General features: G+C 69.2%; 57 protein-coding genes and 1 pseudogene (1 of these 58 cut by a window edge). 31 read left to right on the forward strand and 27 right to left on the reverse strand.

Annotated elements, in window-relative coordinates; all coding sequences use genetic code 11:
• Nucleotides 1-468 precede the first annotated feature (468 nt).
• The 13 genes from AC559T_RS22595 to AC559T_RS22655 all read right to left on the reverse strand — a co-directional run bounded on the left by AC559T_RS22595 (nucleotide 469) and on the right by AC559T_RS22655 (nucleotide 12606).
• The gene (locus AC559T_RS22595) at nucleotides 469-621 is read right to left on the reverse strand and encodes a hypothetical protein (protein ID WP_498870022.1); all 153 of its coding nucleotides are present in this window, start codon (nucleotides 619-621) and stop codon (nucleotides 469-471) included.
• Between the two features lie 122 nt (nucleotides 622-743).
• Complete coding sequence (locus AC559T_RS22600; protein WP_498870023.1) at nucleotides 744-1703, reverse strand: fumarylacetoacetate hydrolase family protein; 960 nt, start codon at nucleotides 1701-1703, stop codon at nucleotides 744-746.
• A complete protein-coding gene (locus AC559T_RS22605) occupies nucleotides 1700-1984 on the reverse strand; it encodes a flavin reductase family protein (RefSeq protein ID WP_498870024.1) in 285 nt (94 codons plus the stop codon). The genes AC559T_RS22600 and AC559T_RS22605 overlap by 4 nt, the downstream gene beginning before the upstream one ends.
• A 206-nt stretch (nucleotides 1985-2190) precedes the next feature.
• Nucleotides 2191-3309: a CaiB/BaiF CoA transferase family protein gene (locus tag AC559T_RS22610; protein ID WP_498870025.1), complete on the reverse strand. Its 1119-nt coding sequence runs from the start codon at nucleotides 3307-3309 to the stop codon at nucleotides 2191-2193.
• The gene (locus tag AC559T_RS22615) at nucleotides 3306-4937 is read right to left on the reverse strand and encodes an AMP-binding protein (RefSeq protein ID WP_498870026.1); all 1632 of its coding nucleotides are present in this window, start codon (nucleotides 4935-4937) and stop codon (nucleotides 3306-3308) included. Before AC559T_RS22615 ends, AC559T_RS22610 begins: the two co-directional genes overlap by 4 nt.
• A 2-nt stretch (nucleotides 4938-4939) precedes the next feature.
• Entirely contained in the window at nucleotides 4940-5860 is a 921-nt protein-coding gene (locus tag AC559T_RS22620; protein WP_498870027.1) for an acyl-CoA dehydrogenase family protein, read from the reverse strand.
• The gene (locus tag AC559T_RS22625; RefSeq protein ID WP_498870028.1) at nucleotides 5857-6639 is read right to left on the reverse strand and encodes an enoyl-CoA hydratase-related protein; all 783 of its coding nucleotides are present in this window, start codon (nucleotides 6637-6639) and stop codon (nucleotides 5857-5859) included. The genes AC559T_RS22620 and AC559T_RS22625 overlap by 4 nt, the downstream gene beginning before the upstream one ends.
• Nucleotides 6636-7511, reverse strand: a complete 876-nt coding sequence (locus AC559T_RS22630; protein ID WP_498870029.1) for a 3-hydroxyacyl-CoA dehydrogenase family protein — start codon at nucleotides 7509-7511, stop codon at nucleotides 6636-6638. The genes AC559T_RS22625 and AC559T_RS22630 overlap by 4 nt, the downstream gene beginning before the upstream one ends.
• A 17-nt stretch (nucleotides 7512-7528) precedes the next feature.
• Nucleotides 7529-8404, reverse strand: coding sequence for a 3-hydroxyacyl-CoA dehydrogenase family protein (locus AC559T_RS22635; RefSeq protein WP_498870030.1), 876 nt, complete (start codon nucleotides 8402-8404; stop codon nucleotides 7529-7531).
• Nucleotides 8405-8449: 45 nt separating this feature from the next.
• Nucleotides 8450-9202 carry an SDR family NAD(P)-dependent oxidoreductase gene (locus tag AC559T_RS22640; RefSeq protein WP_498870031.1) on the reverse strand — a complete coding sequence of 251 codons (753 nt, stop codon included), beginning with the start codon at nucleotides 9200-9202 and terminating at the stop codon, nucleotides 8450-8452.
• Nucleotides 9199-10398 carry an acyl-CoA dehydrogenase family protein gene (locus AC559T_RS22645; RefSeq protein ID WP_498870032.1) on the reverse strand — a complete coding sequence of 400 codons (1200 nt, stop codon included), beginning with the start codon at nucleotides 10396-10398 and terminating at the stop codon, nucleotides 9199-9201. The genes AC559T_RS22640 and AC559T_RS22645 overlap by 4 nt, the downstream gene beginning before the upstream one ends.
• The gene (locus AC559T_RS22650; protein WP_498870033.1) at nucleotides 10395-11180 is read right to left on the reverse strand and encodes an enoyl-CoA hydratase/isomerase family protein; all 786 of its coding nucleotides are present in this window, start codon (nucleotides 11178-11180) and stop codon (nucleotides 10395-10397) included. The genes AC559T_RS22645 and AC559T_RS22650 overlap by 4 nt, the downstream gene beginning before the upstream one ends.
• The gene (locus tag AC559T_RS22655) at nucleotides 11170-12606 is read right to left on the reverse strand and encodes a CaiB/BaiF CoA transferase family protein (protein ID WP_498870034.1); all 1437 of its coding nucleotides are present in this window, start codon (nucleotides 12604-12606) and stop codon (nucleotides 11170-11172) included. The genes AC559T_RS22650 and AC559T_RS22655 overlap by 11 nt, the downstream gene beginning before the upstream one ends.
• Here AC559T_RS22655 and AC559T_RS22660 point away from each other — a divergent pair.
• The 9 genes from AC559T_RS22660 to AC559T_RS22700 all read left to right on the forward strand — a co-directional run bounded on the left by AC559T_RS22660 (nucleotide 12533) and on the right by AC559T_RS22700 (nucleotide 19973).
• On the forward strand, nucleotides 12533-13924 hold the full coding sequence (locus tag AC559T_RS22660; RefSeq protein ID WP_498870035.1) for an FAD-dependent oxidoreductase: 1392 nt from the start codon (nucleotides 12533-12535) through the stop codon (nucleotides 13922-13924). The two genes, AC559T_RS22655 and AC559T_RS22660, sit on opposite strands and share 74 nt — an antisense overlap.
• Nucleotide 13925: 1 nt before the next feature.
• On the forward strand, nucleotides 13926-14651 hold the full coding sequence (locus tag AC559T_RS22665; RefSeq protein WP_498870036.1) for a maleate cis-trans isomerase family protein: 726 nt from the start codon (nucleotides 13926-13928) through the stop codon (nucleotides 14649-14651).
• On the forward strand, nucleotides 14652-15170 hold the full coding sequence (locus AC559T_RS22670) for a hypothetical protein (protein WP_498870037.1): 519 nt from the start codon (nucleotides 14652-14654) through the stop codon (nucleotides 15168-15170).
• Nucleotides 15167-15307: a hypothetical protein gene (locus AC559T_RS22675; RefSeq protein ID WP_498870038.1), complete on the forward strand. Its 141-nt coding sequence runs from the start codon at nucleotides 15167-15169 to the stop codon at nucleotides 15305-15307. The genes AC559T_RS22670 and AC559T_RS22675 overlap by 4 nt, the downstream gene beginning before the upstream one ends.
• A 196-nt stretch (nucleotides 15308-15503) precedes the next feature.
• Nucleotides 15504-16292 carry a 2-keto-4-pentenoate hydratase gene (locus tag AC559T_RS22680; RefSeq protein ID WP_498870039.1) on the forward strand — a complete coding sequence of 263 codons (789 nt, stop codon included), beginning with the start codon at nucleotides 15504-15506 and terminating at the stop codon, nucleotides 16290-16292.
• Between the two features lie 9 nt (nucleotides 16293-16301).
• Complete coding sequence (locus AC559T_RS22685; RefSeq protein WP_498870040.1) at nucleotides 16302-17255, forward strand: acetaldehyde dehydrogenase (acetylating); 954 nt, start codon at nucleotides 16302-16304, stop codon at nucleotides 17253-17255.
• The gene (gene dmpG, locus AC559T_RS22690) at nucleotides 17252-18274 is read left to right on the forward strand and encodes a 4-hydroxy-2-oxovalerate aldolase (protein WP_498870041.1); all 1023 of its coding nucleotides are present in this window, start codon (nucleotides 17252-17254) and stop codon (nucleotides 18272-18274) included. The genes AC559T_RS22685 and dmpG overlap by 4 nt, the downstream gene beginning before the upstream one ends.
• Before the next feature lie 194 nt (nucleotides 18275-18468).
• Nucleotides 18469-19311, forward strand: coding sequence for an IclR family transcriptional regulator (locus tag AC559T_RS22695; RefSeq protein ID WP_498870042.1), 843 nt, complete (start codon nucleotides 18469-18471; stop codon nucleotides 19309-19311).
• Between the two features lie 50 nt (nucleotides 19312-19361).
• The gene (locus tag AC559T_RS22700) at nucleotides 19362-19973 is read left to right on the forward strand and encodes a TetR/AcrR family transcriptional regulator (protein WP_498870043.1); all 612 of its coding nucleotides are present in this window, start codon (nucleotides 19362-19364) and stop codon (nucleotides 19971-19973) included.
• Nucleotides 19974-20016: 43 nt separating this feature from the next.
• On the opposite strand, the gene AC559T_RS22705 is transcribed toward AC559T_RS22700, so the two are convergent.
• Nucleotides 20017-21249 carry an NAD(P)/FAD-dependent oxidoreductase gene (locus tag AC559T_RS22705; protein ID WP_498870044.1) on the reverse strand — a complete coding sequence of 411 codons (1233 nt, stop codon included), beginning with the start codon at nucleotides 21247-21249 and terminating at the stop codon, nucleotides 20017-20019.
• Nucleotides 21250-21559: 310 nt separating this feature from the next.
• On the opposite strand from AC559T_RS22705, the gene AC559T_RS22710 reads away from it, so the two are divergent.
• The 13 genes from AC559T_RS22710 (at nucleotide 21560) to AC559T_RS22770 (ending at nucleotide 34252) form a co-directional block, all read left to right on the forward strand.
• The gene (locus AC559T_RS22710; protein ID WP_498870045.1) at nucleotides 21560-22885 is read left to right on the forward strand and encodes an ABC transporter substrate-binding protein; all 1326 of its coding nucleotides are present in this window, start codon (nucleotides 21560-21562) and stop codon (nucleotides 22883-22885) included.
• A gap of 211 nt (nucleotides 22886-23096) precedes the next feature.
• A complete protein-coding gene (locus AC559T_RS22715) occupies nucleotides 23097-25157 on the forward strand; it encodes an ABC transporter permease (protein ID WP_498870046.1) in 2061 nt (686 codons plus the stop codon).
• Nucleotides 25154-25933, forward strand: a complete 780-nt coding sequence (locus AC559T_RS22720; protein ID WP_498870047.1) for an ABC transporter ATP-binding protein — start codon at nucleotides 25154-25156, stop codon at nucleotides 25931-25933. Before AC559T_RS22715 ends, AC559T_RS22720 begins: the two co-directional genes overlap by 4 nt.
• Entirely contained in the window at nucleotides 25930-26682 is a 753-nt protein-coding gene (locus tag AC559T_RS22725) for an ABC transporter ATP-binding protein (RefSeq protein WP_498870048.1), read from the forward strand. Before AC559T_RS22720 ends, AC559T_RS22725 begins: the two co-directional genes overlap by 4 nt.
• A 182-nt stretch (nucleotides 26683-26864) precedes the next feature.
• Nucleotides 26865-27761, forward strand: a complete 897-nt coding sequence (locus AC559T_RS22730) for an alpha/beta fold hydrolase (protein WP_498870049.1) — start codon at nucleotides 26865-26867, stop codon at nucleotides 27759-27761.
• Between the two features lie 35 nt (nucleotides 27762-27796).
• Nucleotides 27797-28891, forward strand: a complete 1095-nt coding sequence (locus AC559T_RS22735; protein ID WP_498870050.1) for a VOC family protein — start codon at nucleotides 27797-27799, stop codon at nucleotides 28889-28891.
• A gap of 49 nt (nucleotides 28892-28940) precedes the next feature.
• On the forward strand, nucleotides 28941-30269 hold the full coding sequence (locus AC559T_RS22740) for an aromatic ring-hydroxylating dioxygenase subunit alpha (protein ID WP_498870051.1): 1329 nt from the start codon (nucleotides 28941-28943) through the stop codon (nucleotides 30267-30269).
• Nucleotides 30266-30829, forward strand: coding sequence for a 3-phenylpropionate/cinnamic acid dioxygenase subunit beta (locus AC559T_RS22745; protein ID WP_498870052.1), 564 nt, complete (start codon nucleotides 30266-30268; stop codon nucleotides 30827-30829). The genes AC559T_RS22740 and AC559T_RS22745 overlap by 4 nt, the downstream gene beginning before the upstream one ends.
• A gap of 42 nt (nucleotides 30830-30871) precedes the next feature.
• Entirely contained in the window at nucleotides 30872-31603 is a 732-nt protein-coding gene (locus AC559T_RS22750) for an antibiotic biosynthesis monooxygenase (protein ID WP_498870053.1), read from the forward strand.
• Between the two features lie 111 nt (nucleotides 31604-31714).
• Nucleotides 31715-32605 (forward strand): VOC family protein, encoded by an 891-nt coding sequence (locus AC559T_RS22755; RefSeq protein WP_498870054.1) that lies wholly within the window; start codon nucleotides 31715-31717, stop codon nucleotides 32603-32605.
• 4 nt (nucleotides 32606-32609) lie between these two features.
• Nucleotides 32610-32912 carry a bifunctional 3-phenylpropionate/cinnamic acid dioxygenase ferredoxin subunit gene (locus AC559T_RS22760; protein ID WP_498870055.1) on the forward strand — a complete coding sequence of 101 codons (303 nt, stop codon included), beginning with the start codon at nucleotides 32610-32612 and terminating at the stop codon, nucleotides 32910-32912.
• Nucleotides 32913-32921: 9 nt separating this feature from the next.
• Nucleotides 32922-33605: a 3-oxoacid CoA-transferase subunit A gene (locus AC559T_RS22765; protein WP_498870056.1), complete on the forward strand. Its 684-nt coding sequence runs from the start codon at nucleotides 32922-32924 to the stop codon at nucleotides 33603-33605.
• Nucleotides 33602-34252, forward strand: coding sequence for a 3-oxoacid CoA-transferase subunit B (locus AC559T_RS22770; protein WP_498870057.1), 651 nt, complete (start codon nucleotides 33602-33604; stop codon nucleotides 34250-34252). The genes AC559T_RS22765 and AC559T_RS22770 overlap by 4 nt, the downstream gene beginning before the upstream one ends.
• 147 nt (nucleotides 34253-34399) lie before the next feature.
• Here AC559T_RS22770 and AC559T_RS22775 read toward each other — a convergent pair whose 3' ends face one another.
• On the reverse strand, nucleotides 34400-35089 hold the full coding sequence (locus AC559T_RS22775) for an NADPH-dependent F420 reductase (protein WP_498870058.1): 690 nt from the start codon (nucleotides 35087-35089) through the stop codon (nucleotides 34400-34402).
• 126 nt (nucleotides 35090-35215) lie between these two features.
• Here AC559T_RS22775 and AC559T_RS22780 point away from each other — a divergent pair, with 126 nt between their 5' ends.
• The 3 genes from AC559T_RS22780 to AC559T_RS22790 all read left to right on the forward strand — a co-directional run bounded on the left by AC559T_RS22780 (nucleotide 35216) and on the right by AC559T_RS22790 (nucleotide 37665).
• On the forward strand, nucleotides 35216-36454 hold the full coding sequence (locus AC559T_RS22780; RefSeq protein ID WP_498870059.1) for an acyl-CoA dehydrogenase family protein: 1239 nt from the start codon (nucleotides 35216-35218) through the stop codon (nucleotides 36452-36454).
• Between the two features lie 90 nt (nucleotides 36455-36544).
• Nucleotides 36545-36973: an SRPBCC family protein gene (locus AC559T_RS22785; protein ID WP_498870060.1), complete on the forward strand. Its 429-nt coding sequence runs from the start codon at nucleotides 36545-36547 to the stop codon at nucleotides 36971-36973.
• Complete coding sequence (locus tag AC559T_RS22790; protein ID WP_498870061.1) at nucleotides 36970-37665, forward strand: SDR family NAD(P)-dependent oxidoreductase; 696 nt, start codon at nucleotides 36970-36972, stop codon at nucleotides 37663-37665. Before AC559T_RS22785 ends, AC559T_RS22790 begins: the two co-directional genes overlap by 4 nt.
• A gap of 56 nt (nucleotides 37666-37721) precedes the next feature.
• On the opposite strand, the gene AC559T_RS22795 is transcribed toward AC559T_RS22790, so the two are convergent.
• The 11 genes from AC559T_RS22795 to AC559T_RS22845 form a co-directional block, all read right to left on the reverse strand.
• Nucleotides 37722-38156: a Zn-ribbon domain-containing OB-fold protein gene (locus AC559T_RS22795; protein ID WP_498870062.1), complete on the reverse strand. Its 435-nt coding sequence runs from the start codon at nucleotides 38154-38156 to the stop codon at nucleotides 37722-37724.
• Nucleotides 38149-39309 carry a thiolase domain-containing protein gene (locus tag AC559T_RS22800; protein WP_498870063.1) on the reverse strand — a complete coding sequence of 387 codons (1161 nt, stop codon included), beginning with the start codon at nucleotides 39307-39309 and terminating at the stop codon, nucleotides 38149-38151. Before AC559T_RS22800 ends, AC559T_RS22795 begins: the two co-directional genes overlap by 8 nt.
• Before the next feature lie 39 nt (nucleotides 39310-39348).
• On the reverse strand, nucleotides 39349-39819 hold the full coding sequence (locus AC559T_RS22805) for a VOC family protein (RefSeq protein ID WP_498870064.1): 471 nt from the start codon (nucleotides 39817-39819) through the stop codon (nucleotides 39349-39351).
• Nucleotides 39820-39880: 61 nt separating this feature from the next.
• Nucleotides 39881-40960 carry an LLM class flavin-dependent oxidoreductase gene (locus tag AC559T_RS22810; RefSeq protein WP_498870065.1) on the reverse strand — a complete coding sequence of 360 codons (1080 nt, stop codon included), beginning with the start codon at nucleotides 40958-40960 and terminating at the stop codon, nucleotides 39881-39883.
• Nucleotides 40957-41982 (reverse strand): fumarylacetoacetate hydrolase family protein, encoded by a 1026-nt coding sequence (locus tag AC559T_RS22815; protein WP_498870066.1) that lies wholly within the window; start codon nucleotides 41980-41982, stop codon nucleotides 40957-40959. Before AC559T_RS22815 ends, AC559T_RS22810 begins: the two co-directional genes overlap by 4 nt.
• A 19-nt stretch (nucleotides 41983-42001) precedes the next feature.
• Complete coding sequence (locus tag AC559T_RS22820; RefSeq protein ID WP_498870067.1) at nucleotides 42002-42766, reverse strand: alpha/beta fold hydrolase; 765 nt, start codon at nucleotides 42764-42766, stop codon at nucleotides 42002-42004.
• 31 nt (nucleotides 42767-42797) lie between these two features.
• Nucleotides 42798-44030 carry an acyl-CoA dehydrogenase family protein gene (locus AC559T_RS22825; protein WP_498870068.1) on the reverse strand — a complete coding sequence of 411 codons (1233 nt, stop codon included), beginning with the start codon at nucleotides 44028-44030 and terminating at the stop codon, nucleotides 42798-42800.
• Nucleotides 44031-44598: 568 nt separating this feature from the next.
• Complete coding sequence (locus AC559T_RS22830; RefSeq protein WP_498870069.1) at nucleotides 44599-45456, reverse strand: IclR family transcriptional regulator; 858 nt, start codon at nucleotides 45454-45456, stop codon at nucleotides 44599-44601.
• The gene (locus AC559T_RS22835) at nucleotides 45453-46151 is read right to left on the reverse strand and encodes an alpha/beta fold hydrolase (RefSeq protein ID WP_498870070.1); all 699 of its coding nucleotides are present in this window, start codon (nucleotides 46149-46151) and stop codon (nucleotides 45453-45455) included. Before AC559T_RS22835 ends, AC559T_RS22830 begins: the two co-directional genes overlap by 4 nt.
• Complete coding sequence (locus AC559T_RS22840; RefSeq protein ID WP_498870071.1) at nucleotides 46148-46435, reverse strand: DUF6295 family protein; 288 nt, start codon at nucleotides 46433-46435, stop codon at nucleotides 46148-46150. The genes AC559T_RS22835 and AC559T_RS22840 overlap by 4 nt, the downstream gene beginning before the upstream one ends.
• Before the next feature lie 122 nt (nucleotides 46436-46557).
• Nucleotides 46558-47913: an MmgE/PrpD family protein gene (locus AC559T_RS22845; RefSeq protein WP_498870072.1), complete on the reverse strand. Its 1356-nt coding sequence runs from the start codon at nucleotides 47911-47913 to the stop codon at nucleotides 46558-46560.
• A gap of 255 nt (nucleotides 47914-48168) precedes the next feature.
• Here AC559T_RS22845 and AC559T_RS22850 point away from each other — a divergent pair, with 255 nt between their 5' ends.
• Complete coding sequence (locus tag AC559T_RS22850; protein ID WP_498870073.1) at nucleotides 48169-49344, forward strand: flavin reductase; 1176 nt, start codon at nucleotides 48169-48171, stop codon at nucleotides 49342-49344.
• Nucleotides 49345-49464: 120 nt separating this feature from the next.
• A pseudogene (locus AC559T_RS22855) lies at nucleotides 49465-50657 on the forward strand (IS1380 family transposase).
• Nucleotides 50658-51027: 370 nt separating this feature from the next.
• Here AC559T_RS22855 and AC559T_RS22860 read toward each other — a convergent pair.
• Nucleotides 51028-51447: a nuclear transport factor 2 family protein gene (locus AC559T_RS22860; protein WP_498870074.1), complete on the reverse strand. Its 420-nt coding sequence runs from the start codon at nucleotides 51445-51447 to the stop codon at nucleotides 51028-51030.
• Between the two features lie 255 nt (nucleotides 51448-51702).
• Here AC559T_RS22860 and AC559T_RS22865 point away from each other — a divergent pair, with 255 nt between their 5' ends.
• From AC559T_RS22865 to AC559T_RS22880, 4 genes are all read left to right on the forward strand, one after another.
• Nucleotides 51703-52863, forward strand: coding sequence for an ABC transporter substrate-binding protein (locus AC559T_RS22865; RefSeq protein ID WP_498870075.1), 1161 nt, complete (start codon nucleotides 51703-51705; stop codon nucleotides 52861-52863).
• 155 nt (nucleotides 52864-53018) lie between these two features.
• Entirely contained in the window at nucleotides 53019-54185 is a 1167-nt protein-coding gene (locus AC559T_RS22870; protein ID WP_498870076.1) for an acyl-CoA dehydrogenase family protein, read from the forward strand.
• 81 nt (nucleotides 54186-54266) lie between these two features.
• Nucleotides 54267-55124: a branched-chain amino acid ABC transporter permease gene (locus AC559T_RS22875; RefSeq protein WP_498870077.1), complete on the forward strand. Its 858-nt coding sequence runs from the start codon at nucleotides 54267-54269 to the stop codon at nucleotides 55122-55124.
• Nucleotides 55111-56359 carry the 5' portion of a branched-chain amino acid ABC transporter ATP-binding protein/permease gene (locus AC559T_RS22880; RefSeq protein WP_498870078.1) on the forward strand. It continues 629 nt past the right edge of the window, so the window shows 1249 of its 1878 coding nt (coding positions 1-1249); it begins with the start codon at nucleotides 55111-55113; its stop codon lies beyond the right edge, outside the window. Before AC559T_RS22875 ends, AC559T_RS22880 begins: the two co-directional genes overlap by 14 nt.

Raw genomic sequence — 56359 nt, forward strand, 5'->3', positions numbered from 1 at the left:
AGAACTGACAGCCCTGCTTGACCACGTGAGCCACTCCCACCCACTAGTCGCCCCAACCTGACCAACCAGCGACTAGCCAACTGACTGCCGCCCAGTCAAGGCACCGGCATCAAAGCGAATCTGGGTGGGGCAGATCACCGTCTCGCACGACACCCGCCGGGTACCGGTCAGTAGCGGGCGCCAATATGGTCCGGCACCGGAATCGCCAGTGGAGCACCGGCAGTCTGGCCAGCACCTCTGGCCGATGTACTGGCTACTCCGCCAACGAGGCGCCGCAGACTTCAAAGCCACCAGAGCGAAAATCCTTGTAGAGAACCGCTCAGAGCAACCGCTAACCATCACCAACATCACGGTCCACAAGGCTCAAGAAGGCTCTCCCTTCAGCACTGGTTGGGTCAGGTATCCCCCAGCAGGTGCAGCGGAGGCGCTGGTTCTGGATTTCCTCCTCGACGAGGAGGCCTCGTCCGGTCACGTGAGTGTGACGTCGTCGGAAGTGCCGATGTCGAAGCAGACGACGTCACCGGGCTCCAGCTCACTCGTGGGCCTCCCCCTGACGGAGAGCTCGATACGACCGGACAGTACGACGGCCAGGTGGCAGCCGAGGGTCGGAAGCGCGGGCATGTCGTCTGTCCGAAGCCGGGCGAGCCAGAAGCCCGATGCCGGGGATGACGTCGTAGGGCCCCTTGTCCCTGGCGTCGCGGTAGGGGAGGAGGATCTGACGCACATCCGCGGCTCCGGAGACGTCAGTGACGTGCAGTACGCGCACTTCGGGCCTGGGCCGTTTCTGGCGTGTACTTGCCGCTCAGCTGCGGTGCGGTGCCGTCGAGGCCCGCGAGGGCGCGGTCGTGGCGCGTTTCGCGCTTCCAGGTGCGCTTGAGGTCGTCGTGCACGTTGATGCGCAGTCGTCCCAGACCGCCGACCTCGAGTTCGACGACGTCACCGTGCATGAGCGGGTGCAGGCCGCCATGGGTGGTTCCGGTGGCCACCAGGTCACCGGGTTCGAGGGTGTGCAGCGAGGAGACGAACGCGATCGACTCGGCGACGCTGTAGGCCATGTCGTCGGTGTTGAAGTCCTGCATCAGGGTGCCGTTGGTCCACAGGCGCACCGGCAGGTTCTGCGGATCCGGCACCTCGTCGGCGGTCACCAGGAAGGGGCCGATCGGGCAGAAGGTCTCACGGGACTTCATCTGGTAGAAGGCGTTCTGCCGGGGCGGGATACCTCGGGCAGAGCCGTCGATGAGGTTGGTGTACCCGAAGACGTGGTCCAGCGCCTCGTCGACGGACACGTTCTGCGCCCGCCGCCCGATGACGACGGCGAGCTCGGCCTCCCCTTCGAACACCGTCGCGGGGATGTCGGGCAGCACCATCCGGTCGCCGTGGCCCACGATCGAGTGGGGCGTCTTGGGGAAACCGTTGATGGGGGGACGCTCGGTGGCGCCCTCCATGTAGTTGCGTGCCATGCAGTCGATGTTCAGCGGCCGCGGGACCGGCGGCCGGACACGGACGGAGTCCAGCGGGACGCCGGTACCTTGTTCGGCCACCTGCCGGATCTTGTCCTCGAACTCCGACCATCGTGTGATGACGGTCGTCAGCAGTTCCTGCGGGTGCGCCGGGGCCAGGTCCGCGACGGCACCGCTCACGTCGATGACGGCGTCGCCGTCGTATACGCCCAGCTTGAAGTCATTGAAGAAGAGGAGCTTCACGCGTTTTCCCTTCGAGGTTGGTCGAGATTGGTCGGTACGAACCGGCCGTACTGGCCTCGGAAGAAGACCAGGGCCCGTCCGTCCTGCGCGGATGCGAGGTCCAGCACCCGCGCGACCGCGATCGTGTGGTCGCCGGCGTCGTGTTCCTCGACCAGCTCGCAGTCGAGCCAGGCAATCGCGTCGTCGAGCAGCTTGCGCACACCCAGCCGGACCACCGTGCGCCCGCTGTACCACCACGTCTCCTGGTACAGGCGCTCGACGCCCGGCCCGATGGCGAGCACCGTGCCCGCCGCCTCCTTGCCGGGCGTGAAACGGGTCTCCGGCAGGTACTGGTAACCACCCTCGACGACCAGGACTGGCGCAGTTGAGGCCGGCCGCCCGCACGGCGATCACTGGCTCGCCGATCCCGGCTCGGTGTCGGGCAGCCCTTCGACCTCGACCACGACGTCGTCGACCGTGCCGAAACGAAGAACCCGCGCCGCGCGCATCACTCGGCACTGCTCGGCCAGACGGTATCCGGCACCGGCAGCAGTTCGGGCACCGCAGCCGCCGAGGCCGCCGGACGGAGCGCGGCGGCGATCGGGCTGTGCAGCGCGCCGACGTCGACCTGCGCCCCGACGACCCGGTGCGGCGAATCGATCCGCACCAGCTTTGTGTCCACGGCCTCGTCGAAGGTGGCGACGACGCTCGTGCACGCGTCCTCGTCGGCGAAGACGGCGTGCCACTCGGCGGCGCTGCGCCCGGCCACCAGTTCGGCGATCACGCTGATCACGGCGGCCTCCTTCCCCTCGTCGTCGACGCAGTACGCGGGGGCCCCGACCAACGTCAGGAACCGCCTCCAGAACCGCTCCTCGAGCGCGGCGACTGCCAGGTGCCGGCCGTCGGCGGTGGGGTAGATGCGGTAGCGCGGGCTGCCGCCGGTGAGTAGTTCGCCCCCGGGACGTGGCCACTGCCTGCTGGCCTGATGGGTCGCGAAGTACCCGTACGCCAGCACCTGCAGGTTGTGCGCCATGGAGACGTCCAGGTGCGCGCCGCTGCCGGTGCGCTCGCGCTGGTGCAGGGCCAACAGGATGTTCAGGACGGCCGGGTAGGTGCCACCGGCGATGTCGGCGAGCACGGAGGGCGGCAGAGGCGGATGGCCGGCGCTGTCCCGGACGACGTTCAGCAGACCGGATTCGGCCAGGTAGTTCAGGTCGTGCCCGGCGCGGGACGCCTGCGGCGAGGACTGCCCGTAGCCGGTGATCGAACAGTAGACGACCGTGGGGTTCAGGGCGCGCACGTCGTCGTATCCCAGGCCCAGCCGACGGGCCACGCCGGGGCGGAACTGCTCGACGACGATGTCCGCGACGGCGGCCATCCCCCGCACCTTCCGCAGGGTCGCCGGATCCTTGAGGTCAGCGGCGAATGCCCGCTTGCCCCGGTTGAGGAGGGCGTAGTTCGCGCTGGTCGGGCCGAGCCGCGGCTCGTACGAGCGCATCTCGTCACCGGCCGGTGGACGCTCGATCCGCACGACGTCGGCGCCGGCGTCGGCGAGGATCAGCGTCGCGAGCGGCCCGGGCAGCAGCGTCGACAGGTCCAGGACCCGCAGGCCCTCCAGCGGATTCACGGCTGCTCCGAGGCGAGCTCACGGAGCCGGAACTTCTGGATCTTGCCGCTCTGCGTGGTGGGCAGGGCGTCGAGCAGGATCAGCCGCTCCGGCAGGTAGTGCTTCGACAGCCCGGCGTCCAGGAGGTAGGCGCAGAGCTGCGGCAAGTCCAAGCTCGCGCCGGACACCAGAGAGAGCACGGCGCAGACGCGCTCGCCGAGCCGCTCGTCCGGGTAGGCGACCAGCGCGGCGTTGAGCACGTCGGGGTGCTCGAACAGGAGCGTCTCGACGTCGGTGACCGGGATGTTCTCCCCGCCGCGGATGATGATGTCCCTGGTCCGCCCTTGGATGGTCAGCCAGCCGTGCTCGTCCAGCGAGGCGATGTCACCGGTGCGGAACCACAGGTCGTCCGTGAAAGCCTCCGCGGTCGCCTCCGGCCGGTTGAAGTAGCCGATCGTCACGCCCGGTCCGCGCATCAGGAGGTCGCCGACGACGCCCGGGGGAAGGTCGCGTAGCTGCTTGTCCACGACCCGTACACCGGATCCGGTGAACGCCGAACCATCCGTGTGCAGGATCCCGTCGGCCTCGCGGGGGGTGCAGGACGTGAGGATGCCGCACTCGGTCATGCCCCAGGCCGGCGCGGTGTACGCCCCGAACGCGGCGGCGGCCCGGGCCGGCAGCGTCCGGGGCACCGTGGAGCCGGCGACGACGAGGCAGCTCAGCGGGCAGCTCCGGTCTCCCGCCAGATCGGTCCGCAGCAGATCCTGCAGGAAGGTCGGCGCGCCGAAGAACGCCGTCACCCCTTCGGCGCGGATGACGTCCGCCGCCCACGCCGGAGCCCACCGCTCGACGAGCACGGCGGTGCCCGCCAGATAGGTGTTGAACAGGATTCCCCAGGCGTAGCCCGTGTGGTGGCCCATGGGAGAGGCGACGAGTTGCACCATCGGCTGACCGAACCGATCCGGGCCGACGTGCTCGGCGAGGGCTTGCGCCGTGTAGGTCAGCGTCTCGTGCGAGTGCATCGCGCCTTTGGGGGGGCCGGTGGTCCCCGAGGTGAAGCCAAGGTAGCAGGCCGCAGTCGGGTCCGGACTCTCGAAGGCGCGGTCGCGGGCAGTCGTCAGCCGCGACCAGGGGATCTCGCCGTCCACCAGTTCGCGCCCCGCGTCGTCGACGACGATCACCGAGTTCAGCGTCGGCACTGCGGCGCGCAGCGTCCGGGAGAGCGCGAGCAGGTCGGTGGAGTGCCAGGAGGCCTGCACGACGAGGACCCGCGCGCCGCTCTGCTGCAGGATGGACCGGGCCTGCAGCTCGCCGTAGGCCACCGGAATGCCGGTGTACGTGGCGCCCGTCTCGTTGATCGCGAACGCCAGCGTCGAGTACTCGACGCGGTTGGCCAGCATGACCGCCACCACGTCGCCGCGTCCGACGCCGACGGAGGCCAAGCCGGACGCCACCCGGGAACTGTCGGCGTCGAGTTCGGCGTAGGTGCGGCGGACCGGCTCGGCGCCGCCCCGGTAACCGCACACCGCTGTCCGGTCCGGGTATTTGGCGGCGGTATCGGAGAGCAGCGACCGGAGCGTGCGGCCCGGCCAGTAGCCGGCGGCGCGGAACTCCGCCGCCACCTCGGCGGTGATGACGGAAGTGTTCACCTTTACCCCTTCAGTAGGCCGGCCGCGTAGCGACGGCAGCCGGCGGCGTCGCAGGCGGCGCGCAGCGACACGGCGTCCCGCAGCAGCCGTTCCATGCCGTATTCGGCGAGGTAGCCGTAGCCGCCGTGCAGTTGCACCGCGCCGGCGGTCGCGGCGACGGCGGCCTCGCACGCCGCGTCGGCCAGCGCCGCCGCGTGTCCTGGCTTGACCTCGGCCGGCGACAGGCTCCTGACCTCGGTCAATCCGGCCGTTCGCGCGCCGAGGTAGAGGGCGTCGCGCACGGTGGCGAGGTCGGTGAGCGGGGCGCCGAACTGCCGGCGGGCGCCGCAGTAGCGCAGTGCCGCGTTGTTGGCGGCTTCGGACAAGCCGGACGCCACTGCCGCCGCGCCGAGTCGGAGGATCGTCCGCGCCGCGCTCACGTCCGCGCCCTCGATCGGATGACCGGCGGCGTGTGTGGACACCCGGCCGGTGCAGCCGCCGGCCAGTCCGGTGGCGCGTAGTGGCTCGAACGTCGTCGCCTCGGGTGGGAGAACCGTGGCGCGGTCGGGTTCCAGCACAATGACCCAGGGATGGACTGCGCCCGCGTCGACGCGGTCCACGGTTGGGGTGACCGCCACTCCGACCGCCCCGCTGTGGAGCTGATCGAGCAGGTCGCCCCAGCGCGGTGCCCCGTCGAGCACGGCCAGGGCCGCCTGCGCCTGCACCGATGCCCAGGCGAGAGCGGCCCAGGTGTGCGCCAGTCGCTGAACGACCGCCGCGGCGACGACCGCGTCTCCGTCCACGGTCCACAGGCCCAGCTCGCCGAGCTGGGCCCGCAACCGGGCGACGCTCTCCTGCTCGGTGCCGGGCCGCGGTGCGCCCTCGTCGGCGACCAGCTTGTCGACGACCTCGACGACGTCGGCCACCTCTGTCGAAACGCTCATGTCCAGGACTTCCCCGGGTCGGGAGCCCGGCGGTCGGCGAACGCGGCACCCGCCTCGTGCGCCTCGGCGGTGGTCAGGTAGAGGCTGAGCTGCTGGTCGTGCGCCATCCGGGCCTGGCCGGAGACGCCGTTGTGGCGGGCCGAGAACGCCGCCTTGAGTGCGCCGAGGGCCAGTGGGCTGCGGGTGGCGATCTCGGCCGCGACCTCCAGGGCCCGCTCGCGGAGCCGCTCGGCCGGCACGACCTCGTTCACCAACCCCATGGCCAGCGCCTGCTCGGCGCTGTACTTCCGGTTGAGATACCACATCTCCTTGGCCCGCTTGCGCCCGATCGTGTCCTCCAGGTACCAGCTGCCGTAGCCGGCGTCGAAGCTGCCGACGAGCGGCCCGACCTGACGGAACACTGCCTTCTCCGAGGCGATCGACAGGTCGCAGACGGTCTGCAGCACCTGCCCGCCGCCGACAGCGAAGCCGTTCACGGCCGCGATGATCGGCTTCGCGATGGTGTCGATCGCCTGGTAGACATCGATGATCGGCAGCACCTGCGACTGGTCCAGCGAGGTGACCGGCTCGTGCTCACCGCCGATGCAGAAGAACTTGTCGCCGGCGCCGGTCAGCACCGCCACCCGCAGCGACGGGTCGAGCCGGAAGGTCTGGAGCGCGGCGGACAGCTCGAGGCACGTCTGGTGCCGGAACTTGTTGCCCGACTCGGGCCGGTCGAGGGTGAGAACGAACGTCGTGCCGACCCGCTCGGTGCGGATGTCTTCGAAATCCTCGCTCACGAGTCACTTCCTTCCATGCCGGTGCGGAAACCGGAGCCGCACTTGTTGCCCAGGCGTCCGGCGACGACCATCTGCTGGAGCAGCGGAGGAGGCGTGAACCGCGGATCGCGCGTGGCCTCGTACGCGCTCTCGGTGGCGTGGCGGTGCACGTCGAGCCCGATCAGGTCCAGCAGCTCCAGCGGTCCGAGCTTGTGGCCCAGGCCGAGCGTGATGGCCACGTCGATGTCCTCGGCGGAGGCCAGCTCGTTGTCGAACTCCTGGATGACGTCGTTCAGGTACGGCATCAGCAGGTGGTTCACGAGGAAGCCCGGCCGGTCTTTCACCACGACCGGCGTCTTGCCCAGCGACTCGACGAAGGCGGTCAGCCGCTCGATCAGCGCCCCCGGAGTCTGTAGCGCCTGCACCACCTCGATCACCCGCATCAGCGGGGCGGGGTTGAAGAAGTGTAGCCCCCCGAACCTGGTCGGATCCGGAACGGCGGCGGCCAGATCGGACACCGACAGCGCGGACGTGTTCGTCACCAGGACGCTGTGTGCACCGACGACCGCGGCGACACTGGTGAACAGTTCCCGCTTGGCGTCGCGGTTCTCGACGACCGCCTCGATCACGAGGTCACTGCCGGCCAGGTCGGCGATGGACGTGGTGGTGCGAATCCGGGAAAGCGTCTCGTCGCGGGCGGCCTCGGTGACCTTTCCCCGGGCGACGCCGGTGTCGAGGAAGGCGCGGACCCGGTCGGTGCCGGCGGTGGCGCGTTCCTCGTCCGTTTCCAGCACCGTGACCTCGTAGCGCGACTGCGCCACGAGCTGGGCGATGCCGGCGCCCATGGTGCCCATGCCGAGCACTGCGACCTGGTTGATTTGTGGGTCCATCATCTACTCCTGGATCGGACTCAGCTGCCGAACAGCTGCTGAGAGTCGGCGTAGTCGTAGAAGCCGCGGCCGACTTTGCGGCCCAGGTCGCCGGCCGCGACCATGCGGTCGACCATGGGCGGCGGGTAGAACCGCGGGTCGCGCAACTGTTCGTAGAGCCGCATGGCGACCTGCTGGTGGATGTCCAGGCCGACGATGTCCAGCAACCGGAACGGCCCCATCGGGTGGCCGAGCGCGCCGGTCACGGCCGCGTCGATGGATTCCTTGGTGCCCAACCCCGCGTCCAGGGCGGCGATGACGCTGTTCTCCCAGGGGATCAGGAACCGGTTGACGATGAAGCCGGGCCTGTCCTTGGTGATCACCGACGTTTTCGCGACGGACTTCAGGAAGTCCAGCGTCGCGTCCCGGGCCCAGTCGGCGGTGTGTCGGCCGGGGACGACCTCGACCAGCTTCATCAACGGCGCCGGGTTGCAGTAGTGCGTTCCGACGACCCGCTCGGGCAGCTTCGACCCGGAGGCGATCCCGGTCACCGACAGTGTCGAGGTGTTGGTGTGGAGCAGGGTGCGGTCCGAGACCACGGCGTCCAGCCGGCCGAAGAGGTCCTTCTTCGCGCCGAGATCCTCGAAGATCGCTTCGATGACCACGGTGGCCGGGGCGAGGTCGCCGAGGTCGACCGACCCTTCGACCCGTTCCGTGGCGGCGGCGCCGTCGGCCTCGGACAGTTTGCCCAGCTCGACGCTACGGGCGAAGAAGTCGCGCACGGCCGCCAGTCCGTTCTCGACGCGGCCGGGGTCGACGTCGTGAACGATCGTCCGGTGGCCGGCGCGGGCGGCCACGGTGGCGATGCCGGAGCCCATCGTCCCGGCGCCGACGACAGCGACGACGTGGTCACTCATTCGTTGTCTCCCTTGTAAGTCACCGGACGTTGTCTCCTTTGTGAGTCACCGGACGATTTGCCCGCCGTCGATGACGATCACCTCGCCGGTCATGAAGTCCGACTCCCTGCCCGCCAGCAGCAACAGCCACGGCGCCAGCTCGTCGGGCTCGCCGAAACGACGGGCCGGGATGGCGCGCACCACGCGGTCCATCACCTGGGCATCGGCCCGCAGTTCGGCGTTGAGCGGCGTGGCGAAGTAACCGGGGGCCAGCGCGTTGACCTGGATGCCGTAACGGGCCCATTCGATGGCCATCGACCGGGTGAACGCCACGACGCCCGCCTTCGACGCGCTGTACGCCGCGTGATCGGTCACGCCTTGGAAGGCGAAGTTGGACGCGATGTTGACGACCTTGCCCGAGCGCTGCGGCACCAGGTGCCGGCCGGCCGCCCGGGTCGCCAGGTAGGTGCCGCGCAGGTTGGTGTCGATGATCCGGTCCCACTCGTCGGGGTCCTGGTCGAGCAGCGGCGTGCTGGCCACGATCCCGGAGTTGTTGACCAGGATGTCGAGCCGGCCGAAGTGCGCGACGGTGGTCTCGATCAGCGCGTCGACCGAATCCACGTCGGTCACGTCGGTGGGGCAGGCCAGCGCTTCGCGCCCGGCCTCCTTCTGCTCGGCGACGAACGCGTCCAGCTCCGTGCCGGTGCGGGCGGCAACCGTCACCTTGGCGCCACGCGCGCACAGGGCGGCGGCCATGGCCCGTCCGAGGCCGCGCCCCGCTCCGGTGACAATCGCGGTCTTGCCGGCCAGCGAGGTCATACGGGACTCTCCAATAGCTTGGCGGTGTCGCGGGCGACCAGCAGCCGCTGTACCTCGTTGCTGCCGTCGTAGATCTGGGTCACCTTGACGTCGCGCAGGCAGCGTTCGACGCCGAGCTCGACCAGGTCGCCGTAGGGGCCGAGCAACCGCACGGCTTCGGTCGTGACGAGCCAGCCGAGATCGGTGCAGCTCTGCTTCATCATCGCGACCTGGCCGGTGGAGGCCGTGCCGGTCGCGTCGATCTGCCGTGCTATCGAGAGCAACAGCAGCCGACCCTGCAAGATCTGGGCGCGCAGTCCGGCCAGCGCGAACCGGGCGTCGTCGGGCACCGCCGAGCCGTGGATCTGCCGGAGCGCGGCATGCGTTCGGCCGAATGCGGCGCGGGCCAGGCCGACGCCCTGGGCCGCCGCGCTGACCCGCGACTTCACCACCGAGCGCAGGAGGACCGCCCAGCCCTCGCGTTCGGCGCCGAGCAGGTGGTCGGCGGGCACCTCGACGTCGTCGAAGAACAACTCGGCTGTCGTCGAGCCGTGCATGCCCATCTTCGACAGCGGTGCCCCGCGCCGGAGTCCGGGGGTGTCGCCCGGGAGCACGAATGCGGTGATGCCTTTGTTCCCCAGCGTTCGGTCCACGGTGGCGAAGCAGATGATCACGCCTGAGCGGTCTCCGGTGGTGATGAAGGTCTTCGAGCCGTTGATGACGTAGCCGCCGTCCGGTCGGGCGACCGCGCGGGTGCGCAGCGCGGCGGCGTCGCTGCCGGCGTCCGGCTCGGTGATCGCCAGCGAGCCGTAGATCGCTCCGGACGCGAGCCGCGGTACGTAGCGCTCGGCGAGGTCCTTCGTGCCGGCGGTCAGGATGGAGTACGCGGCGTGCGTCTGCGTCATGTAGACGAGGCTGGTCGCGCCGCAGCCCGCGGCGATCTCCTCGACCGCGAGGGCGTAGGAGACGTGTGAGTCGTCGGTGCCGCCCAGGCGCTCGGGGATCAGCAGTCCGCCCCACCCCGCCGCGCACAGCGCCTGGACGCTCTGGTGGACGAAGTCGTGCTCGGCGTCGGCGCGGGGGGCGCGGGGGGCGACCTCGCGTCCGACCAGGTCGCGGATCTCGGCCCGGACCTGGCGCTCGCGCGCGCCGAGCAGGGCGTCGGCCGCGGGCTCGTCGAGCCGGTTCCAGAAGTCGACCCAGTCATCCAGGTTCATCGTCGGGCCTCGAACTTCGGCGTCTCCCGAGCGGTGAAGGCCCGGATGCCCTCGGCCCCCTCGGCGGAGCTGACGGCGTCGGCCGCGAGCCGGGTCTCCATGGACAGTCCTCCATCGAGGGTCTGGTCGGCGGCGAGGTCGATCAGCCGGAGCACCTTCGCGGCGGCACGCGGACCTCGGTCGGCGATCTCGGTGGCGAGCTGGATCGCGTACTCCAGCAGCTGATCTCCCGGCACCGGTGGCACGGGTGTGATGCCCCACTGGTGGGCCTGACCGGCCTTGACACGTCGACCGGTGAGCGCCACGAAGCGGGCCACTGCCGGGCCTGCGACGCGGGCGAGGCGCTGTGTCCCGCCGTAACCCGGGATCAGGCCGAGACCGGTTTCCGGCAGTCCGAGCGAAGCCCGTTCCGCCAGCACCGGGAATGAGCAGGCGAGGGCCAGTTCGAACCCGCCACCCAGCGCCAGGCCGTTGACCGCCGCGATCACCGGCACTTCGCTCTGCTCGACGGCCCGAAACGCCGCTTGGCCGGCGGCCAGCACCCGGGTCGCCGCGGCGTTGTCCAGGCCGGTGAGCTCGTTGAGGTCGGCGCCGGCGCTGAACGCCTTCTCCCCGGTGCCGGTGAGGACGATCGCACGGACCCCGCCGTCGTCCGCCAGGCCGGTGACCGCCTCGGCGAGCTTCGCGGCCAGGCCGCTGTGCAGCGCGTTGTGCACCTGCGGCCGGTTGATCCGAACGACGGCGACGCGCCCCCGCTCCACCACCAGCTCGTCAGAACTCATAGCCGGCCTCGCTCAGTACCTCACGGGTGTGCTCGCCGAGTTCGGGGAAGCGCTCGTTGCGTGGCTGCGGGATCGACGCGAGCCTAAACGGGCTCCTGATCGAGACCGCGGCGTCGTGCCCGGGTACCGGCAGCAGGCTGCCCCGCGCCACCACCTGCGGGTCGGCCACCACCTCCGAGAGGCGCTGCACCAGCGAGCACGGGATCTTCGCCGCACCCAGCAGGTCGAGCCACTCCCGCGCCGGACGCGTGCCGAGCACCACCGAGACCGCTTTGACCAGGCGTTCGCGCTGTGCTCGCCGGCCGGCGTTGTCGGCCAGGGCCGGGTCTTCGGCCAGCTCGGGCAGCCCGACCACGGCGCAGAATCGGCGCCACAGCGCGTCGTTCCCGATCGCGATCACCAACTCGCGGTCGGCGGTGCCGAACGCCTGGTACATCGCGAGCACGGAGTCGGTTCCCCCGCTCGGCGCAGGTTCCGGCTCGCCGGCCCGGTAGGCGGCGAGCCGCGGGCCCATGAGCGCCAGGTCGGAATCCAGCAGCGAGACGTCGATCAGGTCGCCCTCGGCGGTTTCCCGCTGCCGGACGGCGGCGGCCGAGATGGCCAGCGCGGCGCACATCCCGGTGACGATGTCCGACAGCGCCGTCGACACCCGTTGCGGTGTGCCGCCCTTGGCGCCGGTGACCGACATCAGACCCGAGCGGGCCTGCGCCACCAGGTCGTAGCCGGGACTCGCGGCGTCCGGGCCGTCGAGGCCGAAGCCGGAGAGCGAGCAATAGATCAGCCGGGGGTACCGCCGCCGCAGCGTGTCGCCGTCGATGCCGAGCTTGCCGAGCTTCGCCGGGTTGACGTTCTGGATGAAGACGTCGGCACCCTCGAGGAGCAGGTCGAGGGCCGCGCGTCCGTCGGGCCGGGCGATGTCCAGTGAGACCGACCGCTTGTTGCGGTTGGCCGACGCGAACCACGCCGAGGTCCCGCCGAGGAACGGCGGACCCCAGGCGCGTGCGTCGTCGCCGCTCGGGCGTTCGATCTTGACGACGTCCGCGCCCAGATCGGCCAGGTACATCGCGGCGGTCGGTCCGGCGTAGGACGTCGTCATGTCCAAGACCCGCAACCCCGCCAGGGGGCCGGTAGCAGAACGCTGGATCACGTAGGCCTCCGCTCTTATGAACTCACGGCCGGAGTCTGCTGACCGCGGATGACGCTGACGGGGAAGTTGTTCTGGCCAGCGGCACAGCGGATCTCGCGTCGGACGGTTTCGTGGGGTGGAACGCGAGCGTCGACTCGGGCCCGAGCGCGAGTGAGAGTGGCCGCGGTGTTGCGGGTGCTCGATGACGCGAAAAGAGGGTGGCGAGTTGTTTGACTCCGTCGTGGTGGGTGGCGGCCTGGGCGGTATGGTCGCCGCCCGCAGGCTGCAAGAACTTGGCATGGACGCGCTGGTGATCGAGAAGGGCGCCGTCGAGGGCGGGTTGAACAACGCTCGCATCTCCGGTGGGTTGATCCACCTGGCGTGGGCGGCCATGGACGATGCTCCGGCCGCCCTGCGGGCCAAGCTCGATTCGGAGACCGACGGCGAGATCGACCCCGCCCTCGCGGACGTCCTCGCGGCTCAGGCCGGCCCTTCGATGACCTGGCTGGCCGGGCAGGGCGTCGAGACTCGGGTGAAGGGCGATGCCGTCTACATGAAGCACGCGCTCTACCCGCACCGGCCGGGAACCGGCCGCCGGATCCGCCCGGAGTTCGGGCCGGACAAGATGATCACCACGCTCTACCGGAATTTCCGCGCGGCGGGCGGCACCATCTCCCTCGACTCCGCGGCCACCGGTCTCGTCCGCAACGGAGACTCGTGGACGGTGTCGTACCGGTCCGGGGACGGCCGCGAGCAGAGCGTCGAGGCCCGCACGGTGATCGTGGCCGACGGCGGCTTCCAGGCCAACGCGGAGATGCTCAGCCGCTACGTGGGCCCCAACGCGGGCCTCTGCGCGCTCCGGGCGATGGGTTCCGCGACCGGCGACGGGCTGCGGATGCTGATGGCTGCCGGCGCCGGCGCCGCCGGGCTCGGCCGGGTCTACGGCCACATGGTCTCGTACGACGCCATCACCAACGACGAGCTATGGCCCTATCCGGCCCTCGACAAGCTGTGCATGCAGTCCGCGCTGATCGAGCGGAGCGGGCGTCTGGTCAACCACTCCGCGACGACGGGCGTCGAGCTGGTGACGCTGCTCGCGCGGTCCGAAGACCCGCGCGGCTACACCGCGGTCTTCGACGACGAACTCTGGCAGACCGCGGGCAAGGACAACCCGTACAACACCGCGGTGCCCAACCCTGACCTCGTCGAGCGCGGGGGCCACCACCGCGCGGCCGACACGCTCGAAGGACTGGCCGACGAACTCGGCCTGTCCGCAGCTGCCCTGGTCGCCGCGGTCGAGGCGCACAACGCCGACCCGCAGCACCAGCGGATCACCCGGGCACCCTTCCACGCGGCCCGGGTCGTACCCGGCATCACCTTCACGATGGGCGGCGTGCGGATCGACGCCGACGCCAAGGTCCTGACGCCGGACGGCCTGCCCCTTCCCGGTCTGTACGCGACCGGCAGCACGGTCGGCGGCGTCCACGGTGGCCCGCACGGCGGCTACCTGGGCGGATTGGCGGTGGCCATCGAGTTCGGTCTCATCGCCGCCGAGGCGATCGCCTCGGCTTCTGACATCGGCCGGCTCCCGGCCGGCTCGACCAGTGGGAGGTCCTGACATGTACGGATGGCGCGGCAAGATCGGGCTGCTCGTCCCCTCGCTCAACACCACCATGGAGCACGACTTCCACCGCTTGGCGCCCGACGGCGTCAGCGTGCACGTGACCCGTGTGCCGACCGAGGCCGAGGGGACGATCGAGGCCCTGGAGGAGATGGGACGCAGCGCACGGCAGAGCGCCGAGCTGCTCGCGCCCGCGCGTCCGCAGGTCGCGGTCTTCGGCTGCACCTCGGCGAGCTTCGTCAATGGCGCGGAGTGGACGGCGGAGCTCGAAGCAGGCGTCGCCGAGACGATCGGCTGCCCGGTCATCTCCACGGCCAGTGCGATGACTTCGGCGCTGGAGTCCGTCGGCGCCACGAAGGTCGCGGTGCTGACGCCGTACGTCCAGGCCACCAACGAACGGCTGCGGACGTACCTCACGGCCGGGGGCCTGGACGTCGTCGACCTCAAGGGCCTGGAGATTCTCGACATGTACTCGCATGCCGACATCTCCAGCGAGGACCTGGAGAAGGCCGCGCTCCAGCTCGACACCAAGGACGCCGACGCCGTCTTCATCGCCTGCACGCAGCTCAAGGCCGTGGACATCCTGGACTCGCTGGAGCGCCGGCTGAAGCTACCGGCGATCAGCGCCGTACAGAGCAGCCTGTGGGCGGCGCTGCGGGTACTCGGTGAGTTCCCGGTGGCCGGCTACGGCTCCCTGCTCGCCGGCAGCGCGAAGGCCGCATAAATGAGCTGCCTGTATGTGGTGCGCTGCAACTTCTCCGATCCCGCGCAGTGCGACGCCTGGCAGCGGTGGTATAGCGGGGAGAAGCAGGACTGGCTGCTCTCTCGGCCCGGCTTCCTGGCCGGCCAGCGGTTCGCGGCCGTCCGGTCCACCGACGGCGTCGAGTTCCTGGCGCTCTACGCGCTTGAATCGCCCGATGCGCTGAAGACGCCGGAATACAACTCCGGCTGGGGCTGGGGCGCTTGGCGTCCGTACATCATCGACTGGTCCCGGAACCTGTTCGACGGCGTCGAGCCGGAGACCTTCCTCACCAAGGAGGACGAGCTGCTCCGGGCGGTGTTCGTCACTTCGTCCGAAGCAGTCGACACAAACCCGGATCTGCAGTGGACCCGCGTCCAGCCCGGTCTGGACGGGTCGCTCGTCGCTCTCGGGCTGGGCCGCACCACCGGGGAACCCACGGCCACCGAAGGCACCGAGGAGGGACTGTTCCGCCCGGCCTCGCGGGCGCGATACAGCTCGTGACGTCCGGTGCTCCCCGTCGGCGACTCCAGGCCGGCGTCGTCGGGTTCGACGAGGTCGAGCGGGTCACCCTGCTCAACCTCGTCGTCGGCGCCGGTACGCCCGCCCGGCGCGGCTCGACCCGGTCGAGGACTCGGTAGGCACCAGGCCACCCGACAGGCTCTGAGTCCATCGCCTCGTCCACGGGGATGTTGTCCCCGTGGACGCCCTCACCCGGCCACCGCCCCGGAGTCGATGGTTGGGTTCCGGCCCGCGAAACGGCCGGCGGCCGCGGGAGTATCGCCATGCGGAACACCGCGCTGTCCGCGCGGAGGCCGGGCCGTCAGGGTGTAGACCATGACAAGCGAGCCCGTCCGAGCCGCAGCCGATCGGCTGATCGCCGCCGCCACCACCGCCGAGCCCTGCCCTCCCGTACGCGACCTGATCGGGTCCGGTGACCTCGCCGCGGCCTACGCCGTCCAGCGCGAGGTGAGCGCCGACCGCCTGGCCAAGGGCGCCCGGGTGATCGGCCGGAAGATCGGGCTCACCTCCCCGGCGGTCCAGGCGCAGCTCGGGGTCGACCAGCCCGACTTCGGCAGCCTCTTCGACGACACCGCCTACCACGACGGCGCCACCATCCCGTACGCCCGGCTGCTCCAGCCGCGGATCGAGGCCGAGGTGGCCTTCGTGCTGGGGGAAGACCTCGCCGAGGGTGACCTTTCCTACGCGCAGGTGCGTGACGCGGTCGAGCACGCGGTCGCGGCGATGGAGGTGGCCGACAGCCGCATCGCCCGGTGGGACATCACCTTCGGTGACACCGTCGCGGACAACGCGTCCGCAGGCGTTTTCGTACTGGGCGCCGAGCGGCGGGCGCTCGCCGAGGTCAGCCCACGCGACGTCACGCTGTCGATGACCGTCACCGGTCAGGAGGACTCGACCGGAACGGGCGCCGCGTGCCTGGGCGACCCGCTGCTCGCGCTGCAGTGGCTGGCGACAACAGCGCGTGAGCTGGGCGACCCGCTGCGTGCGGGTCAGATCGTGCTCTCCGGCGCGCTGGGCCCGATGCGCCCGGTCCTGCCGGGCGCCACGGCCACGGCCACCATTACCGGACTCGGCACCGTGACCGTGTCCTTCAGCGAGGAGTGACCCCAGAGCATGAGCAGAACGAATGTTGCCATCATCGGGTCGGGCAATATCGGCACCGACCTGATGATCAAAGTGCTCCGCACCGCCGAGCACCTCGAGATGAGCGCCATGGCCGGCATCGACCCGGCGTCCGGCGGTCTGGCCCGCGCGGAGCGGCTGAAGGTTCCGACCACCCATGACGGCGTCGACGGCCTGATCAAGCTCCCGCAGTTCGACGAGATCGGGATCGTCTTCGACGCCACCAGCGCCAAGGCTCACGAATACAACGCGAGCCGGCTCGCGCCCTTCGGCAAGCGCGTCATCGACCTCACCCCGGCGGCGATCGGCCCGTACGTCATCCCGGCGGTCAACCTCGACCGGCACCTCGACGCCCCGAACCTGAACATGGTCACCTGTGGCGGCCAGGCGACCATCCCGGTCGTGGCGGCGATCTCCCGCGTCATCCCGGTGCCGTACGCCGAGATCGTCGCCTCGATCGCGTCGAAGAGCGCCGGCCCCGGTACGCGGGCGAACATCGACGAGTTCACTGAGACCACGACGGCCGCGATCACCGAGGTCGGCGGCGCCGCGCGGGGCAAGGCCATCATCATCCTCAACCCGGCCGAGCCGCCACTGATCATGCGCGACACGGTTTTCGCCCTGGTCAGCGCCCCGGACCCGGCTCGGCACGAGGTCGCGGACGCGATCCGGCAGAGCATCGACACGATGGTCGCCGAGGTCGCGGCCTACGTCCCCGGCTACCGCCTCAAGCAGCAGGTGCAGATCACCGAGATCCCCCGTGACCAGCCGGTCGAGACCCTGACCGGCGCCGATGCGCCGCGCCCGACCCACCAGGTGTCCGTGTTCCTCGAGGTCGAGGGTGCCGCGCACTACCTGCCCGCGTACGCAGGCAACCTCGACATCATGACCTCGGCAGCCCTGCAGGTCGCCGAGCGGATCGCGGCCCGGAAGGCGGAAGCATGACCCGAATCTTCGTCCAGGACGTCACCCTTCGCGACGGTATGCACGCGATCCGCCACCGGATCAGCACCGACGATGTCAAGCGCATCGTGCGCGCGCTCGACGAGGCCGGCGTCGATGCCATCGAGGTCGCCCACGGCGACGGGTTGGCGGGCGGGTCGGTCAACTACGGCCCTGGATCGCATACCGACTGGAAGTGGATCGAGGCTGCCGCGAGCGTGCTGCGGAACGCCCGCCTCACCACGCTCCTGCTCCCCGGGGTCGGCACCATCCACGACCTGCGGCGCGCGTTCGACCTCGGCGTCCGCTCCGTCCGCGTGGCCACGCACTGCACCGAGGCGGACATCTCCGCCCAGCACATCGCGGCGGCTCGCGAACTCGGCATGGACGTCTCCGGCTTCCTCATGCTCTCCCACATGGCCGAGCCCGCCGAGCTCGCCGCGCAGGCCAAGCTGATGGAGTCGTACGGTGCGCACTGTGTCTACGTCACCGATTCGGGCGGCCGGCTCACGATGACCACCGTCGCCGAGCGGGTGCGCGCCTACCGGGACGTCCTCGACCCGTCGACCGAGATCGGCATCCACGCGCACGAGAACCTGTCGCTCAGCGTCGCCAACTCGATCGTTGCCGTCGAGAACGACGTGTACCGCGTCGATGCCTCGCTCGCCGGCCAGGGCGCCGGCGCCGGCAACTGCCCGATCGAGGCGTTCGTCGCCGTCGCCAACCTGTCCGGCTTCACACACGGCTGCGACCTCTTCAAGCTCCAGGACGCCGCCGACGACATTGTCCGGCCGCTGCAGGACCGGCCGGTGCGCGTCGACCGGGAGACCCTCACCCTGGGGTACGCCGGGGTCTACTCGTCCTTCCTGCGGCACGCGGAGAGCGCCGCCGCCCGGTACGGCCTCGAAGTCCGCGACGTCCTCATGGAGTGCGGCCGGCGCCGCCTCGTCGGCGGCCAGGAGGACATGATCGTCGACGTCGCCCTCACGATGGTCGCCGGGCGGGACGCCCAGCGTGCCTGAGAGCCTGTCGGGCGACCTCCGGTCCCGCGCCCGACAGGCTCGGAGCGAACGCCTCATGTTTCGGTCGTGCGAACCGTTGACACGCGCGAGCGGCCACTCGTAGTCTCTAATTAAATTTCTGTTTAATTAGGGAGACACGATGCCCGCTGTGCCGATCGAGCGCCCTTCGACGCCAGAAGCACCAGGTCGTTGAGATGACCGCGGTCCTCGAGCCTCGAGCGAACACCAGGGCCAGCGCGACGAATCGCGCCGATCCCGGCGGATCGCTGACCTCGGTCGGCAAGGCGCTCGCCCTGCTGGACGCCTTCCGCTCGTCCGCGAAGGTGCTCGGCGTCACTGAGCTGGCGAATCGCGCCGGAATCTCGAAATCCACGGCGCATCGCCTGCTCGGCTCGATGGTCGAGTACGGCTACCTCCAACGCGTCGAGAACCGGTACTGCCTCTCCCCGCAGATCTTCGAACTCGGGAATCAGGTTCCGATGTGCAGCCCGAGCGGGCTCCGGGAGCGGGCCGCCCCAGTGATGACCGAGCTGTTCGCCGCGACCGAGGGGACCATTCATCTCGGCATGCCGGTCGACAACGAGGTGCTCTACATCGCGAAGATCGCGGGCCGCCATGCGATTCCCTGGTCGACCCGGGTGGGCGCGCGGAGCCCGGCTCACTGCACGGCCCTCGGCAAAGCGTTACTCGCGTTCGGCGGGCCCCAGGCGCAGGCCACGGCCACTCAATTCAATCTGCACCGTTTCACGGCGTACACACTGTATCAGCCGGGCCGTCTGCTCCAGTCACTGGAGCAGGCGCGGAGCGACGGCATCGCCGTCGATCACGAGGAGTTCCGGCTCGGCCTCACCTGTATCGCCGCCCCGATCATCGATCACCACACGGGCCGCGCCATAGCCGCCATCTCGATAAGCTCCGTGACCACAGCCCCTGACGCGCACCGCTTCGCGCGCCCGCTGCAGCGCGCGGCGGAGAAGATCTCCGACCTCGTCCGCACTGTGCCGGCATCGGACGGCGGATCGCACGCGGCGGCCTGACCGGAACACCGTCCCATACCGCGCTCGCCCCGGGGGAGCAGTAAACCGGCATGCCCACGAGCACAGATTCCCAGGTGTCCAAGAAGCCCACCCGCAAGCGCAACTCGGCGAAGACCCGGCAGGCCATTGTTCATGCCGCCGGTCGACGGTTCGCGACGGCCGACTACTCGCGCGTCACACTTCAGGACATCGCCGAGGACGTCGGGATCACGCCCGCTCTCATCGTGCACTACTTCGGATCAAAGCGTCGGCTTCTCGAGGAGGTCTCGACCGATTACGCGGGGTACGCCCCGGTGCTGCCGGACAGCACCGAGGGCGACGACTCGCTGGCCGATCGGTTCGCGGAATCCCTCGTCCGCTACTGGCAGGACGAGGATGCGCGGTGGACCGTCATGGCTCTGGTCCGTTCGCTGGATGTCGAGGGCGTGGCGGACATGTTCCAGCGGGAGATCCGGCGGCGCACGCTGACGCCGTGGAACGCCCGCATAACGGGCGACGACGCGGACATACGGCAGCGGCTGCTGGTCGGTCTCACGATGGGATTCGGCCTGTTCGGCATCGGCATTCTCGTCGACCCGGAGCCACGGAAACTGACCGGTGACGAGGCCGCAAGAATGACCCGCTACCTGAGTGCCATGATCTCCATCTGCCTGGACGAATAGCGCACCGGGTCTCCGACCAGCGGCGTTGAACACGTCGGTGCGCTCAAGAGCGCACCCTGGTCAGGCCACGGAGGTCGATGTCGTCGTCGCCCAGCTGCTGCGGGTCGACCGCGGCGCCGCTCCGGATCAGGCTCATGGCGGCCCGCAGGTCACGAGGCCGGTTCACGGCGAGCGCGCCGACCAGTGCGCCGTCCCGCAGGTAGAACGCGCAGAACCGCTCGTCGTCCGGGTCGCCGCGCAGGACCATCCGGTCGGCCCGGCCGGGGACGCCGGCCACTTGGAGGTTCAGGTCGTACAGGTCCGACCAGAACCACGGCACCTCGGCGAACTCGGTGCGGTCGCCGAGCATCGAGCCGGCGGCGGCGACGCCCTGGTTCTGCGCGTTCTGCCAGTGCTCGACGCGCGCCGGCGCACCGAAATACGGATTGGGCGCGCGGGCCACGTCCCCGGCGGCGTACACGCCGGGCAAGGATGTCCGGCAGAAGGCGTCGACGACGATGCCGTCGGCGGTGTCGATGCCGGCGTCCGTGGCCAGGTCGTCCATCGGTTCGACGCCGACCCCGACCACGACGCAGGCGGCATCGATACGGGAGCCGTCGGTGGCGATCACGGCACGGACCCGGCCGTCGCCCTCGATCCGCCGCACGCCGACACCGGTACGCATGTCCACGCCCCGCCTGCGGTGGTAGCCGGCGTACGCGACACCCAGCCGGTTGCCCAGCACTGCGCGCAGCGGAACCGGCTGCGGCTCCAGCACGGTCACCGGACAACCCGCCTCCCGGGCGGACGCGGCGGCCTCGGAACCGATGAAGCCGGCACCGACCACCACGACCGGGGCACCCGGCTCGAGGTGGGCGCGGATCGCGACCGCGTCGGCCAGCGTGCGCAGGCTGTGTACGCCTGCCAGTTCGGCGCCGGGCACGTCGAGTCGGCGGGCGCGTACCCCGGTGGCCAGCAGGAGCTTGTCGGCGACCAGGCGTCCGCCGTCGGAGAGCAGAACCGCCCGCTCGTGCGGGAGGATCCGCACAGCGCGCGTGGAGGTGACCAGTTCGATGCCGTCGTCGCGCCAGCGTACCGCCGGGCGGAGCAGCGTCTGGTCCGCGGTCTTCCGCCCGGCCAGTACCTCCTTGCTCAGCTGCGGCCGCTCGTAGGGGCCGTCGGGCTCCTCACCGACGAGGACCACTCGGCCATCGAACCCGCGGGCCCGCAGCGACTCCGCGGCCCGGCCGCCGGCCAGCCCGGCACCGAGGATCACGAAGGTCTGCGAGCTAGTCACTGGCAACCTTTCCCTCACGTCCGGCCCATTTCGCATCACTCCCAAGGGACGGCCACCGTCCGCTCCGCCGATGGTGTGTCCCCCAGCATCACGTCGCTCGTGCGTGCGGCGACGTCCGGCGTGCCGCCCTCCGGAACATGTCTTGGCACCTTGCGGCGCCCGCCCGACTACGCGGAGCGACTGGTCCGGAGCACGCCGTACCAGGTGGTCTGTGACCCTTGACACTAGTTCGAGCGCAACCTAAGTTTACCATGTTTCCGCGTGATGGAAAAAGTTTGCGATCAAATGGGGCATCTCGAAGGGAGTTTGCGTGAGCAGCAGACGCGGTCGGAACACCATGGGCATCACCCGTCGACAACGTCGCGCGGGGGCGGTGCTGCTGGCCGCGATGACGTTGTTGGCGACCGCCTGCGGGACGTCACAAGACACCGGCGACAGCTCGCAGCAGACAGCATCCGCCGCGTCCAGCGACCAGAGCGGCGGGGTCACCGACTACCTAGAGTACACACAGGGCAAGTCGGGCAGTGCCGATAAGAGCCTTAAACCGGTGCGCATCGGCTGGGTGAACCAGCAGGGCGGCCAACTCGCGTTCCCGAACGCCACCAAGGGCGCGCAGGCAGCGGTCAAGTACATCAACAACAAGCTCGGTGGCATCAACGGCCACCCGCTGGAATTGGCGACCTGCTACGTCTCCTCCACCGAGTCGGAGGGCACGTCCTGCGGCCAGCAACTGGTGAACGACTCCTCGGTCAAGACGATCCTCTACGGCTCGCTCCTTACGGGAAGCCAGTCCCTGCTGTCGGTCAACAACGGCGAGAAGCCGATCCTCATGGCGAACTCGATCAGCTCGACCGACGCTGCCGCGAAGAACGTCTTCATCTACAACGGAAATCCTCAATCGATCTTCGGCGGCATCGCCGCCTACCTGAAGCAGATCAACGCCAAGACGGTGTCGGTGCTGTATCCCCAGGACTCCAGGACCATCGCCGGGGTGCAGTCACTCCAGAAGATCTTGAAGTCTCTCGGAATAAAGGACGACGCAGTCGGATTCGATCCCTCTGCCACCGACATCACGGCTCCCGCGGTCGCCTCGAACGCCCAGTCGAACGACGCGGTGGTCGTGCTGGCCAGCTCGCCGCCGCTGTGCATCGCCACCGCGAAAGCGCTGGACAGCCTGGCGGTCACCTCGCCAGTGATCGGGGCGGGATCCTTCTGCTTCTCGGAGGACGTCGCGAAGGGCCTCGGCGGTGAGGCACCGAAGTGGATCCAGGACTCCGTGCAGTCCAACGTCGCCGACGACACGCTGGCCGACGTCCAGGCCTACCGCAAGGCGGCCACCGAGGCGGGGCTTAGCGATGACGATCTGACCGATTCCGACGCCTCCCTGGCCTGGGCCCTGGTCATGACCAGTGCCCGGCTTCTCAACACCGGAGGCGGCGAGTCGGCCACCGCTGCATCAATCGCCAAGGAAGCCGAGGCGTTCACCGGACCGATGCTGCTGGGCAGCACCGAGGTGAAATGCGGCGCCTACGACAGTGCTCCCGGGTTGTGCGGAGCGCAGAGCCGGGAGTTCAAGCACGACGGCAACGGCAAGTTCTCCGCGGTGAGCGACTGGCTTGACCCCGAAGGGTTGTAGACCCAGCCCAGGCGCGGAGCGCCGGGCAACCACCGACCACCGCCTGGGAGTGTCCTGAAGATCTTGAAATCGCGTCCGGCCTGCACCAGTTCGCGCAGATCGACATTTACTGGCAATCCGGGATGTGTCGGGCAGTCGGAGCACGATCTCCAGTGGCCTCCCAGGTGGCCGGCGGCCCCCCATAAAATGCGAGGAGTCAGCGAGTCCGGACATGGCCACAATCGTTCTCTTCGCCGCTCTCGGTCTGGGATCCGGAGCCCTGATCGCGAGCATTGCTCTCGGGGTTGTCCTCCACTACCGAGGTAGCGGGGTCATCAACCTTTCCACCGGCGCCACGGCCATGCTGGCCGGGTACCTCTGGTGGGCCATGCGCACCGGATTCTTCGGCGTCGCACTCCCGACGTTACCGGCGCTGGCCGTCACCCTCGTCCTGGTCGTTCTCATCGGTCTGTTGCTCGAGGTAGCAGCGTTCCGGCCCCTGCAGAAGGCCTCCCCGCTCGCCAAGCTGGTGGCCTCGCTGGGGCTGTTCCTGCTGCTCCAGTCGGGCATACTGCTGATCTTCGGCACCTCGCCGCTCAGCGCGCCGGCCGTGCTGCCCAGCGGCTCGGTGACCTTCCTGGGCATTTCACTCTCGGTTGCGCCATTCCTGCTCGCCGCCGTGGTGATCGTTCTGGTCGTCCTGCTGTCGCTGGTCTACCGCCTTTCCCGGTTCGGCCTGGCGACCCGAGCAGCGTCGGAGAGCGAGCCGTACGCTCTGCTGGCGGGCCTGTCCCCCCAGCGCCTGGCGCTGGCCAACGGCGCCCTGGCCAGCCTGACGGCCGGACTGGTGGGCATCCTCGCGGCCTCCGTCGTGGGCGTGAACTCCTCTTCCCTGCCGTTGCTGATCATCCCGGCGCTGGCAGCGGCGCTGTTCGCCCGCTTCACCTCCTTCGTCATCGCCGGCGCGGCGGGCCTGCTGATCGGCATGGCCGAGTCGGTGCTGTACTACTTCTCTACGCAGTGGTGGTTCCCGCATCTCAACGGGTCCCCCCTGCCCGGGGTCCAGCAGGTTCTGGTGTTTCTGCTCATCGTCGCCGCACTGTGGTGGCGCGGCTCGAGCCTGCCCCGCCGAGGCGAGTTCGTCGAGCGTTCGTTACCACCGGTGCCACGGCCGGACAACCTCCTGCGCCGTGCGATCGTTCCCACCGTCGTGTGCGCGGTGGCGCTGGTCGTACTCCCCTACGACTTCCGCCAGGCGACCATCACCGGCCTGGTCTCCACCGTGCTGTGTCTGTCGTTCATCGTGGTGACCGGGTACGTCGGCCAACTCTCGGTGGTGCAGCTCGCGCTCGCCGGTGTGGCCGGGTTCACGGTGGCCCACCTCGGGAACTCCGCGGGTATCGGTTTTCCGGTCGCCGCAGTGCTCGGCGTCGTCGCGGCGACGGGGCTCGGACTAGCGATCGCCGTCTCGGCGCTGCGGGTGCGCGGCATCACGCTGGTGGTCCTCACTCTGGCCGGCGCAGACGCCATTCAGAAGTTCGTCTTCGCCAATCCGGAGTGGGGCGGCGGCGAGGGGGCGACGAAGGTGCAGCAGCCAAGCCTGTTCGGCATCGACGTCGGGACCGACGCCGGTTTCCGCGGGCTGGACGGGCTGCTGCCCAGTCCCGTCTTCGGGTTCTTCGCGCTCGCCGTCGTGGTCGCGCTGTACATGCTGGTGGCCAACCTGCGCCGCGGGGATCTCGGGCGGCGCATGCTGGCCGTCCGGTCGAACGAGCGGGCCGCCGCCGCGTCGGGGGTCAACGTCCGCGCCGTCAAGATGACGGCCTTCGGACTGGGTTCAGCGATCGCGGGCGTCGCCGGCGTCATGTTCGCCTACTCCTACGGGACGGTGTCGGCGGGCTCCTACGAGATCATGGCATGCCTGGCGCTGATCGCCGCCCTGTACGTCCTGGGCATCACGATGGTCCAAGGAGCGGTGCTCGCCGGTTTCGGCGCCACCGGCGCCGTGCTGCCGCTGATCCTGCAGAAATGGGTGTTTCCCGAGAACCAGATCGCACTGTGGGTGCAGTTGTTCTCGGCGCTGGGACTGATCCTGCAGCTCAACATCTTCCCGGAAGGTGTGATGGCGCATATGTGGCGCAAGCGTCAGAGGAAGGCAGGGGTGACGACGCTGGAGCCGGCGACCCCGCGCAACGAAGCCATTCGGCCGGAGAGCCCCGCACTCCTGAACGCCTCGTCCCCGAGTGCCAGTGACGGCGTGGCCGAGGCGGCCGGAGAGGTTTACCGGCCATGACCACGACGGTCCTGAAAGCTACGGATATCGGCGTTCGCTTCGGCGGGATAAAGGCGGTCGCGGGCGTCGATCTCGAGGTCGGCGCCGGACAGTTGGTCGGCCTGATCGGGCCCAACGGTGCCGGGAAAACCACCCTGGTGGACGCCATCACGGGTTTCCTACCCTGTACCGGGCGGGTCGACTTGGCCGGCCGGGACGTGACCCACCTCGAGCCGCACGCCCGTGCGCGGCTCGGCCTGGCCCGGACCTGGCAGTCCGTGGAGTTGTTCGACGATCTGAGCGTCCGGGAGAACCTGGCGGTCGCCGCCGGTCGGCCGTCGATCGGCAGGACGCTCCGGGAACTGCTCCGCAACGGGGACCACACGGCGCCGACGGTGGACGACACCCTCGCCCTGGTCGGCGTGTCGGACCTCGGCGACGCCATGCCGAGAGAACTGTCCGCCGGTCAGCGCACCCTGGTCGGGGTCGCCCGCGCGCTCGCGGGTAGCCCCAAGATCGTCTGCCTCGACGAGCCCGCGGCAGGGCTCGATACCACCGAGAGCCAGCTCCTGGGCCGGCAGTTGCGACGGATCGTGGACGCGGGCATGCCCATGCTTCTCATCGACCACGACATGGGGTTCGTCTTCGGAAGCTGCGACCGGGTCGTCGTCCTGGACGCCGGTTCCGTGCTGTCGAGCGGCCCGCCGGAGGTCGTTCGGACCGATCCGCGCGTGATCAGCGCCTACCTCGGAGGAGCCGACACCGGCTCCGCGACCGATCCCCAGCGGAGTACATGATGACCACACCCGTCCTCCACGTCGAAGGTCTGCACGCGGGATACGACAGCGCCACCGTCGTGCGTGACCTCACGCTGGCCGTGAACTCCGGCGAGGTGGTAGCGCTTCTCGGTCCCAACGGGGCCGGCAAGACCACCACGCTGCAGACCATCTCGGGGCTCGTACGCGCAACCGCCGGCCGAGTCTCGGTCAACGGCCTGGACATCAGCGCGCACAAGCCGAGCGATCGCGCGATGGGAGGGATCGCGCACGTGCCGGAGGGACGCGGAATCTTCGCCGGGCTCACCGTTGCCGAGCACTTCCGCCTCGGCCACCCCCGCGAGCGTCTCGACGCGGACGTCGCTTACCAGTACTTTCCCAAGCTCGCCGAGTTGTCCGGCCGCCGCGCCGGCGTGCTCTCCGGCGGTGAACAGCAGATGCTGGCGGTCGGCAGGGCGCTGGCCCGCAAGCCGCAGTTGATGCTGCTCGACGAGCTCAGCCTGGGCCTCGCCCCGGTGGTGGTCGAGCAACTGCTCCCCATCATCCGGAAGTACGCGGACGAGACCGGATGCGGCGTGCTCCTGGTCGAGCAGCACGTCAACTTGGCACTGGGGATCGCTGACCGGGCGTATCTGCTGGCCCACGGGACGATCCAGCTCGACCGGCCCGCGGCCGAGCTACGCGAGGACCGGACCCTGATCGCCGCCAGTTACCTCGGGAAACCCGCCCAGCCCGAAGCCGGGGCGGGCACGCCCCCAGGCGACGACTGAGGCACCCCGGACCGCGCTTGTCCCGGCCGGTGTGCCTACGGCTCCCCGCAACTCTTGACAGCAGTCCGTGTCCCATTAGAGTGGTAAAATATTCCACTGGATGGAAAACTGTACCGCTACGCACGACGAGGTGTCTTGTGGTCGACAAGATGGTCCGAAGCCGCCACTCCGAGGTGCGGCCCTTGAGCGAGTGGGGCTCGATCGCCACCGAGTTGCTCGGCACGCAGACCCGGCTGGTTCAGGGCCCACAGTGGACCCACCGGGTCATTGAGTGTGGGGACGGCGCGCCGCTCTTCCTGCTGCACGGCATCGGCGGCCACGCCGAGGCCTGGGCGCGGAACGTCCGCAATCTGGCCGAACTCGGCTTCCACGTGTACGCCGTGGACGCCCTTTACCACGGCTACAGCTCGACGGCTCCGCGGGTCCCCGCCCCCGAGCGCGCCGCCCTGCAGGCCGACGCGGTGGCCGACCTCGTCCAGGCCCTCGGGCACGACCGCGTCCATATCGAGGGCGAATCCATGGGCGCCGACATCGCCTACGAGTTCGGCGTCCGGCACCCCGGCCTGACCGGGAAGCTGGTGCTCAACACCGGCTTCCCCCCGGTCACCACCCACCGGACCGAGTTCGCGCCCGCCCCCGGTGGGGGCAAGCACCTGCTCGACCTGGCGCACGAGGCGATCGCGACCGGCTCCCGCGACGCCATGCGCCGCCGGATGGAGTGGCTGGTCGCCAAGCCGGACCGGATGACCGACGAGATGGTCGACCTGCGCTGCCGGCTCTACGCCGAGCCACAGATCAACGCGGCGATGCGCTACGTCTTCGGGATGGACGCGCCGTTCGCCCTCCCGCCCCGCCGGAGCGAGGAGGAAATCGCCCGGATGACCCGGCCGACCCTCGTCCTGTGGACCGAGAACAATCCCGGCTTCGGGCCCGACTACGGCGAGTATGTCGCCGGCCTCCTGCCGGACAGCGCCTTCTATCGCATGCGCGATGCCGGTCACTGGCCCCAGTGGGAGAAGCCCGACGAGCACGACGCCGTCGTCGCCGACTTCCTGCTCGGCTCGTGGCCGGCGCCCTGACCCATCGCGCCGAGCCGCACCCCCGTGGAGGACTCGTGACCCCCATTCTGCCCATCGACAAGCTCTACTCGACCGGTGTCGTCGTCGCTGACCTCGAATCGGCCACGCTCCGCCACGCCGAGATCTTCGGCGTGGACCACTGGGAGGTCCGCGAGTTCACCGCCGACCGGCTCAAGGCGGTACGCGCCTACGGTCGTCCGGCGGCCGCCACCTTCCGCACGGCCACCGGGACGACACCTGGCGGCACCGTGGCCTTCGAACTCGTCCAGCCCCTCACCGGGGAGAGTCCCTTCACCACGTTCCGCGCCAACCGCAAGACCGGTGTCAGCCACCTCACCCTGGCTGTGCGGGACCCGGACGAATGGGCCGGGCTCCGCCGGGACCTCGCCGCCCACGGGCTGCGCATCGCCGCGTCGATGACGGTCGACGGCCGGCTCGATCGGCACTTCATCGACACCCGCGAGGCCCTGGGCGGCTTCTGGGTCGAGGTGCAGGTCCCGCTCGACGGCTCGACCGAGCCGCCGGCCGCCGACGCGCATTGGGACCACAGCGGCCGCTATCAGCGCCCGGACGGCATCGGGCCGATCCCGGTGCAGGGCGTCGGCCACTTCGGGATCGTCGTACACGACATGCCCCGCCGGATCGAGCAGTACCACCGCATCCTCGGCGTTCCGAAGTGGGGCGTGCGGACCTGGCGCAGCGAGCCCGGGATGCTTGAGTCCCCGTACTACCGCGGCGAGACGGTCGACCACGAGTACTTCACCGCGCTCTCGCAGTCACACGGGTTCGGGTTCGAGATCATCCAGCCCACCTTCGGTCCCAGCCACTACAACCGTGACTTCCTCGACCAGACCGGGGAGGGCATCCACCACATCCTCCTCACCGTCCTGACCGCGCCGGAGAACTGGGAACAATCGGTCGCGTGGCTCGAGTCGCTCGGCGCGCCCCGGGTCATGGGCGCCGATATGGCCGGCGGCGCCGCCTCGTTCTGCTACTTCGACACCGGGCCTCAGCTCGGGGGCTACGTCCTGGAGGCCGTGATCCTCAATCGTCCTCCGGACAAGCCGCCGTCCTCGGACTACGACATCGACTTCGACACGGTCGAATCCGAGGACGGGAGCGACCAGTGATCCACCGCAGGCATTCCGCCACGCCCCCGCCGAACCGAGGAAAATGACCATGGACTTCGACGCCGCGCGATACGTCGATGCCGAGCAGGGTCTCGTCAATGGCGAGATCTTCCACAGCCGTGAGATCTACGAGCTCGAGCTCGAGCGGATCTTCGCCCGCTCGTGGCTCTTCCTGGCCCACGACGCGATGATCCCCAAGCCCGGCGACTTCCTCCAGACCTACATGGGCGAGGACCCGGTGGTCGTCGTGCGCCAGCACGACGGCTCCGTGCGGGCCTTCCTCAACCAGTGCCGCCATCGCGGCATGCGCATCTGCCGCGCCGATCTGGGCAATGCCAAGGCCTTCATGTGCTCGTTCCACGGCTGGACGTACGACATCGGCGGCAACCTCATCCACGTCCCGCACGAGGAGGAGGCCTATCCCCAGCCGCTCGACAAGAGCAGGTTCGGCCCGGCGCAGGTGGCCCAGCTGCACAACTACAAGGGCTTCATCTTCGGCAATTGGGATCCCACCGCGCCCTCCTTCGAGGAGTACCTCGGCGATATGGCCTGGTACTTCGACGCCCATGTCGACCGGTTCGAGGGCGGTGTCGAGCCGGTCGCCACGCACAAGTGGGTCATCGGCTGCAACTGGAAGTTCAACGCCGAGCAGCCGGCGAGCGACTCGTACCACGGCGAGATCTCGCATGCCTCGGCGCTGCAGGTGCTGGGTCTGCTCGGCGATGGGCTGCCGCCCACGGGGCCGGGCGGCGGCCCGCTCGGCAGCCAGTACAGCTCGCCCTACGGGCACGGCACGGGCTTCTTCCACCTGCCGGCCATCCTGGCCGGACCGCACGAGAAGGCGTGGATGGAGACCGTACGGGAGCACGCCGTCGAGCGCGTCGGCGAGGCTCGCGCGGACTCCATCCGTGGGCACGGCAACATCTTCCCCAACTTCATGTTCCTCTCGAACGGCGCGATCCGGGTCACCCACCCGCGCGGTCCGGACGAGATGGAGGTCTGGAGCTGGTCCTTCGTCCCGGTGATGGCACCCGACGAAGTGAAGGAGGAGATGCGCGTCGACGTGCTGCGCACCTTCAGCCCCGGCGGGCTCTTCGAGCAGGACGACGCCGAGAACTGGCTGGAGGAGCAGCGGATCCTGCGCGGCTACATGGCCCGCCAGCGGCCGCTGCTGTACACGATGCAACTGGGACAGGCCGAGCAGGACATCAACGGCCTGCCCGGCAAGACGGCGCCGCACGTCTACACCGACGAGGGTGCCCGCGGGATGTACGAGCACTGGGCCGATCTCATGTCCGGCGCCCCCTGGTCCGAACTCGTAGAACGCAAGCGGCAGCGGGTCGCGGCCGCGGCCGAGCAGGAAGAGGCCCGGTCGTGAGCACCTACCTGGAGGCACGGCCGTCGGGGGTCCCGCTCGCGGGCAACGTCACCCCGGAGACGCACTATGCGATCGAGCAGTTCCTGTACGCCGAGGCCGAACTGCTCGACGACGAGGACTTCGGCAGCTGGCTGCAGCTCATCGCCGAGGACATGCGCTACTGGGCGCCGGTACGGATGAACCGCCTGTACCGCGAGCGGAAGAAGTCGTTGAGTCCCCCCGGCGAATCGGCCTACTTCGACGAGACCCGAGCCCATCTCGTGCAGCGCGTCGACCGGCTCAAGACCCGGATGGCGTGGGCGGAGGACCCGCCCTCGCGCACACGGCACCTGATCACGAACGTCCGGGTGCGGTCGACGGCGCAGCCCGACGAGTTCATCGTCGGCTCCGCCTTCTACGTGCACCGGACCCGGATGGAACGCGACCTCGACAGCTTCGTCGGCAAACGCGAGGACCTGCTGCGCCGGACCGACACCGAGTCCGGGTACGAGATCGCTCGCCGCACCGTCGTCTTCGACGTGTCGACGTTGCTGGCCAAGAACCTCAGCATTTTCTTCTAGCGGAGCCGGTGCCGCTCCGCGGCGCAGGACGGAGGAGCCACGATGACAGCGGTGCGTGCCCTGCACCAGCTCACGGGTCCGGACAGCGACCTCGCCACTCTCGTCGAGTACACGGCGGCCGTCCGCACCCAGCCGGGCTGCCGCGAGGCCGAGTGCTATCGGCGCCTGGACGGCCGGCCGGGGGCCGCGGTGGTGGAGCTGTGGGACGACGAACACGCCCACGCCCAGTTCTGGGCCGCGGCGCTGAAGGACGGCACCGCGACCCGCCTCGTCGGCGCCGCCGGTGGCGAGCCGCGCCCCGAGCCGGCGTCGGAGTTCTACCGCCACCAGTACTTCGAGAACGACGGCGGCGAGTGGAAACCGCTCGGGAGCGCCGCAAAGCCCCGCGCGATCTCCTGGGCGTCCGCGGCAGCAGTGCGGGTCGTCGTCCAGGTCAGCGTGCACGACACCGAGCGGGTGCGGCCGATGTTCCTGGCGAACACCGCGGAGACCCTGCGCGAGCCCGGCTGCCGGGAGTTCGCCTGGTACCGCAGCGAGGAGTTCGACGGCCAACTGCTCCTGCTGGAGCTGTGGGACAGCCAGCCGCTCTACGACTCGCACTGGGCCCTACGCCGGCGCACGAGCGACTCGGCTTCCCCGCCGCAGCCGCCGCCGCGCCGCAACGGCACCAACGGCGCCGAGTTCTACCGGCATCGCACCTACACCCACCTCTACGACCGTTGGCTTCCGGCCGGGGATTCCGGCCGGTCGGAGACCGTCGTCTGGCCAGATTGACGCGCCGCGACAAGCAGTGGACACACGAACACCACGAAGGGGCGTTCCGGCATGCCGAACGACCAACCCAGCCCGGCTCGGGCTGCCGCCGACCACCGCAGGCCAGGCCCGATGCTGCACAGTCTGGGATATCTGGGGCTGACCACCACGGACCTCGACGCCTGGCGCCGCTTCGCCACCGACGTGTGCGGACTGGCGATCAGTCCGGGCTCGACGGACGACCACCTGCTGCTGCGCGTCGACGAGCGGGCCTGGCGCATCTCGGTCGTTCCCGGAGACGGTGCGATGAGCTACGTCGGCTGGGAAGTCAGTGATTCGCAGGTCCTCGACGAGGTGGAGCGCACCCTGGAGGCCGCCGGTCATGCGGTCAAGCGGGACGCCGAGCTGGCGCTTGAGCGGCAGGTCATCGACCTCCTCACCACTACCGACCCGGCCGGCAACGCGCTGGAGTTCTTCTACGGCGCGACGGTGGACCACGAGCCGTTCGTCTCCCCGCGGGGCGCCAGGTTCGTCACCGGTGAGGAAGGCCTCGGCCACGCGGTGCTGCTGGTGCCGGACATGCGGGCGGCCGAGGAGTTCTACCTCGACACGCTCGGCTTCCGGGTCAGCGACCGGGCAGCCCTGGGGCCGGCCTACGCCGTCTTCACCCACGTCAATCCCCGGCACCACAGCCTCGCCCTACTGCCGGCGCGTGGCCGGACGGGCCTGCACCACTTCATGCTCGAGGTCGACGAACTCGACTCGGTGGGTTGCGCCCTCGACCGGGTGTTGGACGGCGGCGCCGAGCTCACCATGACGCTCGGCAAGCACATCAACGACCACATGGTCTCGTTCTACTGCCGCACTCCCTCCGACTGCGAGGTGGAGTACGGATGGAACGGACGCCGAGTCGACCCGGATCTGTGGACGACCGCGCTCTATCGCAGCGCCGACATGTGGGGCCACCACCGGACCCACGCACCGGCCGGGCCGCCGCCGGGCCCGGGGAACAGCAAGGAGTGATCGAATGGGCTGGGAAAGAGCGTGCGCCGCGGACGACCTCCCCCCGGGCGAGGTACTGCGCCTGGACGTCGACCCGCCGATCGCCGTCTACAACGTGGACGGTGAGTTCTACGCGACGGCCGACACGTGCAGCCACGCCGAGTCGTCACTCGCCGAGGGCTACCTCGAGGGGGACACGATCGAATGCGTGTGGCACTTCGCCAGGTTCTGCGTGCGTAACGGCAAGGCACTCTCCCTGCCGGCGACGGTCGACCTACGGACCTACGCCGTCCGCCTGGAAGACGGTGACGTCCTTGTCGAACGATGAGACCCGCTCGTGAGCCCGCGGATCCTCCACGACGCCGACGAGGCCCTCGCCGACGTGCCGGACGGGGCGATCGTGCTGATCGGCGGGTTCGGCACCGCCGGTCAGCCCGTCGCCCTGATCGACGCGCTGCGACGGCAGGGTGCCCGGGAGCTCACGGTGGTCAACAACAACGCCGGCAACGGGTACGTGGGTCTGGCGTCTCTGCTGGCGGCCGACCAGGTCCGCCGGATCGTGTGCTCGTTCCCGCGGCAGAGCGACTCCTGGGTGTTCGATCGGCTGTACCGCGCCGGAGAGATCGAGCTCGAGTTGGTTCCCCAGGGCACGCTCGCCGAGCGGATCCGGGCGGCGGGCGCCGGTATCGGCGCCTTCTACAGCCCCACGACCGTCGGCACGCCACTGGCCGAGGGCAAGGAGCTTCGCACCATCGACGGTCGCGATCACGTCCTGGAGTACGCCCTGCACGCCGACGTCGCCCTCATTCAGGCCCACCGCGCCGACGAGAAGGGCAACCTGGTGTACCGCAAGACCGCCCGCAACTTCGGCCCCGTGATGGCGACCGCCGCCGCGCTCACGATCGTGCAGGTGGACGAGGTCGTCCCGGCCGGCGAGCTGGATCCGGAAGCGGTGGTGACGCCGGGCATCTACGTCGACCGCGTGGTCGTCCGCCCGCGCGCACCGCAGGAGGTCGTGTGATCGTGGAGCACCTGGACCGCGAGCCGCTGAGCCACGCGGAGCTCGCCCAACGCATCGCCGACGACATCCCGCCCGGGTCCTACGTCAATCTGGGCATCGGCTTGCCCACTAGGGTCGGCGACCACCTGCCCGCGGAACGCGGGGTAACCCTGCACACCGAGAACGGCCTGCTCGGCATGGGCCCGGCGGCCGAGCCGGACGAGGTGGACGACGACCTGATCAATGCCGGCAAAGTGCCGGTGACAGAAACGCCCGGCTGCTCGTACTTCCATCACGCGGACTCGTTTTCCATGATCCGCGGGCGCCACCTGGACGTATGCGTCCTCGGGGCGTTCCAGGTGTCGGCCTCCGGCGACCTCGCCAACTGGCACACCGGCGATCCCGACGCCATCCCGGCGGTCGGCGGAGCCATGGACCTCGCGACCGGCGCCAGGACCGTCTACGCGATGATGACGCTCTTCACCCGAGACGGTTCACCGAAGCTCGTGGCGAAATGCACTTACCCGCTCACCGGCGCGGCCGTGGTCACGCGCCTGTACACCCACCACGCCATCTTCGCGCTGAGCCCGGACGGCCCCAGGATCGAAGAGACCTTCGGCATCTCGACCAGCGAGTTGCACGAACGCCTCTCCCCGCTGCGGTTCTGATCCCGCCCCGCCGCTCCCGCCGTTGCGGCGCCGCTCCCGCGGTGCCTCGCGACCCGTTGGGCGGCGGCCGCGCAGCAGCACCGGCCGCGGCCGGTGCACCGATCCCCGCCACCCCGGGCGGACCGGGGCGCCGGGGATCGGGAGAAATCAAGACGACAGGCCGGCCTGCGCCCGGGCCGCGGCGAGCTTCTCACGCGCCTGCGCGACCGTCAGCATCTCCCAGTGACCGGACAGGGGCCCGCCCATGCCCTGCAGCCGGCCCCCGGATTCCAGGCCGCCGGTGTCGACGGCGGTCCCGCCGATGTCGGCGATGAGCCCGGCGACGACCGACTTGGCGTGTTCATCGTCCCCGGCCACGAACAGTGCGTTGGCCTCGCCGGCCGCAGGGCCGAGCGCGTTGAGGAACACCGGGATCCCGGTGTGGCTGAACGCCTTGACGACGAGCGCGCCCGGCGCTTGCTCGGCAACGACCGAGCTGGAAAGCCGCCCGTGCAGGTCGATCACGTCCTCCGGGCGCGGGCCGAGGCGGTTGTTGGTGGTGTCGACGAGGATCTTCCCGCTCCAGTCGGCCACCTGCGCCAGCGCATCGGCGTTGCGTGGCCAGGGGGTCGCCAGGAACGTCACGTCGGATCCCTCCACCGCGTCGGCCACGGTGGCTGCAGAGACCCGCGCGCCCAGCTCCGCAACCAGATCCGTGAGCGACTCCGGCCCCCGCGAGTTCGACAGCACCACCTGGTGCTCCGCTCCGGTGAAGAGCCGGGCCAAGGCCTGGCCCATTCGTCCGGCTCCGATGACAGCGATACGCAATTTTCCTCCATCGCGTCTGCCGGACCACATTCCGGCAAGTCGATCAATTTTCCGCACAGCGTAACTCTAGTCTGCCTGGTGGAAACTGAATAGACTCGGTGACCGAGGCCGTCAGTCGATGGCCGGTCTGCCGGACCCGGCTCAAGGATGTGAAGGATGAGTTCGATGCAGCAGATCTCGCTGGCGCCGCCGGAGGAGGACCTGACCGCCGATGAGCTGATCAGGCGCGCGCGGGAGCTACGGCCCATTCTGCTGGGTGAGCAACTCGCCACCGAGGAACGCGGCACGTACTCGCCCGAGCAGCACGAACGCTTCGACCAGGCGGGCTTCTACCGCATTCTGCAGCCGCGCCGGTTCGGCGGGTACGAGCTGGACGTCGCGAACTTCGTACGCGTGATCATCGAGATCGCGCGCGGCTGCCCGAGCACCGGCTGGTGCCTGTGCCTGGCCGCCGGCCACCACGTGCAGCTCGCCGGCGCGTTCTCCGCCCGCACCCAGACGGAGGTCTACGGCACCACGGGCTTCTTCGCGGCGCCCTGCCGGCCGATCCCCATGGGCGTGGCCGTGCCCGTCGAGGCCGGCTGGCGCATCAGTGGCGAGTGGGACTACTGCTCCGGAGTTCCCTACTCCAACTACGCCCTGGTCGCAGTCCGCCTGCCGGAGGGCTCCCCGGCCCCGGTCGGCCTGGCCGTAGTGCCGCGGGATTCCTTCACCGAGCTCGACGACTGGCGGGTCAACGCCTTCGGCATGCGCGGCAGCGGGTCGAACACGATCACCATCGACGGCGCGACCGTTCCCGACCATTACGTCGTTCCCGGGGCCCTGCCGCAGCTGTCGAAAGGCGCCGAGTCCCCCGGCTACCTCCTGCACGGCAACCCGATGTACTCGGGCCTGTCAGACGGTTACAACCAGATGGAGATCGCCGCCGTCCTGGTGGGCGCCGCCTGGGCCGCGGTCGACGAGTTCGACCGCCTGCTCCGTACGAAGAGCACCGGGGGTCCGAAGCCGGCTCCGCGCTACACCGCCCCCGACTACCAGCGGTGGCTCGCCGAGGCAGTGGCAAAAGTGACGGTCGCCGAGCAGGCACTGTTGTCCTCCGCGACGACGTACCGGCAGTCGTGCGCCGACGCGGTCGCGCACGGTCCCGCCGCCGCCGCCCACGACACGGCCACCCGGCTCCTGGTCGTCCACCAGGTGGCCGACCTCGTCTGGGAGGCCGTCGAGCTCCTCTACAAGACGTCGGGCTCCAGCGAGGGAGGCCGCACCAAGACGCGGATGCAGCGCTACTACCGGGATGTGTCGACGGCGATGACCAACATCGTCCCGAAGTTCGGCACCTCGGTTGCCGGGTTCGCCGCCGCTCACTTCGGTCTGGACACACCCAACATCGTGTGACGCGGCGACCGTCCCCCACCGCCGACCCCGTCGGCGGCCACCACCAGGAGTCCGCCCGACGGCGACTTCCGACCTATTGAGGAGTATGAGATGGGCACCATTGCGGTGAGCAGGCGCGTCACGCTCAAGGCCGACCCCCAGACAGTCTGGGAGTTCGTACGCGACCTGAGCCGCTTCGCCGAGTGGCAGCCGCACATTGCGGCTGCCGAGGTGCGGCCCAATGGGGACCGCCTTTTGCAGTTCAAGCGCGGCGACTCGATCATCGACCGGATCGTCTTCTACGACGAGGAAGCGCGGACCTACACGTACGCTATCGCCCCCGGGCAGGACACGCCCTTGAAGGCGATGGGGGCGACGTTTGCGGTCGCCGGCGACCCGGACGGCACGACGGTGCAGTACACGATCTCGGTCACCGTTCCCGACGAGATGGAGGAACTCGCGACCAAGGGGATCACCGGCGACATCGACGGTGCCCTGGGCGGCCTCGACACCAAGTTCAATGGAGGCCAGGACCGATGAGCGACGAACGCGTCGCCGTCGTCACCGGTGGCGCCGGGCTGATCGGCCGCGCCATCGTCGAGTCCCTTGAGGCAACTGGGCACAAGGTCGTGGTGATCGACCAGACCGGACCCTTCGCCGCCGACCTCGCCGACGAGGCGGCGGTCCGGCGGGTCGCCCGGGAGGTCCTCGAGACCTACGGCCGCTGCGACGTGCTGGTGCACGCGGCGGCGGCCTTCGACCGGGCCGGCCTGGCCGACCTCGACCACGCGCTGTTCGCCCACGCGATGGGAGTCAACGTCGAGGCCGCGTTGTGGCTCTGCCAGGAGCTGATCCCTCGGATGGCCGCCCGCGGTTTCGGCCGGATCGTGTTCATCACCTCGGACACGGTGTTCAGTCCCCCGCCCGTCGCCGAGCTGCTGCCGTACATGATGACCAAGATGGCGCTCATGGGCGCGGCGCGGTCACTGTCCCGGGCACTCGGACCCGACGGGATCACCGTGAATTGCGTCGCGCCGGGGCTCACGCCCAACCCCGACCACGCGGACGCGATGCCTCCGGGCTGGGAGACGAATGTCCTGGCCCGGCAGTCCCTGCAGCGCATCCTCGGGCCGCAGGATGTCGCCGCCGCCGTTGCCTTCCTGGCCGGTGACGGCGCGGAGGCGCTCAGCGGTCAGACGCTGTGCCCCGACGGTGGGATGGTCTTCCGCTGAGTATGCGGACATCGGTCGCGCGCCGCGCCGGGAGGCCTGCGCGGCGCGCGATCAGGTCACGGGGCGAGCGGGGTGAAACGCACCAGCGCGGTACGGCCGTCCCCGGTCGGCACGAAGACCGCCCGGACCGGCTGCCCGCAATGGACGTCCTCGGGAGCGCATCCCACGATGTCGGTCATGACGCGCACGCCCTCGGCCAGCTCGACGTAGGCCAGGACGTAGACCGCTGTCCCGCGGTACGCGGGGTGGTCGGCCTGGCCGGTGCGGACGACGGTGTAGCTGTAGACGGTGCCTGTCCCGGTGGCCTCGAACCACTCCACGTCGGCGGCGAGGCAGTCCGGGCAGAACGACCGCGGGTACCAGATCACTGTCGCGCATGCAGGGCACCGGGGCAGCAGCAGGCGCCCCTGGGCGGCGGCCTCCCAGTAGGGCCGGGCCTCCTCCGTCACGATCGGCGTGGGGGCCGGCAGACCATTGTCCGTGTCAGGCATCTGCCGCCCTCCTCAGCACCGCGGTCGCCCCGGCGTGCCGGGTGCCGATGCGGCCCCCGCTGCCGTGCACGAGGGCGATCCGGCAGTCGGGCACCTGCACCTGCGGCGCGGCCTCGCCACGCAACTGCCGTACCGCCTCGACGATCTTGCCCATGCCGCCCATGCCCGGGTGGCTGTTGCACAGCCCCCCGCCATCGGTATTGATCGGTAGCCGTCCGTAGGGCGCGTGCAACGCCCGGTCGAGTACGAACGCCCCACCCTTTCCCTTCTCGCAGAACCCCAGGTCCTCCAGGGTCTCGAGCACCGTGATGGTGAAGGAGTCGTAGAGGGAGGCGTAGTCGACGTCGGAGGGAGCCACCCCCGCCTCCGCGAAGGCCTGCGGCCCGGTACGCTGCGCGGCTGTGGTGGTCAGGTCGAGACGGCCGTTGTCGCCGTGGCGGACGGTCTCGGCGTGCCCGATCAGATGCACGCCGGTGCGTTCGAGCCCGCGGGCGACGTCGGGGCTGACGACGACGACCGCTCCCCCGCCGTCGGTCACCACGCAGCAGTCCAGCCGGTGCAGTGGGGAGCTGAGCATCGGCGAGGCGAGCACGTCCTCCACCGTCACCACGTCACGCAGGAGCGCGCGGGGATTGTATTGGGCATGGTGCGAGGCGGCGACTTTGATCGCGGCCAGTTGCTCGCCGGTCGTGCCGTACTCGTGCATGTGCCGCATGGCGGCCAGCGCGTAGGCACTGATGGTGCTGACCCCGTACACCGACTCGAAGGTGGTCTCGGGTGTGTCCACGCCGGGCGGCGGCTGAGCGGCGCTGCGCGGGCGGGAGGCCAGCGAGATCAGCGCCACCCGGCAGCGGCCGTCGGCGATCGCCGCCGCGGCGTGTCCGAGCTGGCAGACCGGCGAGGATCCGCCGGTCATCGTCGTGTCGACGTGGCGCAGCCGCGACAGCCCCAGGTACTCCGCGAGCGCGAGTCCCGGCAGCGTGACGTCCCCGCCGACGGCGAACAGCCCGTCGATGTCGGCCGTCGTCAGTCCCGCGTCGGTCAGCGCCCCGCGGGCGGCCTCGGCATGGATCTGCGGGACCGTACGGTCTGCGATGCGCCGATCCGGGTGCTCGTAGGCACCCACGATGACGGCCGCCGATTGAGCGCCCATCGCACCCGCACCGCCCTTCCTGTCGTACGGCGGCGCCGCTCAGTGCGCCGCGACCTCGGGCATCTCGTCGAGCAGGGCCAGCAGTTCCTGCTCGGACAGGGTCAGGTCGATGTGCTGGGTGTAGGGCTGCGGCCAGAACTTTTCGGTCCGCCAGTACACCTCGACCAGGTTGTCCTCCGGGTCGAGGAAGTAGCAGCCGAAGGCGTTGCCGTGACTGACGCAGCGGTCCACGGTGAAGCCCCGCTCCCGGATCTGGGCGTAGAACTCGCGGAGATCGGCAAGGGAGCCAACCCGGAACGACAACTGCTGCGGGTCGGTGTGCCGAGTCTCCGACGGCGCGAGCGCCAACTCGTGGTGCTCCGTGTCCGGCTGGGCACTCAGAAAAACGATCTTGTCGGCGGGGTGCCGGTCGGTGACCGTGAGGCCGAGAAAGCCGGAGTAGAACTCCACCATCTTCTTTATGTCCTTGACGAACAGCCCGACATGGCCGAGTCCGGTGACCTGTGGCATACGCTTCCTTCCTTCATGGCGTGATCGACGGTTTCCTGGAGCAGGGAACTCACAGGTCTGGTCAGATGTCCCGCAGCTGGGGAAGGATCTTCTCGCCGAACAGCTGGAGGGCGTCGGTGAGGGGGCTCTCCCCCCGCCCTGCGTAATTGCGGAAATTCAGGTCCAGCACGCCGGCCCCGAGCTCCGAGCGCACCTTCCGGGCCTGTCCGACGATCGTGTCCGGGCTGCCGAGGAAAGTGGTCGACAGCACTCCGGCGACGTTGGGCTTGATCACCGGTCCGGCCCGGTTACCCGTCTCGGCACGGATCAGCGCGTCCCGGATCTCGGGCCGGAGCACCGCCAGCGGCACGTCCCCCTCCAGCGCATCGAGGATGTGCTGCGCTTCCTCGTCGCTGTCGGCCATCAGGATGTTGGCCCGGTAGAGGATGTCGTCCGGGCCCGGCTCCCACCCGTACACGGCGCAGCGCTCGCGGTAGTAGTCGGTGGCGCGCCGCACGACGTCGTACGGGGCGAACGAGACCCCGAGCCCCAGCCGGTGCCGGGCGGCGAACTCGCACGTCTCCTTGCTGGTGCCCAGAATCATCGTGGGCGGGCCGGGGCGCGACACCGGCTGCGGCCAGATGGCCACGGTGCGGAACTGGAAGTAGCGGCCCTGCCAGCCGAACGGCTGCGGCTCCCGCCACGCCTTGAGGATGAGCTCCATCCCCTCGTTGGTGCGGTCCCGTGCCTCGTCCGGCTTGAGATCGTAGGCAAGGTATTCGTACATCGTGCCGCGCAGCAGGCCGACCACCAGCCGGCCGGGTGCGAGGTTGTCGACGACGGCGAGTTCCTCGGCCACCCGGACGGGATTGGTGTGTGGCACGATGGGCCCCAGGACGGCGATCGTCAGCCGCTCGAGGGCGGCGGCGAGATAGGCCGCCGTCACCGTCGGATTGGGCGTCAGCGTACGGGGCGAGTAGTGGTGCTCGGAAAGACTCACCCAGTCGAAGCCGAGACGCTCGATCATACGAAGCCGTGACAGCATGCTCTCGAACGCCTGCACACCCGCGTCCGACTCACCGGCGCCGGGGGGAACCGGCCACTCGAAGGTGATCTGCTGCGGCGGAAAGTACTGTGCGGTCTCGAAGTAGGAGATCTTCATTCCTCGGCCTTTCCGTGAACGGCGTTGCGGAGCTCGCCGATCAGCGGCGACGACACGACGACTTCCTGGCCCACGTGCACGAATCGCTCGTCGGACGACGGAGCACCGTCGGTGTACTGACTGGAGTCACCCGCGGTCCCGACCGGCGATCCGCCGCCGAGAACGTCGCCGGGCCGGAAGGTGAGGTCGCGGGTAAGTACCTCCAGGTACTCCGCGAAGCTGAACACCATGTCGCCGGTGCTGCCCTTCTGGCGCAACTCTCCGTCGATCCGGGTCTCGAACTCGATGGCCTGCGGGTCTTCGATCTCGTCCACCACGAGACAGGGCCCCATCGAGATCGAGGTGTCGAAGTTCTTGGCGAGGTTGAAGCTCAACGCCCGTTGCCGCTCGTGCGCGCCGAACACGGTCCAGTCGTTCACCAGGGTGTAACCCCAGATCCGTTCGACGGCCCGCGACCGCGGCACGTCCCGCCCGCCGGGTCCGATCACGACGGCGACCTCGCCTTCGTAGTCGAGCAGCCGCGCCCGCTCCGGATACCGCAGCGCCTCGCCGGTGCCGATCACGGTGCCCGGCAGCTTCCAGAAGCCCCAGGGTTCGCCGCTCCGGATCCGGGCTGTTGCCTCCGCGTGGGACAGGTCGGTGCCGCGGGCCCGCGCCAGGAAGCCGCGCAGGTGATCGGCGTAGTTGCCACCGGCCATCGCGATTCTCGACCCGGCGGAGGCCAGCGGCGCGTGCAGCCGGACGCCCGGACCGTGCACAATCTGCTCCCCGCACGGTCCGACCGGATCGGGGTTGTGCGAGCGCTGGTGGTCGAGAGCCTCGCGGGCCCGGTCGAGCGCGGAACGGCCTTCCTCGATGAATCCGGCGAGGTCCGCCGGGACGAAAGCGTCCGCGTGGGCGTACGGCCGGGCTGCGCCGCCGGTCTCCCTCAGGCGCTTGGCGTAGGCCCAGTTCAGGTCGACGACCTCACCGTCGACCAGCGCGCCGACCCGCCTGGCGGCGCCGTACACGACGATCTTCATCGCTGCTGCTCCTTTCGCATCATGGGAACAGCCGCGTCGCGCGCTTGCCGACGACGAAGGTCTGATGCCGCTCGAGGTAGTCGTCGACCACATCGGCGAAGGCCTCCGGGCGGTCCGCGCTGATCGCGTGGGCCGCGGCGTAGACGTACACCAGGCTCGCGTTCGGCAGCAGTTCCTTGTAAAGGTGCGCCACGGCATCGGTGTCGATCGTCGGGTCCTCCGTGCCGAACAGCACGAGCGTCGGCGTCGCCACGGCCTGCAGTCGCTGCTCGAACGGCCGGTCCCGGGCAGGGCCCACCAGTCGCTGCACGAACGCGCGCCGCTGTGTGCGCAGCGCACCCTCTTCCTCGCGCAGCCTGGGGAAGGTCCAGCCGTCGGGACGGATCGCACCGGGGGACTCTAGGGCCAGGGCGGAGACCCGATCCGGGGCCTGAATCGCGCTCCAGCAGGCCACCTTCGCACCGAACGAGGTGCCCCACAGGTCGAACTCACCGATGCCCAGCGCGCCGATCGCGGAGAGCAACGTGCCGGCCAGCTCCTCCATCGACGTGGTTCGCTCGTTCGGCTCGGCGCCGAGGCCGGGCAACTCGAACGCGATGACCCGCCGGTTGCGGCTGAGCAACCCGTGTCCGGGGGTCAGCACGAGACCGTGACCGCCCGTTAGATGGACGAGGGGCGGCCCGTCGCCGCTGGCCCGGTATCGGATCCGGAAGCCATCGGCCTCGACGAGGCCTTCCTCGAAGCCGGCCTCGACGTCGGACAATCCGGGGGCGGCTGTGGTCACTGTCTTCCTCCTGTGCATTCGGTCCGGGTGGTCACCGCACGCCCCGCCGTACGACGCTGGTGGGCTCGAGGCCGAGTCGCATCTGGGCGTAGGGCAGGCCGGAGAAGTCGAACATCAGCCCATCGCGGTGCATGCACGCCTGCACGTCGCGGTGGATGCGCTGCAACGGGTTCGTCCGGAACAGCGACCGGCCGCCGGAGATGTCGAAGATCCGGTTCACCGCCTTCACCGCGAGCTTCATGGCGTACGCCTTGTCGCGGGCATATCGCGTCAGGTCCAGCACGCTGATGTCTTCCCCGCGCGCTCCCTTGTCCTGTGCCTCGGCCATGTCGGTGTGCAGGATCGCGATCGCGGCATCCACCTCGGCCGCGGCCTCGGCGATCTTCGACTGCACGAGCGGTGACTCGGACGAGCGCAGGGGCCCCGTCGTGCCGGTCAACCGGCCGACGATCTCGTCGATGGCGCCCTGCGCCAGGCCGATCGCCGGCGCGACGAGCTCCCAGATGGTGAGCGCCCCGCGCGGCACCGCGTATCGGCGCTGGGGGTGCTGGTCGAAGACTTCCGTCTGCCGGGCGAACATGTTGCTGGCTCCGACCAGCGTGCGGTGGGCCGGAACGAAGGCGTCGTCGATGACCACGTCCTTGCTGCCGCTGCCCTGCAGACCGGAGACATCCCAGCTGTCCTGATCCACGGTGAAGTCTGAACGAGGCACCATGGCGCCCATCGGCCCGTCCTGGGTCGCGATGATGGCGAAGAGCCACTTGGCGTGGTCGATACCGCTGGAGAACTTCCAATGGCCGGATACGCGATAGCCACCGGAGGTCGGTTCCGCACGGCTGTCCGGGCTGAAGTTGGCAGATGACGTGAGCACGTCAGGTCCGTCGGCGAACAGTTCTTCCTGCGCCTCGATCGGATAGTAACCGGCCCACCAACTGTGCATTCCCCACAGCGCGTAGCACCACGCCGTCGCACCGCACGCCCGGCCGAGCTCCATGGCGATGTCATGGACCGTCTCGAACTCGACGTCATAACCGCCGAAGCGCACCGGGACACCCGCCCGGGTCAGACCCGCCGCGACGATCTCCTCCACCGTCTCGTCGGGGATGCGCCCCATGCGCTCGGTCTCGAACTGACGCTTGCGCAAGGCTGGCACCAGAGCGCGAGCACGGTCGAGCAGCTCCTCGCGTCCGACGGTACTGACCACCTCATGCCCAACAGCCACCAGGGATCTCCTTCCGGGGCGTCCGCCAGCGGTTTCGGGCACTTGAGCCACCGAGCGCTACGCACATCGTGGAAAAGTTTTTCGGTAGGTGAAAAGATAGCCCGGCCCGGGGAGGGCGTCAACAGGTGCCGACAACACGTTCGGACGGGGCACGGCCGGGCGTCTTCGACGCCAGCCCAGTCCTCGGGATATGCCAGTGCTCGAGGTGCAGGAGTGCGCAGGCCGGCCTGACCATCCGGCCGGGAAGAAGTCCCGGGCAGGCCGGCCCACCGCACGATCACCCGCCGCGGACGCGATGGCGAACGCCGCAGCTTCAGCGAACGTGACCATCTCAGCGTGCTGAACGCCGCATACCGGTCAGTGGCCGGGCGGGCCGATCGCGGGTCGGGTGGGCCAAACCTGAGCACCCACGTCAGTGCCGCCATGCACGTCCTGAGCGGTGCCCAGGACCGGCTGCACCTCATCCGGCTTCCCGCTCACGCCCCGGCCCTCAACCCTGTCGAGATGGTGGGGTCTGCTGACCCCCGAACCCGGCGCGATCCGACCAGTCACGGTCTGTAGCTGTGGACGCGAGCGGGCACGGGGGCCGCGGAGCGGCAGAGCGACCGGATCAGGAGGCGTCGTCCTGTTGCGCACGCCGCGCATTCATCCGAACCTGGCCGGGCAGGTCACCCGCCATCGTCAGTTGATCGGAAATCTGGTGGGCCATGGACAGCATCTGGTTGACCAGCGCCGCGTCTTGGGCCGGGTCGAGCTCCCCGACGCAGAGCAACGCCAGCATGATCCGCTTGTCGTGACCCAGGACCGGAACCGCGAGCCCGCGACCGGTCTCGAAGCGCTCGTAGTTGTCGACCGCGTAGCCGCGCTCGCGAATCTGATCCAGTTCCGCCTCGAGCAGTTCCGGCTCGACGATGGTGTTGGCGGTGTAGCTGTGCATGGCCTCGGCACGGTACAGGTGCGCGCGCTCCTCGGGCGAGAGGAAGGCCAACAAGAGCTTGCCGTCGGCCATGGCGTGCGCCGGCTGCGACCGGCCCGGCTGGAACTCCGCCAGGCGGCTGTTCGCACCAGCGACCCGGGCGAGGTGCACGTTGCGCATCCCGACGAGCGTGCTCAACAGGGCGTCCTGGCCGGTCCATTCAGCCAGCTCGGCCAGATAGGTTTTGCCGAGCTCGACCACCGGGTTGGCGACCAGACCCGCCGCGCCGATGCCGAGCAGACGCGTACCCAGCCGGTATTTCGCGGTGCGGGTGTTCTGATCGACCCAGCCCATGCCGATCAGGGTGCCGAGCAGGCGGTGGACGCTGCCGGGCGAGAGCTGGACCCGCCGGGCCAGCTCGGAGATACCCATTGGGTACGGGTGCTCGGCCAGCGTCGTGACGATTCTCCCGGCCCGGAAGACCGTCCGAATCTGTCGGGACTCGTCCCGACCCGCTTCCTCTCCGCCCGAACCGGCGACCGATGGCATCATGACGCAGAGGCTACTGGCTCCAGCGCGAGCAAGTATTCGGCAACTTCGGTCGGACTGGTGAGCATCGGATAGTGGCCCGCCTCGAGTTCGGTGTAAGTAGCGTTCAGGCGCTCCGCCGTGCGCCGCTGATGCTCCTCGAGCGGACGCTCACTGTGCCGGCACCGGACGACATCCGCCTGCCAGCTCAGCGCCCAGAAGTCCTTGAGGTCCACTGGTTCCTCCGTCGGGCGGAGCGGGTGCGGCGTATACCGGGCCACCGCCCACTCACCCAGCTTACCCGGCACGCCGGTGAAGATGCCCCAGGGCGGCGGGTCCTTGGCCAGCTTGCCGGCGGGCGGCGGGGTCCGTTTGTTGATCATGGCTGCCGTCTCACCGGGGAGCGGGACGATGGCGTCGATGAAGACCAGGCGGCCGATCCGCTCGGGTACTTGCGGCGCAGCCTGGCACAGCACCATCCCTCCGGTGCTGGTGGCCACGCAGACAACGTCGCGCAGATCCTCGTAGAAGAGCAGATTCGCGACCTCGGCGCCCTGATCCGCGAGGGTGAGCTCCGGCCGCAGCATTCCCTTGCGTTCCGCGCACCCGTCCATAGTGGGCCGGTAGACCTCGTGTCCCGCGGCCCGGAGCAGCTCTCCCACTGCCTTCCAGATCCAGCCACCCTGACCCGAGCCATGCAGTAGCAGAAATGTGCTCACCGGGACACCGCCTCGGATAGGTACTCCGCTTCGCCGCGGGCCGGCGCACCCTCTGCCGCGCGGATCAGCGCCCAGGCGGACTCGGTGGTCAGCTCGACGCCCACGCGCCCACCGCCGGTGCCGGTGCCGGTGCCGGTCCCGTCGCTGAGGTCGATGATGAGCGGACGATCGGCCGGCAGTCTGAGGGGATGGTCGAAATAGACGCCCGCGCGCATCAGCGGCGTCCGTTCCTGCGCGCTCCTGGCCCGTCCGTAGATCTCGGGCTCGGTGATCCAACTACGCATGGCTTCCTTCCGACAGGTGACACGAGGCTTCCTTCCGACAGGTGACGATGCAGGACATCAAAGACGCGCCGCCAGCCGTCGACGGCCTGTTCCGGTCGATACCCCGGCCACCAAGCTTTTGTTCACATCTCGTCCTTGCCCGCGTGGTCAGCCAACCGTCTGTGCGGCCCGAACAGCGGTCCGAGTACATCGACGTCCTCCGCGCCGGCCACGGCTCGCACCCGCCGCTCGAGGCCCCCGGCCGCCGCCCGCCCGAGGAGTGGAGCGACGTTGGAACGGAACTTTTCCGTCACGTCAGCACTGCTCAGCGGATCGTCCACGCCGCCGATCGGCCCGGAGCGGGTAGCGGTCCAGGACTTACCGCCCGCGATGACGACGATGTCGGCGGCCAGCTGCGGGAGGTCCGGGTCGGTGAGGAGTTCCACCAGACCGGCGAATCGTCGCCAGTTCTGCCCGTCACCCGCGATCCGGGCACGCCCGGCCGCGGTGAACGTCTCCACCGTGGGCCGGCCCTCCGACAGCGCCGCGAAGAGGCAGTAGCGCACGTTGAACTTGCTGTCGTTGTCGCTGTCGATCGACGTCCGATCGGCCAGGGCGGCTACCAGCGGATGAACGACCAGCCGGACGTGCTCCACCGCGGCGGGAGTGGCGACCGAGGTCTGCTCCCGGACGGCGAGTGCGACGTCGATGGGGGTGTGCGTCAGCAGGCAGGACGGCGTCGCCTTCACCGCCACCGAAGTCACCGCGTCCGGCCGCGGACCCGGCGCCGGTAGCAGCTCCAGCGCCTCCGCGCCGAGCAGGAGCGCGACGATACCGCGAGTGCCGAAGAGGGCGCCGACCGGCGGCACCAGCCCGTTCGCGACGAGATACGCCGCTCGGACACCGGTCTCTGCCGCGCGCCCTGCCTGCAGCGGCTTCGCGTCAGTACCGAAGGAGGCGCAGATGCCGCTGGCCATGACCGCGGCGAGCTCAACGGCGGCGGTCACCTCCTTGTCGTCACCTCCGAGCAGCACGGCCGAGGCCGCGGCCGCCCCGAGCGAGCCGAGCACGCCGGTCGAATGGACGCCGGCCGCGTTGAGCCGCGGCCCGAGCGGGGCCAGCGCGTCGACCAGCCGCAGGCCGGCCGCGAACGCCCGCAGGACCTCATCGCCGCTGCGGTGCTCCGCCTCACCGAGGCGAATGACGGCCGGCGCCAGCGCGGCACCGGTGTGGCACAGCGAAGCCTCGTGCGTGTCGTCGAAGTCCAACGCGTGTACGGCTGCGCCGTCCCGGCAGGCCAGATCCCAAACCGCGTCGGATCTGCCGAGCGCCAGCTCCATCACGGACGCGGCCCGCGTCGCCCGACCCGCCACCGCGACCCCGACCGCGTCCAGGAGCAGGTCGATCAGCCGCAGCCGCTCAGCCGCGTCAACAGGCCGGCAAACGTGGCGAACGTAGTGGCCGAGGTCAGCGTCCCGGCATACCGTGACGATCGTCAACACCCCGTCTCTGATCTGGAGTGCCCACGGCGCCCGAGCGACCCGGCCCGCCGATCCGGCAACCGCACGTAGTCGAGCACGACACCCTCGTCTCCTCACCGGGCCATATTTCCGCCCTGTGCAAATGTCTTCCAAAGCTACCGCGAGCACCGACCGGGGTCAACGGCGACAGCCGCGCCTTGACGCCGCTCGTCGCTTGACTAGGGTCTCACCTTGGAATAGTTTTCCATCCGACGAAAAACTCATGGAGGCCAGATGGCCAGGCCGACCACGAACGGTGGTACAGAGACAACGATTGCGGCGGAGACGTTCCGTCGGGTGCTCGGGCACTACCCGACCGGGGTAGCCCTGATCACTGCGCGACAGGACGACGGCACCCCGCTCGGCCTGGTCGTGGGGACATTCAGCTCCATCTCGTTGAATCCGCCCCTCGTGGGCTTCATGCCCGACCGCTCGAGCACGTCTTGGCCGCTCATCCGCGAGACCGGGCGCTTCTGCGCGAACGTGCTCAGCGCGCGCCAGGAGAACGTCTGCCGCGCCTTCGTCCGAAAGGAACCCCAGCGCTTCGGAATCCACTGCCCGCAACTGACCGGGCTGGGTAACCCACGGCTCGAGGGAGCGGTGCTCTGGGCGGACTGCGTGATCGACTCGGTCCTCCCGGCCGGAGATCATGACCTGGTCCTCGGGCGCGTCCAGGAACTGGACGTTGCCGATGACGCCGGGCTACCGCTGATCTTCCTCCGCGGCGGGTACGGCGCTCCCGCGCTGCCATCGATCCAGATGGAAGCCACGGAGTACGGCGCCCAGCTTCGCCTCGCCGATCTCGTTCGCTCGGAGGTCGAGCAGGTTTCCCAGGACCTCATGCTCGAGTGCCAGGTCGCCGCTCGCGTCGACGAGTCCGTCGTCGTGCTCGCGACGGCCGGGATCGGACAAGCTCCGGCCAGTACGACAACGGTCGGCGAGACCTTCCCGCTGGCCGCGCCGTTCGGGCCGCTCTTCGTGGCCTGGGACACCCCCGCGGCGCAGGAAGCGTGGCTCGAACGCGGCCGCCGGTTGAACGGCGCATACGACACTGCTCTGGCGAACGAGGAATTGACGGCGATCCACTCCCTCGGCTACCAGGTCACCACGGCGGGCACACCGGCTGACCGCTTCGAGCGGCTCTTCGACCCCCGCAAGGGCTACGGCGATGCCGACGTCCTTCGACAGGCCACCGCGCGCGGTCTCGATCCCGGCCTCACTCTCGGGGCTCAGACAATGCCGGCCGTGAGCTCGATGGCCGCCCCCGCAACCGATCGACACGGTGCAGTCGTCATGGTGCTGCGCCTGATCGGCTTCGACGGCGACGAGACACCCGGTCGGCTTCTCGCCTGCCGTGACCGGCTGCTCACCGCAGCGCAGCGCGCAAGCGCCATCCTGGATGCGGTCTAGCCTCGGGCTTTCACGGGGCTGATCGTCTGTTGGGCGGTGGCAAATAGGAAAGTGCTCCTGAGCTGGGAGGATTGGGCTTGCTGAGGGCCTGATCCATCCCTACCAAGGAGCACCTTCGCGGTGAAGCCTACCGGTGTGTACCCATCTGTCCGTGTCGACACCGCTGGGCGGGGTGTCGTGTCGGTGGCCGGCGGGCTGCTGCTGACCGAGACGGTCCGGGTGTCCGGGCTGGGAGCCGCCCTGTCTGAGGCGCTTGCGCCCTGGCGCGCGCCGACGGCGACCCATGACCCGGGCAAGGTCGTCACCGATCTGGCGGTCAGCCTCGCGCTCGGGGGTGACCGCCTGGCCGACGTCGCGATGCTGCGCGTCGAGCCAGAGCTGTTCGGATCGGTGGCGTCGGACCCGACGGTGTCGCGGACCGTCGACCGGCTCGCCACCGACGTCGACACGGTGCTGGCCGGGGTGTTCCGAGCGTTGGCGGTCGCGCGGGAGCGGGTCTGGGAACTGGCGGGGAAGCACGCCCCGGGCCAGGCGGCCAGCCTCGAGGACCCGCTGGTCGTGGACCTGGACGCGACCCTGGTCCCGGCCCATTCCGAGAAGGAGCAGGCGAGGCCGACGTTCAAAAGGTAACGGGGTTCGGGTTCCACCCGCTGTGGGCGTTTGTCGATCACGGCGCGGACGGGACCGGGGAGCCGGCGGCGGTGCTGTTGCGCCGGGGGAACGCCGGGTCGAACACGGCGGCCGACCACATCACTGTCGCGCGCGACGCGCTGGCCGGGTTGCCGCGGCGGCTGCGCCGGTCGCGGTCGGTGTTGGTCCGTGCGGACGGCGGTGGGGGCGCGCACGAGTTCGTTGCCTGGCTGGCGCGGTGCCGGCTGGCCTACTCGGTCGGGTTCACCCTCACCGACGACCACGCCGAACTGATCGCCACGCTCCCGAAGGGCGCCTGGACGCCGGCCTATGACGCCGACGGGATTCCCCGCCCCGGGGCCTGGGTCGCGGAACTGACCGGGCTGCTCGACCTGTCCGGCTGGCCGCCGTGGATGCGGGTCCTCGTCCGCAAGGAAAGGCCGCACCCCGGCGCCCAGCTGCGGATCACCGACGTCGAGGGGCATCGCTACACGGCGTTCGCGACGAACAGCCGCCGCGGCCAACTCGCCACCCTCGAGTTGCGCCACCGGCTGTTCCGCCTCGCTGGCCGGATCGCCCGCCACGCCCGCCGCACCGTCGTGCACCTACCCGGCGACCACCCCTGGACACCGCTCGCCGCCGAGGCGATCAACCGGCTGCGCGCCCTGCCAGCACCCGGATAGCCACGGGCCACCAATCTCCCCGCCCTGCCGACCCGAAGGACCCACCCGGACGTGGACCGGGCGCCCACCCCGCGCGACAGCGGGGCACCCCGCCACGGCCCAACCCGACCGAGGCCCACAACTCAACATCAACAAGGCGTGGAGGGCAGCTCGCGATCAGCGGATCCCACCCCGTGAAAGATCGAGGCTAGGACCACCGCCGCCAAGCACGCCTTGGCGGCGGTGATGCACAAGATCAAGACCCGGCCGGCACGCGGGGCACGACCTCGGCGCCATCGGAGGAGTTACCGCGGAACGCCCACCCGGTCCTCCCATCGGGCTCGGTCGTCGCCATCGGAACTCTGGGCCATCGGCACCGTGACGCGAGGCCTTACTCCGTCGTCGACTCCGGTGGCGGCGTGACCCTGGGGCTCGGCAGGCCATGGGGGAACTCGATGGCACGTTCGGCGATCCGCCACCGGTCGGCATCCCGGACGTAGGAGTCGTTCCAGCGGCCGACGGCGACGATGTCGAACGTGCCGTCATCGGCTCGCTTCAGCAAGACGTGGTCAATGCTGCCCGTGGCTCGGTCTCCGTCGACAGTGATGAGCGGGTTGACTGCCACGTGTAGCGGTCCAGTCCCCCGGCTCAGGGTCGCTTCGACCGCGTCGCGGCCCCGGATCGGGTCCGCTCCGTGATGGGAGAACGTCGCGTCCTCGGTGAAGAGGTCGGCAAGCCCGCGTCCGCTGTGCTCGTCGAGCAAACGGCAGTACTCGACGACGGTGCGCAGGATCTCATTCTCGTCGTTCATGTGTTCGATTGCCCCTTCTCTTGGATTTTCTCGCGGTCACAGTGGTTGACGTCACAGCCAACCGCAGCTACAGTAGCGTCCCGCGGAACAAGATTCCACCAGGCATAAAAAACATACACCCTGCGGAAGGCCTTATGGGCACCGACGCTGCGATACGAGACCGATGTCCGCATCGTTGAGAACCAGTCACATCAGGAGGCTGAGACCGTGAGATCAGTTGCGCCGAGAGGGAAGCGGACCGTCGCCCACTCGTGGGTGCGGCGGGGCACCTGCCTCTTAACTGTTACATCCACGCTCGTATTAGCCGCGTCCTGCGGCTCTGCGGACTCCGGATCCGGGGGCGGATCGGAGATCAAGATCGGGGCCGTGAGCGATGTGACCGGGTCGAACCCGTACCCGGAGGCCACCGCTGCCGCGAAGGCGGTCTTCGACGCGGTCAACCAGGACGGGGGCATCAACGGTCACAGGATCGACTACACGGTCTATGACGCGGCCAACAGCTCCGCGACCGCTGCCCAGGCGGCTCTGAAGCTGATCACCCAGGACCAGGTCGTTGCGATGGCCGGCGCCGGCAGTGCCGTCGACTGCTCGGCCAACAGGGAGCTCTACGCGGAGAACAAGATCTACTCTATCACCGCGTACGCCGCCGACACCGAGTGCTTCAACAGCCCCAACATCACTCCGCTCAACATGGGTGGGCCCCTCGGTGGGCAGATCGCGCTCTACTACCTGGCCAACGTCGTGCACTCGAAGAAGGTGTGCTTCACGCTCTACCAGATCCCCAACCAGATGGAAGCGCAGGAAAATGCGCTCGAAGAGGGGATGAAGTACGCCAACTTCAACAACGTCGAGAAGATCATTCTGAAGCCGGGCTCAACCGACTACACGCCGGTCGTGATCGCGGTCAAGAACGCCGGCTGCGACGCGTTCATATTCGGGGCGTCGCCGTCGAGTACCGCAGCTCTCATCCGCGCCGCCGACACCCAGGGCGTCTTCGACGGCATCCGCTGGCTGGCGCTGTCGAATTCCTACGGCTCGGAAAGCGCGTCGTTGCTGAAAGACCCCAAATACAACGGCATCCAGGTGAACACCGAGCTGGAACCGTATCTGGCGGACTCGTCGACGGTGGCCCCTTACCAAGCGTTGATGAAGGAGTACAACGTCCCGTTGACCGCCGCTTCCGAGGCGGGTTACGTTTCGGCGCAGTTGTTGGTCAGCATCCTCAAGAAGATGTCGGGTCCCTACACCCGAGAAGCGGTCGGCGAGGCGATGAGGTCGGCTTCCCAGGTATCGACCGGCGGGTTCACCGCAGAGCCTTTCACCTGGGGGAAGTTCAACAAGTCGAGCAAGTTCCTGACCCTGAATGCCGGCGCCTGGGAACTGAAAGACGAAAAATGGTACACGCTACCGAACTGACCTGATCGTCATTTCCGGCGTCGGGTGACCTAAGGAGTTGCATTTCCATCGCTACCCAGACCCAGAACCCGAAGGCCACATCGTGGGCCCTTCCGGTACCCGAACCAGACCTGACGCCCGATGACATGGTGGCCCGCGCCGTCGCTATGAGGCCGATGCTGCTCGACTTGCAGGACGACGCGGCGGCGCGGGGCACCTACTCTCCTGAGACACACGAGATGTTCCGCTCCGCAGGCTTCTACCGGCTGCTTCAGCCCAGGATGTTCGGTGGCTATGAGTTCGATCTGACCACCTTCTTCCGCGTCATGGTCGAAATTTCCCGCGGTGATCCGGGAACCGGATGGTGCTTGTGCCTGGCTGCCGGCCATGTACTTCCCATGGCATCGCACTGGCCCGCCGAGGTGCAGGTCGCCATGTTCTCCCCCGACGGGGAATTCGCGGCCCCCCATAGCGCGGGAAGGGCTTGCACCGCGGTGCCGACCACTGGCGGGTATCTCGTCAACGGCGTCTGGCCGTACTCGTCAGGCATCCCCTATTCGACCCACTTCATGGGCACGGCGCACGTCCCCGCCACGGATACCGCACCCGAACGAGATGTCGTTCTCGTTGTACCGCGGGATGTCTGCGACGTCGCCGACGACTGGGGGGACAGGCAGACACTCGGCCTTCACGCCTCGGGATCGAACACTGTCCGCATCACCGAGAAGGTAGTGCCGGCGGATCAGGTCGTCGACTTCGACTGGATGACCGTCAAGTCGGCCGGCACCGGTACGCCGGGCACCGAACTGCACGGCAACCCCATGTATCTGGGACTGATGGGCGCCCTGGCAGGAGGTGAGATCGCATCCGTCATGGTCGGAGCAGCGTGGGCGGCCCTGGACGAGTTCGACCACATCGCCAGGACCAAGAAGACGCACTACCCGCCGTACGGGCTCCGGAGTGAGGACGCCCGCACACACGAGGCGTGGGGTGCTGCCGTCTCGATGGCTGACACCGCTGAGGCCACATTGCTCGCGGTCGGAGACCGGTACAAGGAGCAGTGCCAGCACTGGGCCACGACCGGGATCGCACCCATCCCCGAAGACACCATGCGGCTGTCGAATTCCCTGCAGACAGTCATTCGGCTGTCGTGGGAAGCCGTCGAGCTGTTGTTCCGATCGGCCGGGACCTCGGTCACCCGGACCGGGGAGCGGCTGCAGCGCTACTACCGCGACGTGTCGATGCAGCGCACTCAGTGGACATACACCAGCAACTTGTTCGAGGTCGGTGTCGGCAGGGAGCACTTCGGCATCGCCGCCCCGACGCCAGGCGACGACGCCTGATCGTCGCGTGTCGAAGCCGCTGAACCTGGGTCCCAGGCCCCCTGGCACGGCCAGCGCAGGACCGGAAATGGATGACTTGTAATGCTGAACAGTGTGGTGGCGGGCCTTCCGGGTGGAGCCGCCTATGCAATCGTGGGCGTTGTCCTGGTACTGCAGTACCGGATGGCCGGTGTCGTGAACTTCGCCGTGGGCGGGATCAGCGTCTTCGGGGCAGTCGTGTTCGCGAAGCTGTTCGGTGCGCAGGTGCCGATGTGGGTTTCGCTGATTGCCGGGCTCGCCCTCAGTTCGCTCATCGCGTTCACCGTGGGCGTGGCGATGGTTCGCTGGTTCAGCGACAAGTCGATCCTCAACCGATCAGCGGTCACCATCGCCGTCGGCGTGTCACTCAGCGCACTGGCGCTGCGCGCCTTCGGTCCCTATCCCTACCAGTTTCCGACGCTCTTCGCGTCCTGGCGGACAGAGATCGGATCAACCGTCGTGCCGGGCGCCACCTTCTTCGCTGTCGGCCTGACCTGTGGGTTGTCGCTCGCCTTGTGGGCGCTGCTGCGATGGACTCGCGTAGGAACGCTGATGCGGGCGATCTCGAACCGAGCCCCCACCGCCGCTCTGCTCGGCGTGCCGATCAGCGCCCTGACCGGAGCAGTGTGGGCCCTCGGTGGAGCCGTAGGAACACTGGCTCTGATGCTGCTTGCTCCGAGCCGTCAGACCGATGTGCCGAACCTCGGCGCAATCATGGTCGGAGCTCTCGCTGCAGCTCTCGTCGGTGCGTTCAACAGCTTCACCTTGACGGTCATCGGCGGTCTGGCCATTGGCATCTTCGAGGCCATCGCGGTCAGCGACGCCGACCTGGCCACTTACGACCAGGTCGTTCCCTTCGTCGTAATCATTGCTGCCTTGATGTGGAACCAACGCCGGGAGGCATGGAATGAGGACCGTTGACACGATGTCGGGCACGTCGGTGAACCCTCGTGGCCCCCAGAGCCCGTCCGGCCTGCGCTCGGCGATCTCGTCGGCGGCGACGGTCCTTCACGGCGAGGCATCGTGGCAGCAGTGGCGCCCCATCCGGCACCGCCAGGGAATGTATCTGGTCGTACTGTTCGCGATCGCCTTCGGTCTGATCGGTTCCGAATACTGGCAGTATCTGGGGGTTGTCGGAGCCCAGCAGGCCCTACTGGTGTTCTCGGTCGGGATGCTCTTCAACCGCGCCGGCATCTTGATGCTCTGCCCGCTGAGCTTCGCCGCGCTCGGCGCGTGGGTCGCCGGCTGGTTCACCGTCCACTACCCCGTACCGTTCCTGCTTCTGCTCCCCCTCGCGGCGTTGGCGGCGGTGCCGGTCGGTCTGGTCATCGGCTTGCTGGCGATGCGTCTCCGGGGCATGAACTTCGCCATCGCCACGATCGCGGTCATCTCCATCACGCAAGTGCTACTCGGCGTCTTTCCAGTCCCCGGTCTCAGTACCGGCAAGCTGATCAAGCGACCCGATTTCGCCGTGAGCCAGCAGGGTTACTACTTCCTCTGTCTGGCCGTGGTCGCCGTAGTGTTCGTGGCGGTGAGCTGGCTGATCAGCGGTCGCAGCGGCGCTGCCTGGATGATGCTGCGCAGTGAGAGAGCGGTCGCCGGCGCTGGGAGCAGCGTCCTCTTCGCCAAGATCTTCGCCTTCTGTGTGTCGGCAGCCGTAGCTTCGGTCGCCGGTGTGCTCCTGCTCGGTCAGCAGCGAATCGTCGACTCGTCGAGCTTCGGAATGAGCTCGTCCCTACAGTACGTCCTGATCGCCATCATGCTCGGGGCCGGCCACATCGAGGGAGCGTTGGTAGGGGCCGTAGCGCAGGCGTTCATGCCCGAGCTGATGTTGCGGATCGGGATTCCCACCGATCTGCTCACCGTCTTCTTCGCCGTGGGCGCCATCCAGATTCTGGGCAAGCGCGACGACGGCATCGCGGGCGCGAACCGCGCAAAACGCGCCGCCAAACGTGCTAAGCGGGCTGAAGCGCGAGCACTGCTCGCACCAAGCGCTGTCGAGTCACCGGCCGCGGTCCTCAAGCTGCCTGCGGCGAGGCACGAGATCAAGTCCACGGACGCCGCTGCCCAGGTCTCTTCCGGGCCCGTCCTCGACATAGCCGGTCTGAGTGTTCGCTACGGCGCTGTGGCAGCGCTGAACGAGGTGACACTGCAGG

This window comes from Frankia sp. Hr75.2 (assembly GCF_949319125.1).
Taxonomy (GTDB): Bacteria; Actinomycetota; Actinomycetes; order Frankiales; family Frankiaceae; genus Parafrankia; species Parafrankia soli.

Bases quoted from the DNA above. Each gene is read 5' to 3' on its own strand.
- AC559T_RS22875 (WP_498870077.1), top strand. From the start codon at position 54,267: ATGCTGAACAGTGTGGTGGCGGGCCTTCCGGGTGGAGCCGCCTATGCA.
- AC559T_RS22680 (WP_498870039.1), top strand. From the start codon at position 15,504: ATGACAAGCGAGCCCGTCCGAGCCGCAGCCGATCGGCTGATCGCCGCC.
- AC559T_RS22815 (WP_498870066.1), bottom strand. From the start codon at position 41,982: ATGAAGATCGTCGTGTACGGCGCCGCCAGGCGGGTCGGCGCGCTGGTC.
- AC559T_RS22775 (WP_498870058.1), bottom strand. From the start codon at position 35,089: ATGTGGTCCGGCAGACGCGATGGAGGAAAATTGCGTATCGCTGTCATC.
- AC559T_RS22650 (WP_498870033.1), bottom strand. From the start codon at position 11,180: ATGAGTTCTGACGAGCTGGTGGTGGAGCGGGGGCGCGTCGCCGTCGTT.
- AC559T_RS22840 (WP_498870071.1), bottom strand. From the start codon at position 46,435: ATGCGTAGTTGGATCACCGAGCCCGAGATCTACGGACGGGCCAGGAGC.
- AC559T_RS22795 (WP_498870062.1), bottom strand. From the start codon at position 38,156: ATGCCTGACACGGACAATGGTCTGCCGGCCCCCACGCCGATCGTGACG.
- AC559T_RS22635 (WP_498870030.1), bottom strand. From the start codon at position 8,404: ATGAGTGACCACGTCGTCGCTGTCGTCGGCGCCGGGACGATGGGCTCC.
- AC559T_RS22800 (WP_498870063.1), bottom strand. From the start codon at position 39,309: ATGGGCGCTCAATCGGCGGCCGTCATCGTGGGTGCCTACGAGCACCCG.
- AC559T_RS22695 (WP_498870042.1), top strand. From the start codon at position 18,469: ATGACCGCGGTCCTCGAGCCTCGAGCGAACACCAGGGCCAGCGCGACG.
- AC559T_RS22725 (WP_498870048.1), top strand. From the start codon at position 25,930: ATGATGACCACACCCGTCCTCCACGTCGAAGGTCTGCACGCGGGATAC.
- AC559T_RS22720 (WP_498870047.1), top strand. From the start codon at position 25,154: ATGACCACGACGGTCCTGAAAGCTACGGATATCGGCGTTCGCTTCGGC.
- AC559T_RS22780 (WP_498870059.1), top strand. From the start codon at position 35,216: ATGAGTTCGATGCAGCAGATCTCGCTGGCGCCGCCGGAGGAGGACCTG.
- AC559T_RS22670 (WP_498870037.1), top strand. From the start codon at position 14,652: ATGAGCTGCCTGTATGTGGTGCGCTGCAACTTCTCCGATCCCGCGCAG.
- AC559T_RS22830 (WP_498870069.1), bottom strand. From the start codon at position 45,456: ATGATGCCATCGGTCGCCGGTTCGGGCGGAGAGGAAGCGGGTCGGGAC.
- AC559T_RS22785 (WP_498870060.1), top strand. From the start codon at position 36,545: ATGGGCACCATTGCGGTGAGCAGGCGCGTCACGCTCAAGGCCGACCCC.
- AC559T_RS22750 (WP_498870053.1), top strand. From the start codon at position 30,872: ATGACAGCGGTGCGTGCCCTGCACCAGCTCACGGGTCCGGACAGCGAC.
- AC559T_RS22790 (WP_498870061.1), top strand. From the start codon at position 36,970: ATGAGCGACGAACGCGTCGCCGTCGTCACCGGTGGCGCCGGGCTGATC.
- AC559T_RS22870 (WP_498870076.1), top strand. From the start codon at position 53,019: ATGCTGCTCGACTTGCAGGACGACGCGGCGGCGCGGGGCACCTACTCT.
- AC559T_RS22630 (WP_498870029.1), bottom strand. From the start codon at position 7,511: ATGATGGACCCACAAATCAACCAGGTCGCAGTGCTCGGCATGGGCACC.
- AC559T_RS22620 (WP_498870027.1), bottom strand. From the start codon at position 5,860: ATGAGCGTTTCGACAGAGGTGGCCGACGTCGTCGAGGTCGTCGACAAG.
- AC559T_RS22645 (WP_498870032.1), bottom strand. From the start codon at position 10,398: ATGAACCTGGATGACTGGGTCGACTTCTGGAACCGGCTCGACGAGCCC.
- AC559T_RS22740 (WP_498870051.1), top strand. From the start codon at position 28,941: ATGGACTTCGACGCCGCGCGATACGTCGATGCCGAGCAGGGTCTCGTC.
- AC559T_RS22850 (WP_498870073.1), top strand. From the start codon at position 48,169: ATGGCCAGGCCGACCACGAACGGTGGTACAGAGACAACGATTGCGGCG.
- AC559T_RS22640 (WP_498870031.1), bottom strand. From the start codon at position 9,202: ATGACCTCGCTGGCCGGCAAGACCGCGATTGTCACCGGAGCGGGGCGC.
- AC559T_RS22805 (WP_498870064.1), bottom strand. From the start codon at position 39,819: ATGCCACAGGTCACCGGACTCGGCCATGTCGGGCTGTTCGTCAAGGAC.
- AC559T_RS22655 (WP_498870034.1), bottom strand. From the start codon at position 12,606: ATGCCAAGTTCTTGCAGCCTGCGGGCGGCGACCATACCGCCCAGGCCG.
- AC559T_RS22700 (WP_498870043.1), top strand. From the start codon at position 19,362: ATGCCCACGAGCACAGATTCCCAGGTGTCCAAGAAGCCCACCCGCAAG.
- AC559T_RS22810 (WP_498870065.1), bottom strand. From the start codon at position 40,960: ATGAAGATCTCCTACTTCGAGACCGCACAGTACTTTCCGCCGCAGCAG.
- AC559T_RS22755 (WP_498870054.1), top strand. From the start codon at position 31,715: ATGCTGCACAGTCTGGGATATCTGGGGCTGACCACCACGGACCTCGAC.
- AC559T_RS22715 (WP_498870046.1), top strand. From the start codon at position 23,097: ATGGCCACAATCGTTCTCTTCGCCGCTCTCGGTCTGGGATCCGGAGCC.
- AC559T_RS22760 (WP_498870055.1), top strand. From the start codon at position 32,610: ATGGGCTGGGAAAGAGCGTGCGCCGCGGACGACCTCCCCCCGGGCGAG.
- AC559T_RS22595 (WP_498870022.1), bottom strand. From the start codon at position 621: ATGCCCGCGCTTCCGACCCTCGGCTGCCACCTGGCCGTCGTACTGTCC.
- AC559T_RS22665 (WP_498870036.1), top strand. From the start codon at position 13,926: ATGTACGGATGGCGCGGCAAGATCGGGCTGCTCGTCCCCTCGCTCAAC.
- AC559T_RS22685 (WP_498870040.1), top strand. From the start codon at position 16,302: ATGAGCAGAACGAATGTTGCCATCATCGGGTCGGGCAATATCGGCACC.
- AC559T_RS22860 (WP_498870074.1), bottom strand. From the start codon at position 51,447: ATGAACGACGAGAATGAGATCCTGCGCACCGTCGTCGAGTACTGCCGT.
- dmpG (WP_498870041.1), top strand. From the start codon at position 17,252: ATGACCCGAATCTTCGTCCAGGACGTCACCCTTCGCGACGGTATGCAC.